Origin of the sequence: Cupriavidus sp. HPC(L), from assembly GCF_000307735.3 — a bacterium.
In the GTDB taxonomy this organism is placed as follows: Bacteria; Pseudomonadota; Gammaproteobacteria; order Burkholderiales; family Burkholderiaceae; genus Cupriavidus.
In genome coordinates this window covers 1-56,803 of record NZ_AMPR02000112.1, presented here as the reverse complement: position 1 = coordinate 56,803, position 56,803 = coordinate 1, and the positions used below count along the sequence as shown (strand labels likewise).

General features: G+C 68.3%; 56 protein-coding genes (1 of these 56 cut by a window edge). 31 read left to right on the top strand and 25 right to left on the bottom strand.

Annotation, left to right across the window (positions count from 1 at the left end):
* The 3 genes from B551_RS08405 to B551_RS08395 form a co-directional block, all read left to right on the top strand.
* Positions 1–578, top strand: partial view of an alpha/beta hydrolase gene (locus B551_RS08405; RefSeq protein WP_157071936.1) — the 3' portion only. Its footprint begins 406 nt before the window's first position; only the last 578 of its 984 coding nucleotides appear in the window; its start codon lies beyond the left edge, outside the window; the stop codon is at positions 576–578.
* 69 nt (positions 579–647) lie between these two features.
* Positions 648–1,391, top strand: coding sequence for a glucose 1-dehydrogenase (locus B551_RS08400; RefSeq protein WP_006576155.1), 744 nt, complete (start codon positions 648–650; stop codon positions 1,389–1,391).
* Positions 1,392–1,481: 90 nt separating this feature from the next.
* On the top strand, positions 1,482–2,507 hold the full coding sequence (locus B551_RS08395; protein ID WP_157071935.1) for an AraC family transcriptional regulator: 1,026 nt from the start codon (positions 1,482–1,484) through the stop codon (positions 2,505–2,507).
* Between the two features lie 99 nt (positions 2,508–2,606).
* Here B551_RS08395 and B551_RS08390 read toward each other — a convergent pair whose 3' ends face one another.
* The gene (locus B551_RS08390) at positions 2,607–3,083 is read right to left on the bottom strand and encodes a Dps family protein (protein WP_006576153.1); all 477 of its coding nucleotides are present in this window, start codon (positions 3,081–3,083) and stop codon (positions 2,607–2,609) included.
* Between the two features lie 279 nt (positions 3,084–3,362).
* Here B551_RS08390 and B551_RS08385 point away from each other — a divergent pair, with 279 nt between their 5' ends.
* Positions 3,363–4,856 carry a sensor histidine kinase gene (locus B551_RS08385; protein WP_006576152.1) on the top strand — a complete coding sequence of 498 codons (1,494 nt, stop codon included), beginning with the start codon at positions 3,363–3,365 and terminating at the stop codon, positions 4,854–4,856.
* 159 nt (positions 4,857–5,015) lie between these two features.
* On the opposite strand, the gene B551_RS08380 is transcribed toward B551_RS08385, so the two are convergent.
* Positions 5,016–5,279: a hypothetical protein gene (locus B551_RS08380; protein ID WP_023263869.1), complete on the bottom strand. Its 264-nt coding sequence runs from the start codon at positions 5,277–5,279 to the stop codon at positions 5,016–5,018.
* Positions 5,280–5,481: 202 nt separating this feature from the next.
* Complete coding sequence (locus B551_RS08375; RefSeq protein ID WP_253281332.1) at positions 5,482–7,056, bottom strand: amidase; 1,575 nt, start codon at positions 7,054–7,056, stop codon at positions 5,482–5,484.
* A gap of 98 nt (positions 7,057–7,154) precedes the next feature.
* On the opposite strand from B551_RS08375, the gene B551_RS08370 reads away from it, so the two are divergent.
* Positions 7,155–8,096 carry a LysR substrate-binding domain-containing protein gene (locus B551_RS08370; protein ID WP_006576150.1) on the top strand — a complete coding sequence of 314 codons (942 nt, stop codon included), beginning with the start codon at positions 7,155–7,157 and terminating at the stop codon, positions 8,094–8,096.
* On the opposite strand, the gene B551_RS08365 is transcribed toward B551_RS08370, so the two are convergent.
* The 8 genes from B551_RS08365 to B551_RS08330 form a co-directional block, all read right to left on the bottom strand.
* Entirely contained in the window at positions 8,074–9,531 is a 1,458-nt protein-coding gene (locus B551_RS08365) for an amidohydrolase family protein (RefSeq protein ID WP_023263867.1), read from the bottom strand. The two genes, B551_RS08370 and B551_RS08365, sit on opposite strands and share 23 nt — an antisense overlap.
* A gap of 11 nt (positions 9,532–9,542) precedes the next feature.
* Entirely contained in the window at positions 9,543–10,508 is a 966-nt protein-coding gene (locus B551_RS08360) for a tripartite tricarboxylate transporter substrate binding protein (protein ID WP_253281331.1), read from the bottom strand.
* Positions 10,509–10,706: 198 nt separating this feature from the next.
* The gene (locus B551_RS08355) at positions 10,707–11,672 is read right to left on the bottom strand and encodes a tripartite tricarboxylate transporter substrate binding protein (protein WP_023263865.1); all 966 of its coding nucleotides are present in this window, start codon (positions 11,670–11,672) and stop codon (positions 10,707–10,709) included.
* 175 nt (positions 11,673–11,847) lie between these two features.
* Complete coding sequence (locus B551_RS08350; RefSeq protein WP_023263864.1) at positions 11,848–13,344, bottom strand: NAD(P)/FAD-dependent oxidoreductase; 1,497 nt, start codon at positions 13,342–13,344, stop codon at positions 11,848–11,850.
* Complete coding sequence (locus B551_RS08345) at positions 13,341–13,649, bottom strand: (2Fe-2S)-binding protein (RefSeq protein WP_023263863.1); 309 nt, start codon at positions 13,647–13,649, stop codon at positions 13,341–13,343. The genes B551_RS08350 and B551_RS08345 overlap by 4 nt, the downstream gene beginning before the upstream one ends.
* Complete coding sequence (locus B551_RS08340) at positions 13,633–14,775, bottom strand: FAD-binding oxidoreductase (protein WP_006577498.1); 1,143 nt, start codon at positions 14,773–14,775, stop codon at positions 13,633–13,635. The genes B551_RS08345 and B551_RS08340 overlap by 17 nt, the downstream gene beginning before the upstream one ends.
* 174 nt (positions 14,776–14,949) lie before the next feature.
* Complete coding sequence (locus B551_RS08335; RefSeq protein WP_006577497.1) at positions 14,950–15,873, bottom strand: LysR substrate-binding domain-containing protein; 924 nt, start codon at positions 15,871–15,873, stop codon at positions 14,950–14,952.
* Between the two features lie 187 nt (positions 15,874–16,060).
* Positions 16,061–17,278: a chromate transporter gene (locus B551_RS08330; protein ID WP_023263861.1), complete on the bottom strand. Its 1,218-nt coding sequence runs from the start codon at positions 17,276–17,278 to the stop codon at positions 16,061–16,063.
* Positions 17,279–17,613: 335 nt separating this feature from the next.
* Here B551_RS08330 and trpS point away from each other — a divergent pair, with 335 nt between their 5' ends.
* The gene (gene trpS, locus B551_RS08325; protein ID WP_006577496.1) at positions 17,614–18,630 is read left to right on the top strand and encodes a tryptophan--tRNA ligase; all 1,017 of its coding nucleotides are present in this window, start codon (positions 17,614–17,616) and stop codon (positions 18,628–18,630) included.
* Between the two features lie 27 nt (positions 18,631–18,657).
* Here trpS and gcvA read toward each other — a convergent pair whose 3' ends face one another.
* On the bottom strand, positions 18,658–19,578 hold the full coding sequence (gcvA, locus tag B551_RS08320; protein WP_006577495.1) for a transcriptional regulator GcvA: 921 nt from the start codon (positions 19,576–19,578) through the stop codon (positions 18,658–18,660).
* 152 nt (positions 19,579–19,730) lie between these two features.
* Here gcvA and B551_RS08315 point away from each other — a divergent pair, with 152 nt between their 5' ends.
* The gene (locus B551_RS08315) at positions 19,731–20,504 is read left to right on the top strand and encodes an SDR family NAD(P)-dependent oxidoreductase (protein ID WP_006577494.1); all 774 of its coding nucleotides are present in this window, start codon (positions 19,731–19,733) and stop codon (positions 20,502–20,504) included.
* Positions 20,505–20,550: 46 nt separating this feature from the next.
* Here B551_RS08315 and B551_RS08310 read toward each other — a convergent pair whose 3' ends face one another.
* The 8 genes from B551_RS08310 to B551_RS26050 form a co-directional block, all read right to left on the bottom strand.
* Entirely contained in the window at positions 20,551–20,937 is a 387-nt protein-coding gene (locus B551_RS08310; protein ID WP_006577493.1) for a hypothetical protein, read from the bottom strand.
* 76 nt (positions 20,938–21,013) lie between these two features.
* Positions 21,014–24,118, bottom strand: coding sequence for an efflux RND transporter permease subunit (locus B551_RS08305; RefSeq protein ID WP_006577492.1), 3,105 nt, complete (start codon positions 24,116–24,118; stop codon positions 21,014–21,016).
* 8 nt (positions 24,119–24,126) lie between these two features.
* Positions 24,127–25,308 carry an efflux RND transporter periplasmic adaptor subunit gene (locus B551_RS08300; protein WP_006577491.1) on the bottom strand — a complete coding sequence of 394 codons (1,182 nt, stop codon included), beginning with the start codon at positions 25,306–25,308 and terminating at the stop codon, positions 24,127–24,129.
* 18 nt (positions 25,309–25,326) lie between these two features.
* Positions 25,327–25,899: a hypothetical protein gene (locus tag B551_RS08295; RefSeq protein ID WP_006577490.1), complete on the bottom strand. Its 573-nt coding sequence runs from the start codon at positions 25,897–25,899 to the stop codon at positions 25,327–25,329.
* Positions 25,896–26,855, bottom strand: coding sequence for a TolC family protein (locus tag B551_RS08290; protein ID WP_371259305.1), 960 nt, complete (start codon positions 26,853–26,855; stop codon positions 25,896–25,898). Before B551_RS08290 ends, B551_RS08295 begins: the two co-directional genes overlap by 4 nt.
* A gap of 354 nt (positions 26,856–27,209) precedes the next feature.
* Positions 27,210–27,629 carry a hypothetical protein gene (locus B551_RS08285; RefSeq protein WP_253281330.1) on the bottom strand — a complete coding sequence of 140 codons (420 nt, stop codon included), beginning with the start codon at positions 27,627–27,629 and terminating at the stop codon, positions 27,210–27,212.
* Positions 27,626–27,997, bottom strand: a complete 372-nt coding sequence (locus tag B551_RS08280; protein WP_370646771.1) for a hypothetical protein — start codon at positions 27,995–27,997, stop codon at positions 27,626–27,628. The genes B551_RS08285 and B551_RS08280 overlap by 4 nt, the downstream gene beginning before the upstream one ends.
* A 19-nt stretch (positions 27,998–28,016) precedes the next feature.
* Entirely contained in the window at positions 28,017–28,187 is a 171-nt protein-coding gene (locus tag B551_RS26050) for a hypothetical protein (protein WP_023263859.1), read from the bottom strand.
* Between the two features lie 204 nt (positions 28,188–28,391).
* Here B551_RS26050 and B551_RS08275 point away from each other — a divergent pair, with 204 nt between their 5' ends.
* The 18 genes from B551_RS08275 to B551_RS08190 all read left to right on the top strand — a co-directional run bounded on the left by B551_RS08275 (position 28,392) and on the right by B551_RS08190 (position 44,086).
* Positions 28,392–28,901 (top strand): hemerythrin domain-containing protein, encoded by a 510-nt coding sequence (locus B551_RS08275; protein WP_006578614.1) that lies wholly within the window; start codon positions 28,392–28,394, stop codon positions 28,899–28,901.
* A 112-nt stretch (positions 28,902–29,013) separates the two neighbouring features.
* Positions 29,014–29,745, top strand: a complete 732-nt coding sequence (locus tag B551_RS08270; RefSeq protein WP_006578613.1) for a TetR/AcrR family transcriptional regulator — start codon at positions 29,014–29,016, stop codon at positions 29,743–29,745.
* Between the two features lie 119 nt (positions 29,746–29,864).
* Positions 29,865–30,857 (top strand): tripartite tricarboxylate transporter substrate binding protein, encoded by a 993-nt coding sequence (locus B551_RS08265; RefSeq protein WP_023263857.1) that lies wholly within the window; start codon positions 29,865–29,867, stop codon positions 30,855–30,857.
* Complete coding sequence (locus B551_RS08260) at positions 30,854–31,255, top strand: hypothetical protein (RefSeq protein ID WP_157071934.1); 402 nt, start codon at positions 30,854–30,856, stop codon at positions 31,253–31,255. The genes B551_RS08265 and B551_RS08260 overlap by 4 nt, the downstream gene beginning before the upstream one ends.
* A complete protein-coding gene (locus B551_RS08255; RefSeq protein WP_023263856.1) occupies positions 31,255–32,406 on the top strand; it encodes a thiolase family protein in 1,152 nt (383 codons plus the stop codon). Before B551_RS08260 ends, B551_RS08255 begins: the two co-directional genes overlap by 1 nt.
* A gap of 36 nt (positions 32,407–32,442) precedes the next feature.
* Positions 32,443–33,234 (top strand): enoyl-CoA hydratase/isomerase family protein, encoded by a 792-nt coding sequence (locus B551_RS08250; RefSeq protein ID WP_006577733.1) that lies wholly within the window; start codon positions 32,443–32,445, stop codon positions 33,232–33,234.
* Positions 33,235–33,280: 46 nt separating this feature from the next.
* Positions 33,281–34,093 carry an SDR family NAD(P)-dependent oxidoreductase gene (locus B551_RS08245; protein ID WP_006577732.1) on the top strand — a complete coding sequence of 271 codons (813 nt, stop codon included), beginning with the start codon at positions 33,281–33,283 and terminating at the stop codon, positions 34,091–34,093.
* 12 nt (positions 34,094–34,105) lie between these two features.
* The gene (locus B551_RS08240) at positions 34,106–35,158 is read left to right on the top strand and encodes a nitronate monooxygenase family protein (protein ID WP_006577731.1); all 1,053 of its coding nucleotides are present in this window, start codon (positions 34,106–34,108) and stop codon (positions 35,156–35,158) included.
* A 12-nt stretch (positions 35,159–35,170) separates the two neighbouring features.
* Positions 35,171–36,709, top strand: coding sequence for an AMP-binding protein (locus B551_RS08235; protein ID WP_006577730.1), 1,539 nt, complete (start codon positions 35,171–35,173; stop codon positions 36,707–36,709).
* 17 nt (positions 36,710–36,726) lie between these two features.
* On the top strand, positions 36,727–37,935 hold the full coding sequence (locus B551_RS08230) for an iron-containing alcohol dehydrogenase family protein (RefSeq protein ID WP_172682446.1): 1,209 nt from the start codon (positions 36,727–36,729) through the stop codon (positions 37,933–37,935).
* A gap of 28 nt (positions 37,936–37,963) precedes the next feature.
* Positions 37,964–39,433, top strand: coding sequence for an aldehyde dehydrogenase (locus B551_RS08225; protein WP_006577113.1), 1,470 nt, complete (start codon positions 37,964–37,966; stop codon positions 39,431–39,433).
* A 42-nt stretch (positions 39,434–39,475) separates the two neighbouring features.
* A complete protein-coding gene (locus B551_RS08220; RefSeq protein WP_006577112.1) occupies positions 39,476–40,465 on the top strand; it encodes a tripartite tricarboxylate transporter substrate binding protein in 990 nt (329 codons plus the stop codon).
* Positions 40,466–40,558: 93 nt separating this feature from the next.
* Positions 40,559–40,915: a helix-turn-helix transcriptional regulator gene (locus B551_RS08215; RefSeq protein WP_043438160.1), complete on the top strand. Its 357-nt coding sequence runs from the start codon at positions 40,559–40,561 to the stop codon at positions 40,913–40,915.
* Complete coding sequence (arsB, locus tag B551_RS08210) at positions 40,912–41,988, top strand: ACR3 family arsenite efflux transporter (RefSeq protein WP_006577110.1); 1,077 nt, start codon at positions 40,912–40,914, stop codon at positions 41,986–41,988. Before B551_RS08215 ends, arsB begins: the two co-directional genes overlap by 4 nt.
* Before the next feature lie 22 nt (positions 41,989–42,010).
* Entirely contained in the window at positions 42,011–42,439 is a 429-nt protein-coding gene (arsC, locus tag B551_RS08205) for an arsenate reductase (glutaredoxin) (RefSeq protein WP_006577109.1), read from the top strand.
* The gene (gene arsH / locus B551_RS08200) at positions 42,436–43,200 is read left to right on the top strand and encodes an arsenical resistance protein ArsH (protein ID WP_006577108.1); all 765 of its coding nucleotides are present in this window, start codon (positions 42,436–42,438) and stop codon (positions 43,198–43,200) included. The genes arsC and arsH overlap by 4 nt, the downstream gene beginning before the upstream one ends.
* Before the next feature lie 18 nt (positions 43,201–43,218).
* Complete coding sequence (locus B551_RS08195) at positions 43,219–43,653, top strand: YeeE/YedE family protein (RefSeq protein ID WP_006577107.1); 435 nt, start codon at positions 43,219–43,221, stop codon at positions 43,651–43,653.
* A gap of 1 nt (position 43,654) precedes the next feature.
* A complete protein-coding gene (locus tag B551_RS08190; protein ID WP_023263854.1) occupies positions 43,655–44,086 on the top strand; it encodes a YeeE/YedE family protein in 432 nt (143 codons plus the stop codon).
* A gap of 31 nt (positions 44,087–44,117) precedes the next feature.
* On the opposite strand, the gene B551_RS08185 is transcribed toward B551_RS08190, so the two are convergent.
* The 3 genes from B551_RS08185 to B551_RS08175 are packed head-to-tail and all read right to left on the bottom strand — an operon-like array spanning position 44,118 to position 45,646.
* Positions 44,118–44,762 (bottom strand): HD domain-containing protein, encoded by a 645-nt coding sequence (locus tag B551_RS08185; protein ID WP_006577106.1) that lies wholly within the window; start codon positions 44,760–44,762, stop codon positions 44,118–44,120.
* A 45-nt stretch (positions 44,763–44,807) separates the two neighbouring features.
* Positions 44,808–45,263, bottom strand: coding sequence for a carboxymuconolactone decarboxylase family protein (locus tag B551_RS08180; protein WP_023263853.1), 456 nt, complete (start codon positions 45,261–45,263; stop codon positions 44,808–44,810).
* Positions 45,260–45,646 (bottom strand): cupin domain-containing protein, encoded by a 387-nt coding sequence (locus B551_RS08175; protein WP_006577103.1) that lies wholly within the window; start codon positions 45,644–45,646, stop codon positions 45,260–45,262. Before B551_RS08175 ends, B551_RS08180 begins: the two co-directional genes overlap by 4 nt.
* A 196-nt stretch (positions 45,647–45,842) precedes the next feature.
* Here B551_RS08175 and B551_RS08170 point away from each other — a divergent pair, with 196 nt between their 5' ends.
* The 4 genes from B551_RS08170 to B551_RS08155 all read left to right on the top strand — a co-directional run bounded on the left by B551_RS08170 (position 45,843) and on the right by B551_RS08155 (position 52,178).
* Entirely contained in the window at positions 45,843–47,255 is a 1,413-nt protein-coding gene (locus tag B551_RS08170) for a PLP-dependent aminotransferase family protein (protein WP_023263851.1), read from the top strand.
* Between the two features lie 258 nt (positions 47,256–47,513).
* Positions 47,514–49,943, top strand: a complete 2,430-nt coding sequence (locus B551_RS08165; protein ID WP_023263850.1) for a DUF3772 domain-containing protein — start codon at positions 47,514–47,516, stop codon at positions 49,941–49,943.
* A 131-nt stretch (positions 49,944–50,074) separates the two neighbouring features.
* Complete coding sequence (locus B551_RS08160) at positions 50,075–50,998, top strand: alpha/beta fold hydrolase (protein WP_006577099.1); 924 nt, start codon at positions 50,075–50,077, stop codon at positions 50,996–50,998.
* Between the two features lie 193 nt (positions 50,999–51,191).
* A complete protein-coding gene (locus B551_RS08155) occupies positions 51,192–52,178 on the top strand; it encodes a tripartite tricarboxylate transporter substrate binding protein (protein ID WP_006577098.1) in 987 nt (328 codons plus the stop codon).
* Between the two features lie 147 nt (positions 52,179–52,325).
* Here the strand turns inward: B551_RS08155 and B551_RS08150 are convergent, their stop codons facing one another.
* The gene (locus B551_RS08150) at positions 52,326–53,078 is read right to left on the bottom strand and encodes a J domain-containing protein (protein WP_043438137.1); all 753 of its coding nucleotides are present in this window, start codon (positions 53,076–53,078) and stop codon (positions 52,326–52,328) included.
* A 207-nt stretch (positions 53,079–53,285) separates the two neighbouring features.
* On the opposite strand from B551_RS08150, the gene B551_RS08145 reads away from it, so the two are divergent.
* Together B551_RS08145 and B551_RS08140 are read left to right on the top strand one after the other, a co-directional pair.
* Positions 53,286–54,179, top strand: coding sequence for a cytochrome c (locus B551_RS08145; RefSeq protein WP_006577096.1), 894 nt, complete (start codon positions 53,286–53,288; stop codon positions 54,177–54,179).
* 297 nt (positions 54,180–54,476) lie between these two features.
* Entirely contained in the window at positions 54,477–55,433 is a 957-nt protein-coding gene (locus tag B551_RS08140; protein ID WP_006577095.1) for a manganese catalase family protein, read from the top strand.
* A 120-nt stretch (positions 55,434–55,553) separates the two neighbouring features.
* On the opposite strand, the gene B551_RS08135 is transcribed toward B551_RS08140, so the two are convergent.
* Positions 55,554–56,803 (bottom strand): Nramp family divalent metal transporter (locus B551_RS08135; RefSeq protein WP_023263847.1); only part of this gene is annotated, 1,250 nt, incomplete at its 5' end.

Genomic DNA, 56,803 nt, shown 5'->3' with positions numbered 1-56,803 from the left:
CGACGCAGCTGGAGGAATCGTACGCGGCGCTGAAGTGGATCGCCGCCCATGCGGATGCGCTGGGCGCCGACGGCACCCGCATCGCCGTCGCCGGCAATTCCGTGGGCGGAAACATGACGGCGGCGCTGGCGCTGATGGCGAAGGATCGCCATGGTCCTGCAATCCGCTATCAGGTACTGCTGATTCCGGCCACGGACGCCAGTGTCGATACCGCGTCGTATCACCAGTTCGGCAAGGACCGTTTCCTGGCACGGTCGTTCATGGAATACGGCTGGAACCTCTATGTGCCGGATGCCGCGATGCGCAACAACCCCTATGTCTCGCCTCTGCGCGCCAGCGTCGAGCAGCTCAAGGGCCTGCCGCCGGCTCTCGTCGTCACCGCCGAGAACGATCCGCTGCGCGACGAGGGCGAGGCCTATGCACGAAAGCTGAAGGACGCGGGCGTCAATGTCGCCGCCGTTCGCTACAACGGGACGATTCACGACTTCGTGCTGCTCAACGCGCTGCGCCACGTGCCGTCCACCGAGGCCGCCCTGCAGCAGATCGGCGACGGCATCCGCCAGCACCTCGCGCAGTAACCGCCCCCGCCGGTCCGTCGCATGCGGCGGACCGGTGCGTCATCACTCGATTCTCGACGGAGATTCGCCATGAATTCCCTGAAAAACAGGACCGCAATCGTCACCGGCGCATCGCGCGGCATTGGCGCGGAGATCGCCCGCAAGCTGGCATCGCTGGACATGAATGTCATCGTCAACTATGCGTCCGATGCGGGCGCCGCCGCTGGCCTCGTGGCCGAGATCGAAGCGGCCGGCGGCCGCGCGCTTGCCGTGCTGGGCGACGTCTCGCGCAAGGAAGACTTCGAACAGGTCTTCGACGCGGCCGAGCGGCATTTCGGCGGCGTCGACGTGCTAGTCAACAACGCCGGGCTGATGCGCAATACGCCGATCGCCAGCGTCGACGAGGCGACATTCGACCGGATGTTCGCCATCAATGTCCGGGGCGTGCTGAACGGCTGCAAGCTGGCGGCGCTGCGCCTGCGCGACAACGGCAGCATCGTCAATGTGTCGACCAGCGTCATCGGCATGGCGCCGGCGGGATACGGTCCCTACTGCGCCTCCAAGGCGGCGGTCGAAGCGCTGACGCGCAGCCTGTCGAAGGAAATCGGCCCGCGCGGCATCCGCGTCAACGCCGTGGCACCGGGTCCGACCGATACCGAGCTGCTGCTGCAGGCCAACAGCGAGGATCGGCTGAAGGCATTCGCCGCCATGACCCCGCTCGGACGACTGGGCCACGCGACAGACATGGCGCCGGTCGTCGCCTTCCTGATCAGCGATGACGGCGCCTGGATCAACGGTCAGACGATTCGCGTAAACGGCGGCATCGTCGCCTGACCGTGCCGTCATGCCGGCTCCGGCCACGGTCCGGCGCTGGCTCCCTTCCCGTCTTGTCACGCCAGGGCGGGAAACCACGGAAACCAAGCCATGGAAGACATATCGACCACCGTTCGAGAGAGGCCCGATACCATGCGCGCCGGGATGCCGCAACCCGCGCGTATCGCCGCGGCTTACGTACCGGCATTCGTGCAACGGGAGCAGCGATGGCGCGAGCCCGCCGATGCTGCCGGCCCGGCGGCAAGCGGCGACGAGATGATCGTGGTGTCGCGCTGGACCTGGGACGGCGAGGCACCGCTCTCGGTCTCGCATACCGGTGACCCATCGCGCCATTGCATTGCGGTGAATCTGCGATCGAGTTCGGTCCGCCTGCTATGCGCGGGCATCCCGGTGTTCGACGGCCGCCTAACCGCGGGCGCCGTCCATGTGACGCCGCCCGGCACCCCGGCCAGCGCAGTCTACGCTTCGGCGGCCGACGTGCTGCATCTGTTCGTGCCGCAATCGATGCTGGCAGCCTGTTTTGCAGACCAGTTCGGCCACCGCTGCGAAGGCGGATTGCTGCTGGACGACCCCTTTGTCTATGCCGATCCGGCGCTGGAACGTCTGGGACAGGCAATGGCCGTGGCACACACGCACGATCACGGCGTCGGGCGCATGTTCGCGGCGAGCGTGGCGCAGGCGATCGTGGCCCGCGTGGTCGCCAATCATGTCCGGCGCATGGCGACCAGCCGGCATGTTCCCAATGCCTTGCCGCAATGGCGGCTGCGCCGCGCATTCTCGTTCATCGACGCCAATCTTTCGGCTCCGATCGGCCTGGCGGACATGGCCGGCAGCGTTGGCCTGACCCGGATGTATTTTGCCGCGCAGTTCCGCCGCGCCACCGGCATGCGTCCTCACGAGTATCTGGTGCGCCGCCGCATCGAGCGCGCACAGGACCTGCTGCGCGGCGACGAAGGCACGGTGCTGGACGTGGCCATGCGCTGCGGCTTCCGCTCGCAGGCCCATTTCACAACGGTCTTCAAGCGCTTCGTGGGCGATACGCCGCACTGCTGGCGGGTCAAGGTGCGCCACGAATCGCCGTCGCCGGCGCTATCGTCCGGCATCCTCGACCGCTGACGCCATGCGCCGGACGGCGCGCCGCCCCGGCATGGCATCAAGCCAACGCCCTCCCCTCCGTACGGGAGGGCGTTCTTGCATGGCACGGCCGAAAGGCTGTCACTTCACGGCTTCGGCCAGGAACCAGGCCCGGCGTTGCGCTTCGTCGATCCAGTTCTCCAGCAGGCTGGCCGTGGCGACATCCGCGTGGTCGTCGCATATCGCATGCGCGTCCAGCATCGCCTCCACCAGTTTCAGGTTGTCGGCATGGAGCTCGCGCAGCATCGTCTGCGGTGCGACGTCGATCTCGTCGTTGTCGCGCAGGCGCTGCAGCCGCGCGATCTCGCCGATCGAGTGCAGCGTGGTGCCGCCGATCTTGCGCACGCGCTCGGCGATGTCGTCGGTCATGGCGAGGATCTGCAGAGACTGCTCGTCCAGCATCAGGTGATAGTCCCGAAAGTGCGGGCCCGAGATGTGCCAGTGAAAGTTCCGGGTTTTCAGGTACAGGGCGAAAACGTCCGCCAGCAACGGGTTCAGATGGTCGGCGATGTCGGCGACGGCCAGACCGGGATCATTGTCGAGGATGGCATTGCTCATGGTGGCTCCTGCGCAAGGGGTTCTGACTGGCCCGGAGCGATGCACCGTACAGGGTCACCTTCGCACCAGGCGGGGCGGTCCACTGGGACCGTTCCCCATCATGCCTGCCGACGGGAGACCTCGATTCCGCGGAAGCCATGCGCATTTCGGAAATGCATGGACATTTGCTCATACTTCCATATGATTCATGACCCGGACATTGCAGGCTACTATCCAGGCCGGACCGTGACCCTGTCGATGGCACGCCCCAAGAAGAAAGTCAGGACAAATGGAAGCGCCATGTACAACACGACTGCCCACTGGCTACTGAAGGGCGCTGCCAGCATCCTGGCGCTTGCCGTCTTCGTCATCGACGCGTTCACGCCGCTCGATTTCGCCATCGCGGTCGTCTATGTGCTTGTGATCCTGCTGGTTGCGCTGAGCGGCTCCATCCGTGACACGCGCATCGCGGCCGGGGCGTCGCTGCTGCTGGCGATATTGGCCTTTGCCGCTTCCCCCAGCCCGCACGAGCCGGGCCACGGGCAACTGGCACGCTTCCTCTTCGCCGTGCTCGCCATTGGTACCACCACGCTGCTCGCGTTGCGCAACCTGGCCGACATGGCACGGCGGCGCCATACCGAAACCGCGCTGGCACGCAGCGAGGCCTTTCTGGCCGAGGCGCAGAGGCTGAGCAAGACCGGCAGCATCGCCATCCGGCTGCCAGCCAACACGATGGTATGGTCCGACGAGGCCTACCGGATCCTCGGCTATCGATGCGGTGAAACCGTGCACTTCGGCGCGGTGCTGGTGCGCGTGCACCCGGACGATCTCGCCGAAGTGCAGCGGGTACACGGTGCGATGCTGGGGGGCACGCCGGCGGTCGACCTGCGGCATCGCCTGCTGATGCCCGACGGCGCCGTGCGGCATGTCCACCTGGTTGCCCGCCGTAGCGCCAGCAGCGGCGACAATCACGAGTATGTGGGCGCGTTGATGGATATCACCGATGCCACGCAGACCCAGCAGGCCCTGCATCGGACCATGGCCGAGCTGGCGCACGTGTCCCGCGTCACGACCTTGGGCCAGCTCGCGGCGTCCATCGCCCACGAGGTGACACAGCCGATCGCCGCCATCTCGACATGCGGAAATTCGGCGCTGCGCTGGCTGCAGCGGTCCGAGCCGGATATCGCCGAGGCGTCGGCATCGATCGAACAGATCATCCGCGACGCCAACCGCGCGAGCGACATCATCCGGCAGATCCGCGCGATGGCACAGAAATCCGAGCCGAAGTATGTGCAAATCGCCGTGGACGATCTGGTCGCCTGCTCGCTCGAGCTCGTGCGGCGCGAGCTGCAGGATCACCAGGTGTCGGCCGTACTCGATCTCGATGCGGGGAACGCACGCATCCATGGAGACGCGACCCAGCTGCAGCAGGTGTTGGTCAACCTGATGGTGAACGCGGCACAGGCGATGTCTGGCTTGAACGGGCGTCGGCGCTTGACACTGGCAAGCCGCGTCATACCCGACAATACGGTGCTGCTGATCGTCAGCGACACCGGGCCCGGCATCGAGACCGGCGATATGCAGCACCTGTTCAACGCCTTCTACACCACCAAGCCCGACGGGATGGGTATGGGCCTGTCCATCTGCCGGAACATCGTCGAATCGCACGGCGGAAGCATCGAAGCCGAATCGCCGCCGGAAGGCGGCGCCAGAATGATCGTACGATTGCCGCTGCTGGCGGCGAACGCGGCGCAGGACGACCAGGCTGCCGCCCGAGAAGGACCGCTCAGGTAGCGGTCCACATCGCGGTGGCGACCGCCATGCCGCAACTGGCGATGCAGATGCCGAGCCATGCCAGCGTCATCTTTATCCCGGCGGCGCTCGCCCTGCCCGCACGAGCGGGGCTCGCCTCCCCTTGCTGTCGGAGAGGGGCGCCGGTATGGCGCCCCGCGATCATACGCGGGTCTGCCCCGGAGGCGCGGATACACCGGTGAGATCCTGGCCAGTCCGCGCGAAGCCGGCCCGATTGCCGGGTTGGACGATGTAGCGCGCCCCTTCGGTGAAGAAGTCGCGGGCCTTGTCGATGTTGTAGCCTTGCCGGGCGCCCTTGGCCAGGTGCTTGCCCGACTCGGTGGCATTGGCCAGACCCGAGCCAAGCGCGCTGACGAAAGCAAGGCCGCAGGCCACGAGGATGGGAGCGAGGTGTTTGGCGATCATGATGACTCCTGGATGAATGGGATGGGAGACGGGGATGCCTGTCGCCTCGCCCGCCGGGACTTGCCGCGCAAGTCCGTGAACACATGGTAGGCAGCGCGATCGCCTGACGCAGCTGTCCTTCGGTTGTTCAGCGATAGTCGATTCGTAGCGGGCTCTCATCCTTTCGGTTAAGCGGTGGCTCCGCGTTGCCGGGAACGAACTCCTACCCCAAGGGAGGCGGCCGGCGATGCCGCGTCGCCGCCTCGTAATCGCGGGCGATGCCGAGCAGCAGGCGGTCGTCGCCGGCACGGCCCAGCAGCGACAGCCCGGCCGGAACGCCGGCCTCGGTCCAGCCCATTGGCACGCTGATCTCGGGAAAGCCGGCCGCGCTGGCCATGTGCATCGCCGCCAGCGGATTGGAGACGCGGCAGCGGTAGGTCGGATCGCTGCGATCGAAGCGCGGCGACGCCGGACACGCGAGCGTGGGAAACACCAGCGCGGCACAGCCGCTGGACTGCATCAGGCCGGCCAGCGCAGCGCCGAATGCGCGCGCGGCGGACAGGCCGAGGCGAGGCGGTTCGTTGCACGTTGCCAGGGCATGGCGCAGCGCGGCGATCGTCACCGGGTTCGGTGAGCGTCGCGACGCATCGGCGATTCGCGCGCCGGCCATCGACGCATCGCCACCTTGCGCATCGCCACCTTGCGCATCGCCCTCCAGTGCATCGATCCGCGCCAGCAGCGCCGCCGTATCGCGCGGGCATGACGACGGCAGCGCGGCCAGATAGCGGTCGAGCTGCCCTGCCCATTCGCTTCGCGCGATATCGCCCAGCACACGCTCGTACAGCTGCCGCGCATCGGCCGGCAGCGCGACCGGCACGATGGACGCACCGGCAGTCACCAGGTCCGCGCATGCTCGCGAAAACAGCGCGTCGATCTCGTCGTTGGCGCCGTTGAAGTCCATCACGATACCGAGCCGCCGGCCGGCAAGCTGTTGCTCGGTGTGGTCAAGGCCGGCTTGCGGGGCCAGCGCCCCCAGCACCAGCGCCGCGTCGTCGACGCTGCGGGCCAGCGGTCCTACCGTATCGAAGGACTGCGCCAGCGGCAGCACGCCGGCCGCCTCCAGCAGGCCATGGGTCGGACGAACCCCGACCAGCGCATGCACACAGGCCGGTCCGCGTACCGACCCGAACGAATCGGTGCCGAGTCCGAACACCGCAAAGCCGGCCGCCACTGCGGCGCCCGTGCCGCTGCTGGAGCCGCTGGCGTTGCGGGACAGCCGGTATGGATTCAACGTCAGGCCGCTCGCCGAGCTGTAGCCGAAGCGTCCATTGGAGGCGGCAAGCTCCGACATATTGGCCTTGCCGAGCACGATCGCACCGGCGGCACGCAACCGTGCGACCACCGGCGCGTCGGCCGCGGGCTGCGCGTCGTACAGTGCCGCGCAGCCGGCCGTGGTTGGCAATCCCGCGGTGTCGATATTGTCCTTGACCACCATCGGGATGCCATGCAGCGGACTCCTGGCACCATACCGCCGCCGTTCACGGTCCAGCCGAGCCGCCTCGCGCAGCGCGTCGGGGTGCAGGTGGCTGATCGCATTGATCGACGGGCCGTCGCGATCGAACGCCTGGATGCGTGCCAGGTGGCCTGCCACCAGTTGTTCGGCGGTCAGCGTGCCGGCGTCCATGCGGCGCGCCAGTTCCGCGATCGGCAATTCGAAGACATCGGATGCCGGGGCCATCTCGCTGGTGGCCGCCGGATCAGCGGTGGTGGCCCTTTCATCCGCAGAACGATCGGACATCGTGTTGGTTTCCTTCACGGAATACATGAACGACAATGGCGCAGCCCCGGTTTTCCGCCATGGCACCGAACGCTGCCGCCCGCCCCGAGGATGTCGCGATGAAAAGCACCACCAGCCGGAACCTGCCTGCCCTTGCCAATCTGGTCGCTCTCGAAGCGACCGTGCGCAAGGGAAGCGTGACCGAGGCCGCCGACGAGCTGTGCCTGACGCAGAGCGCGGTCAGCAAGCAGCTGACGGAGCTGGAAAACTTCCTCGGCGTGCGGCTGCTCGACCGGCGCAAGGGCGGCGTCGTCGCGACCGCGACCGGCGCGGAGTATCTGAAGCGCGTCAGACAGGTATTGACCCTGCTCGAGGAAGCCACGCTCGAAGTGCTCACCGGCCGCGGGTCCGGCGGGCGGCTCGACCTGTCGGTGCCGGTCTCGCTGGGCAACATCTGGCTGCTGCCGCGCATGCTGCAGTTTGCCAAGCAGCATCCGCAGATCCAGCTGAACATCACCACCAAGGTCGGGCCTGTCGACCTGCCCCACAGCGGCCTGGACGCCGCCATCATGTACTGCGGCGGACCCCCGCCCGGCCATTTCGGCGTCGAGGTCATGCCGCTGGAGCTGTTCCCGGTGTGTGCGCCGGACCGGCTGCCACGCGGTGGCTCGTTGGCGCAGGCGCTGCGGCAGTTGCCGCTGCTCCATCAACATACCGCGCTGGACGCATGGCCGGCCTATCTCGCACAGATCGGCGCCAAGGTGGCCAGGCCGGGTGACGGTCCGCGTTACGGGCTGCTCACCATGGGCCTGCAGGCCGCGGTCAGCGGCATGGGCATCGCGCTGCTGCCGGAATTCGTGGCCGGCGACGACCTGCGGGCCGGCCGGCTGATCCGGCTGTCGGACATCAGCTATCTGTCGCCGAAGTCGTACTACTTCGTCTGCCTCGACGAGAAGCGCGCCAACCCTACCCTCGTCACCTTTCTCGACTGGCTGCTGCAGACGGCCAAGGCTGACGCGCACCGCCCGCGACATCGGCTCACGCCGGCGCGCCCGACCTGACCAGGGTCGACGTCACGAAGCGTCCGGGCCGGTTGGCGGTGGGCACGCCATCGCGCAGCGTCGCCTGCCCCGCCACGAATACGTCCCGGATGCCGACCGACGGCTGCGTGGGCGCATCGAAGGTCGCGCAGTCGCGGACGGTTGCCGGATCGAACACCGCGATGTCGGCGACCTTGCCGACGGCGAGGTGGCCCCTTCCCTGCAGTCCGAAGCGCTGTGCGGGCAGACCGGTCATCTTGTAAACGGCGCGCTCGAGCGGGAACAAGCCAAGCTCGCGCGAGTACAGCCCCAACACGCGGGGGAAGGTTCCCCACAGGCGGGGATGCGGCGTTTCGTCGGACGGAATGCCGTCGGAGCCGATCATCGTGTCGGGGTAGCGCAGGATGTCCCGCACATCGCCTTCGTCCATGATGAAGTACACCGCGCCGCCGGGCAGCAAGGCCTCGGCCACCTCCCGCCGCGAACGCTGCCACTCCCGCGCCAGATCCTCCAGATATCGGCCCGCCGCCTCGGGATGCGAGGCAGACCATGTGATCAGGATGCGGTCGCACTGGTCCACCCGTTCCGGGCGCAACATGGTCGACGACGCCGCGTACGGATAGCAGTCCATGCAGAGCGGCATGTTCTGCGCCAGTTCCCGCACCTGCGCCAGCGTCTCGCGGCTGCGGCCGTGATTGCGCTTGCCGACCAGCTTGTGGTGCGAGATCACGGTCGGCACATCGAGCGCGCGGCCCAGGCGGGCGGTCTCGTCGATCGCCTCGGCGACCTTGTCGCTTTCGTCGCGCATATGCGAGACCAACACGCCGCCCAGCCGCCGCATCGGCTCGCACATCCGCAGGATCTCCTGCTCGGGCGCCGCCGCCGACGGCGGATAGAAGGTGCCGGTGGAAACGCCGATCGCGCCCTCCAGCAGGGCCTGCTCCACGTCGCGCCGCATGTGTTCGATCTCATCGTCGCGCGCGGGGCGTCCCAGCTCTCCCACACGCCGCGCGCGCAGCGTCGATTGGCCGACCAGCACCGATACGTTGACGGCGGCCGGCCGCGCGGCGAACGCCTCGCGGTAGTCCCTCACCGACTCGAAGACGAAGCCGCCGCGCATGATGTCGAGCGGCGCGGGCGGAATCGTGTCGGTGACCAGCGGAAACAGGCTGATGCCGCAGTTGCCCGCGATGATCGTGGTGACGCCCTGCGTTACCTTGGGCAGCATCTGCGGCGACTGGAAGACCATCCAGTCGTCGTGCGTATGGGTGTCGATGAATCCGGGCGCGACGACCATGCCGGCGGCATCGACGACCTCGTCGGCGGTGGCGTCGGGCGCGACGCCGATCGCGGCGATGACGCCGTCGCGCACCGCCACGTCGGCGCAGCGTCGGGGCGCGCCGCTGCCGTCGATCAGGTCGCCGTTGCGGATGATCAGATCGAAATGAGATGGCATGCCGTTCGCCCTCAATCGACCTTGGCGCCGCTCTTGCGCACCAGCTCGCCGAACTTCACGGTCTCCGATGTCACCAGCGCCTGGAAGTCGCGCGGCGATCCGCCCAGCGGTTCGAACGAAAGCCGGTCCAGCTGCGCACGGAAACCGGGATCACGAATCACCGCATTGACCTCGCGATTGAGCCGGTCGACCACCTCGGCCGGCATGCCGGGCGCACCGACCAGGCCGGCCCATGCGGTCAATTCGTAGCCCTTGATGCCGGCTTCGTCCATCGTCGGCACCTGCGGGAAATGCGGTGAGCGCCTGGTCGATGTCACGGCAAGCGCCCGCACCTTGTTGCTGCTGACATAGGGCCCGATCGACGGCACGTTGTCGAACATCAGGTGCACGTTATTGCCGACCAGGTCCTGCAGCGCCGGCGTGCTGCCCTTGTATGGCACGTGCTCGATATTGAGATGGGCCAGGGTCTTGAACAACTCACCGCCCAGATGGCTGGTCGTGCCATTGCCGGCGGACCCCATCGACAGCTTGCCGGGATTGGCCTGCGCATAGGCGATCAGCTCGCGCACGGACTTGACCGGCAGCGCGTTGTTGACCGCGAGGATATTGAACGTCGTCACGAGCCCGACGATGGGCACGAGCTTGTCCGGATCGTACGGCAGCTTGCTATAGAGGAACCGGTTGGTCGCCAGCGTGGCGTTGTTGCCGTAGGCGATGGTGTAGCCGTCGGCGGGCGCCTGCAGCAGGGCCTGCATGCCGATATTGCCACCGGCACCGGGCCGGTTTTCGACGACGATGGCCTGGCCCAGCCGCTTGGACAGCGCGTCGCCGAACAGGCGGGCAACGATGTCGGGGGCACCGCCGGCCGCGGTCGGTACGATCAGCTTGATCGGCTTCTCGGGCCACGCCGCCTGTGCCGACGGCATCGACATGCCCAGCGCGCCCGCCATCAAGATCCATGCGCATGCAATTCTCACGGTGCTCCTCCACGATCGCTGCGTTCGATGATGCAGCGAGTATGGAGTAGCGCGCGAAGTCCGGCGTGAAGATTTTTCGGCGATGTATTCCGGGAAGGAATACATCGCCACGCGCTACCGGACCGGCACCAGGTTCGGCGTCGCGCCGCACAGCCTCGCGGCGGCGGCAGGTCCGCCGGCCAGCGGACCGCAGGCCATTCAGTCCAGCTTGATGCCGACGGTCTTCACGACCTTGGCCCACTTCTGCGTGTCGCGATTGACCAGCTGCGTGAACTCGACCGGACCGAGCGCGCTCGGCTCCATGCCCTGCTTGGCGATCGCGTCGCGGATGGACGGCTGGGCGATCACCGCGGCGATTTCCTGTGCAAGGCGGTTGACCGTCGGCATCGGCGTGCCGCCGGTGGTGAACACGCCGTACCACGACACGACCTCATAGCCCGGCACGCCCGATTCGGCGATCGTCGGTACGTTTGGCATCGTCTCGACGCGCTTGGTGCTGGTGACCGCCAGAATGCGGACCTTGCCGGAATCCGCGCCGGCCTTCGCCGACGGCAGGCTGGCGAACGTCATCTGCGCCTGGCCCGCCATCACGTCCTGCATCGCCGGCGCATCGCCGCGGTACGGCACGTGCGTGATCGAGACGCCGGCCATGCTCTTGAACAGCTCGGCCGACAGGTGCGAGATGGTGCCGTTGCCCGGCGACGTCACGTTCAGCTTGCCGGGATTGGCCTTGGCATAGGCCACCAGCTCCTGCACGGTCTTGACCGGCAGATCGTTGTTGACGACCAGCGCGTTGGCGGACTTGGCGACCAGCGAAACCGGCTGCACGCCCTTGACCGGATCGTAAGGCAGCTTGCTGTAGATCGACGGCGCAATCGCCTGCCCGCCCACCGAACCGAGCAGCAGCACCGAGCCATCGGGCTTGCCGCGCGTCATCTCGGCGGTCGCGATCGTGCTGCCGCCACCGGGCTTGTTTTCGACCACGACGGTGGTCTTGGTATTCAACTGAAACTGCGTCGAAACCAGGCGGGCAATCACATCGTTGCCGCCGCCGGGTGCAAAGCCGACCAGCATCCGGATGGGGCCCGCCGGCAAGTCCTGCGCGATGCCATGGGTGGCGGCCAATGCGAGGGCGAGAGCCGGGACAATCTTGGAAAACGCCATGGTTGAACCTCGATAGATAGTTTGGGGAGTGCTCTCAGGTTTCGTCGCTGTGCTGGTGCAATCGGCAAGACTCGGCATGCCACGGGGCGCTCCGGCCTTGCTCGCTTATTGTGGTGTTGCTGTATTCAGGCCGGCCCGCCGTGCGGGCCGGTGTGCTGCATCGCCATGCGTCGCTTCATTTCTTGAAGCGCACCACGGCCTCGCGCGATGCCTGCGTCTGCGGCAGCGTCGCGATCTCGCCGAGCGTCACCGGCTTGGTCGGGAAACGCAGCCGGTAGTAGCCCACGTCGCGCGGATGGCGTTGCTGCTCGTCGGCGATCAGCTCGGTGACGGTCAGCCCGCAGAAACGCCCCTGGCAAGGACCCATGCCGCAGCGCAGGAACGCCTTCAGCTGGTTCGGACCCTGGCAGCCGATGCGCGCGGCGTGGCGCACCTGTTCCGCGGTGGCCTCCTCGCAGCGGCAGACGATGGTGTCGCCGACCGGGCGCCGGAACTGGGCCAGCGGGCGATACAGGATCTCGAAGAACTCGCGCCCGCGCGTCGCCCGGGCGAGCGCCGCAACATGCGCCGAGGCCTCGCTGTCGCGCGTGGCAATGCCGATCCGGCCGAGGTCCGCGGCGGCATGCAGCGCCGCGATCCGGCCGCGATGCTCCGCAGCCACCGCCCCCGCGATGCCGGCGCCATCGCCGGCAATGGTCAGGTGCGGCACCGAGGTCGCGCCCCAGGCGTCCACCACGGGTTCCCAGCAGTCCTGCCGCTCGTTCCATGCGTGCTCGGCGCCGGCCGCGCGGGACAGATTGGTATTGGGCACGACGCCCTGGTGCAGCAGCACCTGGTCGACCGCGATCGTGCGGTCCTGCCCTCCGGCCCGGTAGCGCAATTGAGCGACCTTGCCGTCGGAACCGGCCAGCGCTTCGAGCGCCGTCACGCCGTTGACGATCGGCACCGCCTTGCGGACCTTGCGCAGCAGCTTCAGCCCCTTGCCGAGATAAGGCGAACGCAGGAAGCCCCAGGCATGCGGCAGCGCCTTGCGCCATTGGCCGGCGTCGGTGGTTTCGAGAATGGCTTCGAGCTTGACGCCCGCATTCAGGTACTGCCACGCCAGCAGATAGAGCAGCGGACCGCCGCCGACCAGCACCGTGCGCCCCTCCGGCACGACGCCCGAGGTCTTCAGCAGGATCTGCGCCGCGCCCGCGGTGATGACGCCCGGCAACGTCCAGCCCGGAATCGGGAATGGCCGTTCCTGCGCGCCGGTGGCCAGCACGATATGGCGGCAATGCAGCAGCGCGGCCTGCGGGTCCTGGCCGGGCCGGGCGATCGAATAGGCGACCTCGAAGCCGGCACGCGGGCCCTCGCCCTGCCCTTCGGCGCCAGCCGCGGCCTGCCCCTCGTGGGCGTTGATCGACCACACGGTGGCGCCGGACAGATGCCGCGCCCCGCTTCTGGCGAACGGTTCGAGCAGGCTCTCGCCATGCCAGTAGTCTTCGCCGAGGATCGCGCGATTGCGCACCGGCGTATTGCCGATGGCGCGATAGATCTGCCCGCCCGGCGCCGGCTGCTCGTCGATCAGCACCGTCGACAGGCCGAGCCCGGGGGCACGCGTCGCGGCGGCGAGGCCCGCGGGGCCTGCGCCGACCACGAGCAGGTCGCAGGTCATGATGTCCCCGCTCATGCGGCCACCTCGCGCGCGCCAAGCTGGCGCTCCACCGTCATGCCCTCGCGCACCGGGGTCATGCAGGCCTGCTGGTTGGGCCGGCCGTCGATGCGCACCAGGCAGTCGTAGCAGACGCCCATCATGCAGAACGGTCCGCGCGCGGCGCCGGACACCGCGGTGTCCCGGCAGGCGAGCACGCCGGCCGCAAACAGCGCCGCGGCGACGCTGTCGCCCTCGCGGCATTCCAGCGAGGCACCATCGACCGTGACCCGCACCTTGCGGTCCGCCGCTTGCGAGACGACCGCGTCAATTCTTCGGAACATGAAACCTCCGGGTCGAGAAAGTGGCCAGCTCGGGCGGCAGTTCGCCGGCGGCGATGATCGGGGCCAGGTGCAGCGCATGCGTTGCCGCCAGCGTCACGCCACTGTGGCAGGTCACGACGAACGCGCCAGGGTGCGTGCCCGATTGCTCGTAGACCGGGAAGCCGTCCTTGGCCCGCACGCGCAGCGCGGACCAGGCGCGCACCGCGCGCACGTCGCGCAGCGCGGGCAGCGTACGCACGGCGCGGTCGGCCAGCGTGGCCAGCACGGGCAGCGTGGTGACGTGGTCGTTGTAGCCGGCGTCTTCCTGCGAGTCGCCGACCAGCCAGCTGCCCTCGTCGTTCTGGCGCAGCGTGACCATCGGCGTATCGAGCAGCCGGCGCGTCCGTTCGAGGACCAGGATCTGGCCGCGTTGCGGGGCCATCGGCAGATCGATGCCGACCATGCGGCCCAGATCGCCATTGCGCAGTCCGCCGGCCAGCACCACCTTGCGCGCACGCACGACCCCGTTGGCGGTGGTCAGCACGAATTCGCCGCCGGCTTGCTGCACGATGCCGGTCACGCCGTGGTGCGGCAGGTATTGCACTCCGCTGGTGCTGAACGCGGTATGGAACGCGCGCAGCAGCTTCAGCGGATTGACGATGCCGTCGTGCGGGGTCCAGATCGCGCCGGTGACATCCGGTCCGAGGCCCGGCACCAGCGACGCGGCCTGATGGTGGTCCAGCAGCTTCCACTCATAAGGCTCGACGTCCGGCTGCGACATCAGCGTGTTGACCCACGCCAGCCGCGCCTCGATCTCGTAGTCGCCCATCAGCGGCGTCAGCCCGCCCTTCTGCTCGAGCGCGACGTCGATGCCGGTCTCCTGCAGCAGGTCGGCCGCCAGCGTCGGCCACAGCCGCGTGGACTTCAGGGTCCAGCGGCTGTAGGCGCCCATGCCATAGCCCTTGCTCTGCAGCCAGACCAGGCCGAAATTGCCGCGGGACGCCCGCAGCGCGATATCGCCCTCGTCGAGCACGGCGATCGAACCGGCATGCTGGCGCAGCCCATAGGCCAGCGCCGAGCCGACCAGGCCAGCGCCAACCACGGCAACGTCGAACAACGGATATCGGGAGGTGGAGGCTGCCGTCATCAGGCGCGCCTCCGCAGCGAACGATGCGGGCCTTGGGCCCTGGTGAATCTCATGTGGGTCTCGCAGGAATCGTGATGCCACCGGTCAAATCGCCCGATCGGCATTGGATCGGACCCGGTGTGTCGGTTCGAGCGAGTATGCGGCGCGTGCGCCGCAGCGGCAAATACGAGTCCGTCAGGCTCCCATGCAATAACCTGATAGGCCCGGCGGCAGCGATGTCATTTCGGCGTCGATCACCTCGATCATCCGCTCGGTAAACCGGTCCACCAGCACGTTGACGGGCCGGTTGCGCGCCAGCAGCAGATAGCTGACGAACGGAATCTGCGGCTGAAACGGCCGAACCACCACTTCGCCGGCATGCTCGCGCGCGACGAGCGGGTTGACGATCCCCACGCCGAGCCCGAGGCCCACCAGCTTGCAGATGGTGGCGCCATAGGGCGTCTCGAAATGCATCACGCGCTGGTCATCGCCGGCAAAGGCGGCGTCGACGGCGGCGCGCAGGCCATCGCCGTGGCTCATCGAGATGAACGATTCGCCGGCCAGGTCCGCGGGCGTGATGACTTCCCGTTCGGCGAGCCGGTGCCCTGGCGGCACCACGCAGCATCCGGCGAGCTGCGCGATCGGCTGGGACTCGGTCACCGCGGCCGGCGGCAGGAAGGACACCAGGCCCAGGTCGCAGTAGCGGCTGCCGACGCGGTCGGCAACCAGCTGCGTGCTGCCGGTCTCCATCGCGACGTTGACGTCGGGAAATTCGGCATGAAAACGCTGCAGCACCAGCGGCAGCACCGTCATCGCCAGCGATGGCACCGCGGCAATGCGCAGCCGGCCCTTGCCGAACTGGCGGATATTGCGGGCCGCGTCCTTCAACGCATCGAGACCGACGAACGCGCGCTCGACTTCGCGCAGGAACGCCAGTCCCTCCTCGGTCGGCGTCAGCCGGCCGGCACTGCGCGCAAACAGCGTCAGCCCGGTGGAGTGCTCGAGCTGCGCAATCATGCGGCTGATATTGGGCTGGGAGGTATAGAGTTCGGCCGCTGCCGCGGTCATCGAGCCGGAGCGCATCACGGCCTGGAACGCACTGATTTCCTTGAACTTCATGCCAGGGGACTTCGAACGGAAAACGGGGAACGAAAAGACAAGCAGCAGCCGCGGCACGCGACCGCCCCGATGGTATAACAAATCCGTATATGTTCCCCGAAAATGCCGGCCAGAGCGTATGGCGACCGGCACCAGCAGCGTGCTTGCGCGCGCTACGCCGAAGAGCCGGCAGGAACCGTCTATCGGCTCAGTGATGCAGCAGCGGATAGGCCACCAGGCCGATCACGGCGGCGCCAAAGACGATCACCGGTTCCGTCAACCTTTTGAACTTCAGCAGCAAGACGACCGTAATCAGCGCCACCAGGGCGGTAGGCACGTCGACGATCGAACGCTTGGCCAGCACGATCACCGCGCCGGAAATCGCGCCGATCGCGGCCGCGGTCACCCCATCGACGAAGGCGAGGATGCCGGGCAACTTGCCGTATTTCTTGAAGTACGGCGCCGGCAGGATGGTGAACAGGTAGCACGGCAGGAAGGTGGCGACCGCGGCCACGCACGCACCGGGCAGTCCGGCAATCAGATAGCCGATAAAGCCGACCGTGATGACGACGGGACCCGGCGTGATCATGGCCACCGCCACCGCGTCGACGAACTGCCTCTCGTTGAGCCACTGGTGTTCGGTGACCACGCCGCCATACAGGAACGGCACGATGGCCAGCCCCGAGCCGAACACAAAGGCGCCGGCCTTCGCGAAGAACAGCCCGATCTGCGTCAGCAGCGGCCAGTCGATGGTGCTCAGCAAGCCGCCCGAGGCGGCAATCGGCGCCGCGGCTGCCGCGTTCAGCCGGTTGGGAAGCCATCGAGGCGGCGCCCGCCAGAACCAGACCAGAATGCCGGCGGCCAGGAACAACCACGCCATCTCCGACTCGGTGATCACCGTCACCGCCGCCAGCACCAGGTAGACGGCCCACAGCAGCTTGTCCTTGCCGACGCTCTTGCTGGTGAGCTTGTATGCGCTGATGGCGATGATGCCGATCACGGCAGCGCTGACGCCGTAGAACACGGACTGCATCCACGTCAGCCCGCCGAAGCGCACGTACGCCCAGCCCAGCGCCACCACCATCAGGAACGACGGCAGCACGAAGGCGATGCCGATCAGCGTCGCGCCCACGATGCGGTAATGCACGTAGCCGAGATAGATGGCCAACTGCGCGGCCAGCGGCCCCGGCGCCAGTTGTGCGAGCGCAAGGCCCTCCTTGTAGTCGGCCTCGCCAATCCATTGCCGCGATTCGACCAGGTCGCGGTGCATATAGCCGGCCAGTGCCACCGGTCCTCCGAAGCCCAGCGTGCCAAGGCGCAGGAAATACAGCACCAGTTGCCGCAGGGTGTAGCCGGGCCGGCCGGCGCCGGGTGTGGCATCGATCGATGCGGGCGGGGTCTTCGGCGGTTGCTGATGCGAGGTCATGGTTGGCGATCGGCCGGAAAATGGCATACCGCGAGCATATGCAGGCCGATCGATCGCGGCAACACCGTAGAAACCGCCATGGCAGCCGTCGCCGCGGCATGCGGGCGGATCGGGCAGCCCAGGTTGATCCGCCTCCCCCTGCGCTATACTCGCTCCCCATGGATACGAAGCCCAATACGATGCCCAACACGCCCTCCCGGCAATATTGGTGGCGCGCCTGACCCAGGCGGCCCGTTTCCATACGCACCTCGAAAACGCGATGCCGCCAGCCTGCTGGCGGCATTTTCGTTTCTGCGCACAGTGGCTGGTGGTGTCGGCAACCGGAACACCATCGAATGACCACCACCTCACAGCCCGTCATCCTGACCGGCGACCGCACCACCGGTCCGCTTCACCTCGGCCACTACATCGGCTCGCTGCGCTCGCGCGTGCAGCTGCAGCACAAAGCGAAGCAGTTCCTGCTGCTCGCCGATACGCAGGCGATGACCGACAACGTCGGCCGCCACCAGAAGGTCACCGAGAACGTCGTCGAGGTCGCGCTCGACTACCTCGCCGTCGGCATCGATCCCGACAAGTCCACCATCGTGATCCAGTCGCAGGTGCCCGAGCTGGCCGAACTGACGCAATACCTGCTGAACCTGGTGACTGTCTCCCGCCTCGAGCGCAATCCGACCATCAAGGAAGAAATCCGGCTGCGCGGCTTTGAGCGCGACATCCCTGCCGGCTTTCTGACCTATCCGGTGAGCCAGGCCGCCGATATCACCGCGTTCAAGGCGACGCTCGTGCCGGTCGGGGACGACCAGCAGCCGATGATCGAGCAGACCAACGAGCTGGTACGCCGCTTCAACCAGACGGTCGGACGCGAGGTGCTGGTCGAATGCCGGGCGGTGCTGTCGCAGGTGCCACGGCTGCCCGGCATCGACGGCAAGGCCAAGATGAGCAAGTCGCTCGGCAACGCCATCACGCTCGGTGCCACGCCGGACGAGATTTCCAAGGCGGTGCACGCGATGTACACCGACCCGAATCACCTGCGGGTCAGCGACCCAGGCCAGGTCGAGGGCAATGTCGTCTTCATGTTCCTCGATGCGTTCGATCCGGATACCGCTGCGATCGACGAGATGAAAGCCCACTATCGCCGTGGCGGCCTTGGCGACAGCGTCGTCAAGCGCCGGCTCGACGAGCGCCTGCAGGCGCTGATCGCGCCGATCCGCGAGCGGCGCCGCGAGTTCGAGCGCGACCGCGCGGGCGTGCTGGAGATCCTGCGGCAAGGCACGATGCGCGCGCGGGAAACCGCCGGCGCGACGCTCGCCGAGGTCAAGGGCGCGTTGGGGCTGAACTACTTCGGCAGTTGAACCCCCTGCTCGGCGGCGGGTCGATGCTCACCTCGACCGGGCCGTTGCCTCGCGCTGCAACCACTCGCGGAACGCCACCAGCCGCGGCAGGTTCGCGGATTCGGCGCGATAGACGACGTAGTACGCCAGCGCCGACGGAAACGTCGTCTTCGGGAACAGCCGTACCAGGCGTCCGGCTGCGACATCGTCATGCGCCATCACGCTGCGGGCCAGCGCCACGCCCTGCCCGTCGATCGCTGCCTGCAGCACGGCGGCGGAGTTGTTGATCTTCAAGCCGCGCGTGGTTGGCACGTCGGTCACGCCTGCCTTGCGCAGCCACACGTCCCACGATGGAAATCCCGCGTGGCCGTCCATCGACAGATCGTGGATCAGCGTCTGCCGCGCCAGATCGCGGGGCTCGCGGGGAGCCCGGCGCTGACGCAGCAGTTCAGGGGAGCAGACCGGATAGACCTCCTCATCCATCAGCTTGTCGGCCACCAGTCCTGGCCAGCTGCCGCCACCATAGCGCACGCCGATATCGATGCGCTGCGCGACGAAATCGACCGGCTTCAGGCTGGTCTCCAGCCGCACATCGGTGTCCGGGCAGGCGGCCTGGAAGCGATCGAGCCGTGGCAGCAGCCACTTGGCGGCAAAGGCCGGGCTGACGGTCACGGTCAGCACCCCGCTGATCGCGCCCTCCTTCAGCCGCTCCAGACCCAACGCCAGCCGGTCCAGCCCCGCGCGGATGTCCGGCAACGCCCGCTCGGCCGCATCGGTGGGCATCAGGCGAGCGCGCCCGCTGCTGCCGCGCAGGAACAGCGGCGTTCCCAGCCACTCCTCCAGCGTGCGCACCAGTTGGCCCACCGCGGCGGGCGTGACGTGCAGTTCGTCCGCCGCGGCCGAGAAGCTGCGATGGCGCGCGCTGGCCTCGAAGGCCCGCAACGCGTTCAGGTGAACGAGTAACTTCATGTCGGCAAAGTTTTTCTTTCGATGCCGCACACTTTATCTCGTTTGCCGGTCGCGCGAAATCGGCCAAGAATTCGCTTCAGTCAGCGCCGGCGGCAGGCGCCCCCAAGGGTTGCGAGCCAGCCGGCTCGATAGCTTTTCTTGGAGATCCCAGAATGGACAAGCAATTCAACGGCAGCAAGCTGCTGGTGGTCGGCGGCACCAGCGGCATCGGCCTGCAGACGGCCCGCATGGTCCTCGCCGGCGGTGGCAGCGCAGTCATCGTCGGCCACCGGCCCGAGAAGACCGAAGACGCGCGCAAGGAACTGGCGGCGCTCGGCCCCGTGTCGGCGCTGACGGCGGACCTGAGCAGCGACGAAGGCCTCGCCACGCTGCTGCGGGCGATCGACGAGCAGCACGCCGATGTCGATCTGCTGGTCAATGCGGCCGGCGTGTTCTTCCCCAAGCCCTTCCTCGAACATCGGGAAGCGGACTACGACCAGTACATGAAGCTGAACAAGGCGTTCTTCTTCATCACGCAGAAGGTCGCGGCCAATCTGGTTGCCGCTGAACGTCCCGGCGCCATCGTCAATATCGGCTCGATGTGGGCAAAGCAGGCCATCGCCGCCACGCCGTCGTCGGCGTACTCGATGGCCAAGGCCGGCCTGCACTCGCTGACGCAGCACCTGGCCATGGAGCTGGCGCCCAACGGCATTCGCGTCAATGCGGTGTCGCCCGCGGTGGTGCAGACGCCGATCTACGAAGGTTTCATCCCGAAGGCCGAGGTCCACAGCGCGATGCAGGGCTTCAACGGCTTCCACCCGATCGGCCGCGTCGGCACGCCGCAGGATGTCGCCGAGGTGATCGCCTTCCTGCTGTCGGACAAGGCCGGCTGGGTCACCGGCGCAATCTGGGACGTCGACGGCGGCGTGATGGCCGGCCGCAACTGATCCACGACAGCACGCCGACCCGCGCCTCTGCCGGGACCGCTGCAGCCTACTTGACCACGAACCGCATGGTCACGGTCTTGCCGTCGGCGAAGGTGACCTTCGCCACGGCCTTGGCACCGCGCGCCAGCACGATCTTGTCGGCAGTCACCAGCACGTTGTCCTGCGCCGGCTGGAGCGCGGTTTCGCTCTTGCTCGCGCCATCGAGCACCGTCAGCTTGCCGCTCGCCCCGGCCACGGCCTTCTTGCGGCCGTGATCGTCGACATGAAGGCTGACCCTGCCGTCCTTTTCCACCAGCTCGAACTGCAGCTCGCTGGCGGTCTGGACGATGCCGCCATATTGGGCCGGTGTCGCGTCGTGGGCGATCACGGCACCCGGCAGCGTGCCGAGCGAGATGCCGATGGCGGCCAGTGCCGCGCCAATGCGTGGGTTCATGCTGCTCTCCTGAAAAAGAATGACCGACGACGCGCGCGCCGTCGTGTCGTGTCGTGTCGTGTCGTGTCGTGTCGCGTCAAAACGCTTCCGTTCCCGCCTGGGCAACCAGACGCTCGATCGGTTCCCGGCCGAACAACCAGACCGCCAGCGGCGTCAACACCGTGTCGAGCAGCGTCGAGCTGATCAGGCCGCCAAAAATCACCACCGCCACCGGATGCAGGATCTCCTTGCCGGGCGCATCGTCCGCAACCAGCAGCGGCGTCAGCGCGAACGCGGCGACCAGCGCGGTCATCAGCACCGGCGTCAGCCGTTCCAGCGAGCCGTGGACGATCATCGGCATGCCGAACGGCTCGCCTTCGAGCCGGCACAGATTGATGTAGTGGCTGACCTTCAGGATGCCGTTTCGGCTCGCGATGCCGGTCAGCGTGATGAAGCCGACCATCGAGGCCACCGATAGCGCGAGCCCGGTCGCCCATATCGCGACGACGCTGCCGATCAGCGCGAACGGGATATTGGCCATCACGATCAGCGACAGCCGGTGCGAGCGGTAACGCGAATACAGCACCAGATAGATCAGCGCCAGCGACATCGCGGCCAGCAGCGCGATCAGCCGGGTTGCCTGCTCTTGCGCCTGGAACTGTCCCTCGATGCCGACGAAGTACCCGCCGGGCAGGCTCGCGCCCGTGACGGCACCCCGCACGCCCTCGATCACGCGGCCCATGTCGGTGCCGTCGGTGTTCGCATAGACGACGATGCGCCGCCGGCCGTTCTCGCGGCCGATCTGATTGGGACCATCGCCCTGCTCCACCGATGCGATGGCGGCAAGCGGTATCGGTCCGCGCGGCGACTGCAGCATGACGCGGGCCAGGTCCTGTGGCGTGCGCCCGGTATCGGGCAGGCGCACGACCACATCGTGGCGCCTGACGCCATCGATCAGCTGGGCGACGCGCGTGCCCTCGGACAGCGTCTGCATCGCGGCGAGCGCGTCGCCGGGCGTGATCCCATACTGGGCCGCCTTGCGATGGTCGAGCCGGACATTGACCTGCGGAATCAATACCTGCTGCTCGACCGTGATGTCGACCAGACCGGGCACCCGCGACAGGCGGGCTCGAATCGACTCCGCGACGCCGCGCAGCGTATCGACGTCGTCACCATGGATCTTCAGCGCGATCTGCGCGCGCACGCCCGACAGCAGATGGTCCAGCCGGTGCGAGATCGGCTGGCCGATCGCTACCGACGCCGGCAGCGAGGCGAGCTGCGTCCGAATGGCCGCCATCACCTGCTCGCGGCCCCGCGCGGACTGCTTCAGGTCGACATCGATCTCGGACGAGTGGACCCCCTCGGCATGCTCGTCCAGTTCGGCGCGCCCGGTCCGACGGCCCACCTGCGCGACCTCCGGCACCTGCCGGATCAGCGCTTCGGCCAGTGCTCCCATCCGGTTAGCCTCGGCCAGCGAGGTGCCCGGCTGGAACATCAGCGACAGCACCAGCGAGCCCTCGTTGAACGGCGGCAGGAACGCACGCGGCATCCACGGCACCGACGCCGCCGCGATCAGGGCGACGATGCCGGCCGCCGCCAGCACGGCGCGCGCGCGGGGCAACGACCACTCGAGCACGCGCGAGTCCAGCGCCTTCAGCCAGCGCACCAGCGGACTGTCCGGCCGCTCCAGCCGCTTGATGCCGGGCAGCAGGTAATACGACAGCACCGGCGTGACCGTCATCGACACCAGCATCGAGGCCAGGATCGACACGATATAGGCGACGCCCAGCGGCGCGAACAGCCGGCCTTCGATGCCCGGCAATGCGAACAGCGGCACGAACACCAGCACCACGATCAGCGTCGCGTAGACGATGCCGGATCGCACCTCCACCGAGGCGCGCCAGATCACCTCCAGCACCGAAGGCGGATCGTTCGCCCGCTCGCGCTGCCGAAGCCGGCGCAGGATGTTCTCGACATCGACCACCGCATCGTCCACCAGTTCGCCGATGGCGATGGCCAGTCCGCCCAGCGTCATCACATTGATCGACTGGCCCAGCAGATGGAACGCCAGGGCGGTCACCGCCAGCGACAGCGGAATCGCGATCAGCGAAATGGCGGTCGTGCGTGCGCTCAACAGAAAGGCGAACAGCACGATGGCGACCATGATCGCGCCATCGCGCAGCGCCTCCACCACGTTGCCGATCGATGCCTCGATAAAGTCCGCCTGACGGAACAGCACGCGCGGCGCCTCCAACCCCTTCGGCATGCCGGGCCTGAGCTCGGACAACGCCGCCTCCAGTTGGCGCGTCAGCTTGACGGTGTCGGCGGCCGGTTGCTTCTGCACGCTGACGATCACCGCGGGCTTGCCGTTGAAACCCGCGTCGCCGCGCTTGACCGCGGCCGCGTACCGAACCGTGGCAACCTGCTGCAGCAGCACCGGCGCACCGTCCCGGTAGGCCACCGCGAGGCCGGCCACATCGTCCACGCGCGTGGTACGGCCCAGATTGCGGATCAGGTATTCCTGGCCATTCAAGTCGAGGAAGCCGCCGCTGCTGTTGGCGGCGAAGTCGCGCAAGGCATCGGTCAGCTGGCGAAGCGATACCCCGAACTGCGCCATCCTGGCGGTGTCCGGCTCGACGCGCAGCTGCCGTACCTCGCCGCCGATCGGAATCACCTGCGACACGCCGGGCACCGACAGCAGGCGCGGCCGCAACACGAAGTCGGCGTACTCGCGCGCCGCCATCGGGCTGACCGCCGCCGCATCGATCGGCAGCGCGATCAGCATGATCTCGCCCATGATCGACGAGACCGGTCCCATGATCGGCGTCAATCCGCCCAGCAATTGCTCGCGCACCAGCGCAAGCCGCTCCGATACGAGTTGCCGGTTCCGGTACACGTCGCTGCCCCAGTCGAACTCGGCATAGACAATCGACAGGCCAACGCCGGAGACCGAGCGCACCCGCGTCACACCGGGCATGCCGTTGAGCGCCGTTTCGATCGGGAACGACACCAGCAGCTCCACCTCCTGCGGCGCCATGCCACCCGCTTCGGTGATGACGGTGACCAGCGGCTTGTCCAGGTCCGGGAACACATCGACCGGCGTACGCCAGGCCGTCACGGCGCCGCAGACCATCAGGATTGCCGCCAGCGCCAATACGAGCAGGCGGTTGCCCAGGCTCGCTCGAACGATCCAGTCGAACATGTCCGCCCCTACCGGATCTGGTTGATCCAGGCCGCGCCCTGCACCACCACGCGGTTCTCCGGCGACAGGCCCTGGACCACCACGACGCGGCGGGCATCGAGGACGCGAACCTGTACCGGCTGCGCGATAAAGCGCTGCGTCCCGGACTTGACCCAGACGATCGTCTCGTCGTTCGTGCCGCGCACGACGGCCTCGCTCGGCAACGCGATGCCGTTGATGGTGTCGGTCAGATGAGCCACCACGGTGACGGGCTGGCCAACCGCCAGCGGCACGGCGGACCCGCCGGCGAGCCGGAACGTCAGCGGTACCGCGCCGTTGCGCAGGCTGCGCCCCGCTCCGACGAACTGCAGGGTCCCGCCGTCGACGTTGGCCAGCGCACCGTCCCGGATCCGCATGGCCAGCGATGCGTCGGCGCTTTGCGCCTCGATCAGCAGCCGCGCCGGATCGACGATCTCGTAGAGCACGTCCGATCCCTCGACGTACTGGCCGGCGATCGCGTTGGCCGACGCGACGATGCCGCCGACCGGAGCGCGCAGCGCATCGGTCCGATGCAGGCTGGCGGCCACCGCGGCACGTTGGCCCGACAGGCTCTGGACCTCGGCCCGCGCGGCTTCGATGTCCTTGCGCGGAATGCTGTCGCGCAGCGATTCCAGGCGTTGCAGCCGTTGCCGCGCCAGCTTCAGGTTGGCCTCCAGGTTGGCGAACTGTGCCTGCTGATTGCCGATATCGAACGGCTCATGCTTGTGCCGCAACACCGCGAGCACCTGGCCCTTGCCGACGCGCTGGCCCAGCACCGGAAAGCCGCCCGCCGGCGCCTCGATCCAGCCGGGGTGCCCCGCCTGCAGGCGACCGCCGGCGTTCGGGTCGATCGCCACCGTGCCGTTGAGCTCGACGGCAAGCGGGTGATCGCCGGCCTGCGGCATCAGCGTACGGATGCCCATGCGCCGCTGCGCCAGTTTGGACACCTGCACGCTGCCATCCGGCAGCCGTGCCAGCCCTGCCGCCGGCGGGCCGGCGACCGGTCCGTCGAGATGCTGGCCATCGGGCCCATGGGCGCCCGGCGCGGCAGAGGCCGGGCCGTTGGCATCGATGGCACCGATCAGCGCAACCAGCGCAACCAGCGCAACCAGTGCAATCCGTGCAATGCGCGCGAAGGCCACCGGCGTCCGGAACGAAGTCTTGTTCATCATCGGGTCGTCCTTGTCGCTTCACGCCGACGGATGGCGCGGGATCGGATGGTTCCGGCGGTTCCGCCGGAACCGGCGGATCGCCATGACGAGCGCGGCCGCGCCTGCCACGGCCAGCGCGGCCCAGCCCGCAACGGTCCGATCCATGTGATCGTGGTCGTCGCCCGTTGCGGCCACGGCAAGGCGACCCTCGATCAGGTCCGAATCGGTCCCCGTCATCAGCGTGAAGACCAGGGGATGCTCGCCGGGGCGGCGCAGGGCCGCGAGCAGCGCCGGATCGGTGAACGAAAAGTCGCCAAGGTCCGCGTGCAGTTTCGCCGTCGCCTTGACGTCGCCGGCTTCGACCTCCAGCGTGCCCTCCGTGACGGGCTCGTTGGTCGCGTAGCGATCGACCAGCACAGACAGCTCGTCCTCGAGCAGCGTACCGACCAGCTCGAACGTCTCGGTACTGGCCTCGACAGTGGGCGCAACGGCCGCGTTTGCCTGGGCGGGCGGCGCATCGAGGTGTTCTCCGTCCGGACCATGCGCGCCGGGACCGGCCTGCGCGGCGCCGCAGACCCATGCCAGCAGAACGAGAACGAGACAACGGTTCATGGCAACACTCCAAGGGACTGGTTCAGTCGCGCGATGGCAAGGCCCCGACGCGCACGCTGGCGTGCGGCTTCGGCCTCGGCTTCCAGCGCCTGGTTTTGCGCGCGCAGCACTTCGGGCAGCCCGATCTCGCCGGCGTCGAAGGTCTTGCGCAGCAGCTGCGCCCGCTCGGCCAGCATCGCGCTGCGCTGCTCGGCCAGGGACAGCTGCTCGTCGGCCAGCGTCAACGCCTGCCGCGCGGCATCCGTCTCGGACCGCACCACGCGTTCGGTTCGGTCGCGTTCGGCGATCGCCGTCGCGACGTCGGTGTGCGCCGCGGTTTCGCGCGGCAGATTGCGCGCGTCGGTCGCGAACGGGATGCGGACAAACACGCCGACGGTGTGGTCGGACGGCAAGCCGCCGCCTGCCGCATCGCGCCGGTAGGAGACGCCCACCTCCGGTGCGTCGCGCCGGGATTTCCGCAGGTAGCCCAGCTGCCGCTGCGCCCGCAGCAGCGCAGTGTCCGCCGCCGCCATTGCGGGATGGGTCATCGCGGCCTGCGACGAGGCGGGCCGCTCTTCGTATCGCGAGGGCAGCGCCGCTACGCCGGTCAGCTGGAACAACTGCGTCGCCAGCTGGTTCAGCCGCGACTGCCCCTCGGTCACCAGCGCACGCGTGGCGAGCAGATCCTGGTCCGCCAGCAACAGATCGGTGCGGGCCAGGTCGCCGGCATCGACCCGGCGCGCCACATCGTCGCGCAGCGATGTCGCGACCGCCACGCGGCGGCGCAACACCTGCTGCTCGGCGGTGGCGGCCACCAGTTCCCAGACACGCTCGCGCAGGTCACCGGCCAGCGCCAGTTGCGCCAGGCTTGCGCGGGCGACGGCCTCCGCCATCTGCGCATCGGCCAGCTCGCCGCGCGCGGCACGCTGGCCCGGCATCCAGATCGGCACGCCAAGCGAGACCTCGCTCTCGCGCACGCCCCGGCGATCGGCCAGGCGATCACCGCGATGCCGCAGTTCGGCCACCGGCGGGCCCGCAATCCAGGCGTCGGCCTGCACGCGGCTGGCGGCCGCCTCCCCCCGCCGACCTTCGGCGGCCTGCAGCGCGACCGAATGCGCCCACGCGGCTTCGAACAGCGCGTGCAGGTCGGCGGGCGCGGCCTGGCCTGCCGGCGCCTGCGCACAGGCAATGCGCGTCAGCACGACGGCTGTCGCAATGAACAATATCTTCTGCATGAAACACCCCAACGCAACGAAAGCGGATCGACGATGCGACGGGGTGCCGCGCCAGTGCCGGCGCGGCGCAGACATGGAACGAACGCTTCCCCGCCGTCAGGCGGCGGCGTGAGGCGGACGTAAAGGCGGACTGCTGAAGGGACTGGGAATGGGCCCAGGAAGGAATGACGGCGTGAGATAGCGCGGCGGCACCAGCGGTACCGAAAACGCGAGGCCAACGGTGCCGTACAGGCCGGACGCGAAATCGAAGTCCAGCTGATGCGATGCCGAGGCCGTCGAGTCGTCCTCGTGCATCGCACCGTCCTCGTCGTGATGGTGCGGCACATGCTCGGCATGCGCGACCATGTGCTCGAGCATGGCCTCGGAGGCGTGCGCGAACTGCCGGTCCACCGCGGCCATGGCCTGCAGCGGCAGCAACAGCATCAGGAGGATGGCAACGACGCGCGACATGGCCGGGATTCTACCGGAATCGTGGCCGGCGCCCTGTAATCGCGCCGGCGGCGCTGGCGGGATCACGGTGGCGAATCGTCGGCGGAAACGGCGGAAAGCAGCCGCGCCGCCGTCTCCTCGTCGAGATCGAGCCGGTACTTTGTCGCCAGGTAGCGCGCCAGATTGGCAATGCGAGATGGCGTCCTTCCCGCGGCTTCCAGCTGCGCACGGTAGGCCTCGACCTCGCAGGCCTGCCGATAGGCCTTTGACAGCAGATAGCGCGGCCCGTGGGTGAACGGCCGGCGCCAGAACTGGCGCACATGAACCAGCTCATGCGCGATCAGCCCGGCCGAAACGCCCGGCCGAAGCAGCACGATCGGGCCCAGACTGATGCCGTCGAAATGCCGTGGGACCAGCCAGCGGCTCTCGAGCAGCAGGCACCTGGGATTGCGCAACGCCTTCATCGCCAAAGGATCAGCCTTGCGGACCCGGCCCCGAGTCGTGATCCAGTGCATTGCGGATCAGGGCCCTGCCCTTCGGCGGCGCCGCCAGGTACGCCAGATACATCGAAGCGGCCAGCGCGAGCCCGGCCACGGCAAAGGCGATGAACGTCGTGCCGGCGATGCCAAGTTTTCCATCGGACATGGTGGTCTCCAGAGAGTCACTAAAGTGGTCGAACCGCAGCGCAATCCCTTGACGCCAAGCAAGCCCTGCGCCACCGCTGGAATGGCCGGACACGTGCGGTGCGCGCCGAACCGGCCGGTAAAGATTGCCCGCCCGCCCCCGGAAGGGCGCTTGGACCATGGCGTCCAGACGGCGCCCACCCGACGGCGCGATAATGGGCGCGCCATGCTGCCCAATACGACCACCATTCCTTCATTCGATTCCCCGATCGAACTGCTGATCGCCTGCCACGACAAGATCAGGCGTTTTGCCTCGCTGTGCGGCCGCCTGGCCGAGCACACCGCCCGGCATGGCGCGGACGACCAGGCGCGCACCGCGGCGGCCGGCATCGTACGGTACTTCACCGTTGCCGCACCCTTGCACCATGACGATGAGGAACAGGACCTGTTCCCCGCCCTTCGCGCGCTCGGCGACGAGGCGCTGACGTCGGCGATGCGGGCCCTGGAGCACGACCACGACGCGCTCGACGCGCTGTGGGACCAGGCCCGGCCGTGGCTGGAGGCCGTGCAGCAGGGATCGGCCGGCGCGGCGCCGCAAGCGCTGGCGCAGTTCGCCGCCGCTTACCTGCGTCATGTCGAACGCGAGGAGCACGAAATCTTTCCCTTCGCGATCCGGCTGCCGGAGTCGACCTTGCAGGCGATCGGGCAACGGATGGCGCAGCGCCGCGGCGGTTAAGGACGCCCGGCCCTCAAACAGAAAACTTGCGGTACGCCCAGCAAGTATCTGCGGGTATACGCCTAACATCGTTAACTTGCGGTACGTACCGCTTGTAAATACACTGGCTCGCATGCCCAAGACACTTGCCACCCTCCCCGGCTCCCAGGCCGATTCGTCTGGAGCGGAAAGCCGCGCGCTGCCCGATGGCGCTGAGGCGGTACCGATCAAACGCCCGCGCCGCACGCAGGCCGAGCGCGTCGCCGAGTCCGACCGCCGGCTGATGGCCGCGGCGACGCGGCTGATCGCGACCCGCGGCTACACGCACACGACGCTGGAAGCGACCGGCATCGAAGCCGGATATAGCCGCGGCCTGGTGCAGCACCGCTTCGGCACCAAGGACCGGTTGCTCGAAGAGCTGGTCAAGCATATTGCGAACGCCCACCGCGAACGCCTGCTGGCACGGATGCAGGGCTTGACCGGCCTGGACGCGATCTTCTGCGAGATCGATTGCTACCTCGAAGGCATGGACGATCCGTCCGAAAACTCTCGCGCCTTCTTCGTGCTGATGCTCGAGTCGATCGGCCCGGCCCCGCAGGTCCGACCGACCTTCGCCGCGATCAGCGCGCGCTGGCACCGTGCGATCACGCGCCATATCGAAGCCGGCCAGCGCACCGGGCAGATTCGCCCCGATATCGTCGCCTCGGAAGAAGCGCAGCTGTTGATCGCTACGGTGCGCGGACTGCGAATGCAGTCGATGCTCAATCCGACCACCAGCAATATCGCGGTTGCGATCCGGGCGCTGAAGGACAACCTGCGCGCGCGCCTGGTGCTCCCCGCAAAGCCTGCCGAAGCGCCCGAGTAGCCGGCGCGTTCCCCTTGCCGGTCCCACGCTGACTGCGCGCCGATCCATGATGCGACGCGGTCGGACCGCGCTCGCCCGTACAACGACAACAACACCAAGAAATACAGGAGACAAGGCCCATGTCACATCGCGGGTTCCAGGCTGGCACCGCGGCCGTTGCAGCGGCCTGTGCCGCCGTCTTCGCCGCCGCGGCCGCGCCCGCCCATGCCGCCGACTTTCCCGGCAAGCCGGTCCGGCTGGTGGTCGGCTTCCCGCCGGGCGGGGCGTCGGACATCGTCGCGCGGCTGCTGCAGCCCCATTTGCAGAAGGATCTCGGCCAGCCGGTCGTCATCGAGAACCGCCCCGGCGCCAACGGCAACATTGCCAACGAAGTGGTGGCGCGCGCCGAACCGGACGGCTACACGCTGCTGCTCGGCAATCCGGGGCCGCTGGTGCTGAACCCCTTCCTCTACAAGCGGGTGCCGATCGACCCGGTCAAGGCCTTCGTGCCGGTCACCCAGCTGACCGAAAGCCCGATGGTCGTCGTGGTCCCGGCGAACTCGCCATTCCGATCGATGGGCGACCTGCTGGCCAGGGCACGCCAGCAACCCGGCAAGCTGAGCTACGGCTCGGCTGGCAACGGCAGCTCGATGCATGTCGCCGGCGCGACGCTGCAGGTGCGGCTGAACACGCCACTGATCCACGTTCCGTACAAGGGCAGCGGCCCGGCGCTGAACGATCTGTTGGCCGGCCAGCTCGATTTCATGGCGGACAGCCGCTCCACCACGCTGCCGCTGATTCGCGACGGCCGGCTGCGCGCGCTGGCGGTGACCGGCGGCCGGCGTGTGGCGGACCTGCCGGACGTGCCCACCGTCGCCGAGGCCGGCGTCCCGAACTTCGACGTGACCACCTGGCTCGGCATCGTCGCGCCGGCCGGCACGCCGGCGCCGATCGTGCAGCGGCTGCACGCCGCGTTCGCCGGCGCATTGAAGCAACCGTCGGTGCAGGCCCGCCTCGCGGAGCTGGGCACCGGCATCAAGGCCAGCACGCCGGCGGAATTCGCCAGGGCACTGGATGCCGAACGCAGCAACGCGCGCCAGCTGGTGCGCGACTCCGGAATGTCGATCGAATGAACGCAAGCTCCTCCATGGACAGCCGGCCGTCCACCCTGCAGGCCGCGCGCTGCGGTCACTGCCACGGCTACAGCTACCCCGCGAACGTGCCCGGATGCCGCCATTGCGGCGCCCCGGCCGAAGCGCTCGACGCGGTCGATTGCATGGGCCCGGTCCCGCTGCGCAACGTGATCACCGTGCATGCACCGCTCGCCCCCGGACTCGCCGTGCCCGCGATCATCGGCGAGGTCGAGCTGTGCCCGGGCCTGGTCGAAGAGGTCCGCATCGACGCCGAGAACGAGACCGCGGTACCGCCGGGCACGCCGGTGCGGCCGGTGTGGATCGACGACGAGAACGGCGGTGGCTGGATCTTTCGCGCGGCAAGCGCGGAAGCGGTGCCGCTGCAGGAGAACGTGTGATGGGCCGCCCAACCACGCTGCTGCAACAACGGCCGGTTTACGTGATCGGCATCGGCATGCACCCGTACCAGTTTCCGAGCGAGACGCCCTACCCGCAGCTGGGCCTGCGCGCGGTGCGCGAGGCGCTGGTCGATGCGGGGCTGGCATGGCCGCAGGTGCAGAGCGCCTTCGTCGGGACGGCGGCGCTGGGCATGGCAGCCGGCCGCGTGATGCTGCGCCACTTGGGCTCGACCGGGCTCGAGGTGGCGCAGGTCGAGAATGCGTCGGCCTCCGGCTCGACCGCCTTCCGTCTGGCCTGCCTGCAGGTGGCCTCCGGGGAACGCGATGTCGTGCTCGCCGTCGGCGTCGACAAGTTTGGCGACGGCCGGCGCGCCGTGCTGAAGGACGGCCTGCCGCCATTGAGCCCGACCGCCAACGTGCCCCTGGTCAAATTCGCGCTGCTGGCACGCCGGGCCATGCGCGAAGGCGGCTTGCACATCGAGGATCTGGCGGCGGTCGCGGTCAAGAACCATGGCAACGCCGCGCGCAATCCGTATGCGCAATTCCGCAAGCCAAGGACCATCGAGCAGGTCCTGAACTCGCCGCGCATCGCCGGCGACCTGACGGCCATGCAATGCTGCCCGCGTGGCGAAGGGGCTGCGGCGGCAATCGTCGTGTCGGAACAGGCCATGCGCGAACTGGGGCTGGATCGCTCCCGCGCGGTGCGCGTGCTGTCGTCGGTGGCCAGCAGCGAGGAACTGGTCGACGACGCACCGGCGCTGGTCGAACTGGTGCGCAAGTCCGCCGCCCAGGCGCTGGATCAGGCCGGCATCGGGCCGCGCGAGCTCGACATCGTCGAACTGCATGACGCCTTCACGATCGAGGAGCTGCTGTACAGCGAGGCGATCGGCGTCTGCGAGGCCGGCGAAGGGCCAGCGTTCCTGGCCCGCGGCGGCTCGCAGATCGGCGGCCAGTGCGCGGTCAATCCGTCCGGGGGCCTGATCGGCATGGGCCATCCCCTCGGACCGACCGGCATCGGGCAGGTCGCCGAAATCACGCGCCAGCTGCGCGGCGAGGCCGGCGACCGCCAGCACCCCGGCGCGCGCCTGGCGCTTGCCCACATGATCGGCCTCGGCTCGGTGGCCGTCGCCCATGTGCTGTCGCGCGGCTGAGCCGCTTCTCTCACCGACCAGCGAGCCACATTGAACATGGACTACTCCACCCTGCTCTACGACACGCGCGACGGCGTCGCGCTGATCCAGCTGAACCGGCCCGAACGGATGAACGCGATCGGCGGAAACATGAAGGCCGAACTGGCGCATGCGCTGCTCGAGCGCGCCCGTGGCGACGACACGGTGCGCTGCGTCGTGATCACTGGCGCCGGCGACAAGGCCTTCTGCGCGGGCGCGGACATCAAGGAACGCGCCGACCGCGTCGTGCCCCAGGCCGAATATCACCTGCTGCAGAAGGCCACGCACGAACTGTTCCGCGCGCTCGAGCAATTCGAGAAGCCCGTGATCGCCGCGATCAACGGCGTGGCGCTCGGCGGCGGCCTCGAGATCGCGCTCTGCTGCGACGTGCGCATCGCCGCCCAAGGCGTGCGGCTAGGCCTGCCCGAAGCGCGCATCGGCGTGTTGCCCGCGGCCGGCGGCACGCAGCGCCTGCCGCGGCTGGTCGGTGTCGGCATCGCCAAGGAGCTGATGCTGACCGGGGACCATATCGACGCCGAGCGCGCGCTGGCGATCGGGCTGGTCAACCACGTGGTGCCGCCCGATGCGCTGTTGCCGACGGCACTGGCGATGGCCGGACGCATGGCCGCCAACGCGCCGCTGGCGCTGCGCTACGTCAAGCATGCGATCGACCTCGGCATGCAGGTGGGTATCGACGCCGGCCTGGAATACGAGCGCTACGCCGCGGCACTGGTGGTCTCCAGCGAGGACCGCAGGGAAGGCATGCGCGCCTTCATCGAGAAGCGCAAGCCGGTGTTCCGCGGACGCTAGGCCGCGCCATCGCAACTGTCCAACGACAACGAGAAAAGGCATCGACATGGATCTGAATCTGCAAGGCAAGGTGGCGTTCGTCACCGGGGGCGGCCAGGGCGTCGGCAGGCGCATCTGCCTGGATCTGGCGGCCGAGGGCGCCAGCGTCGCGGTCAACGACCTGTTCGCCGAACGGGCGCGGGCGGTGGTCGCCGAGATCGAGGCCGCCGGCGGCCGCGGCTTTGCCGCCGTGGCCGACATCACGCGCGAAGACGACATCAACACGGCCATCGCGGCCGCGCAGGAGACACTGGGCCCGATCGACATCCTCGTCAACAACGCCGGCGTGCTGGTCGAGCGGCGCGAGAAAGGCGGCGCCGCACCAATGTTCATCGACACCACGCCCGAGGCCTGGGAGCGCATCGTCGCGCTCAACGTGTTCGGCATGATGCATTGCTGCCGCGCGGTGCTGCCCGGCATGAAGGCGCGCCGCTACGGCAAGATCGTCAACATCATGTCCGAAGCCGGCCGGGCCGGCGAAGGCCGGCTGGCGGTGTACTCGGGCGCGAAGGCCGCGATGCTCGGCTTCGCCAAGGCGATCGCGCAGGAGCATGGGCGCGACTGCATCAATGTCAACGTGGTGGCGCTGGGCGCGGTATCGCACGAGGGCATCAAGGAAGGCGCCTTGCATCCCGATGCGACGCCCGAGAACAACGAGCGCCTGGCCAGGATGTTGAACGCCTACCCCATCGGCCGCGGCCTGCAGCGGCTGGCGCGTCCCGAGGACGTATCGGGCATGGTGTGCCTGCTGGCCTCCGACCGCGCCGCCTACATCACGGGCCAGAGCATCGGCGTCAGCGGCGGCTTTGTAATGCTCTGAGCTGCCGCCATCATGACGAGCCCTCGCGCCGACGACAGCGCTTCCCCATCGTTCCGCACACGGATCACGGAGCGCTTCGGCATCCGTCATCCGATCCTTGCCGGCGGGCTGATGTGGCTGTCGGACGCGCGCTACGTCGCCGCCCATGTCGACGCCGGCACGATGGCATTCCTGACGCCGCGCTCGTTCGACGGACTGGCGGCCTATCGCGCCGCGCTACGCGACTGCAAGGCGCTGACGCGGGGACTGCCGTTCGGCGTGAACCTGACGCAATCGCGCCGCGCGGACGCCAATCGCCTGGTCCCTGCCTGGCTCGACATCGCGCTGGAAGAAGGCGTGCGGCACTTCGAGACGGTGGGTGCCTCGCCGGGGCCGCTGTTCGAGCGGATTCACGCCGGCGGCGGACTGGCGATCCACAAATGCGCCTTTGTCGAACACGCGCTGAAGGCGGAGCAGGCCGGCGCCGATGCCGTCGCGCTGGTCGGGGCCGAAGCCGGCGGTCATCCGGGGACCAACGAGCTGTCCGCCTTCACGCTCGGGGCACTCGCGCTCGAGCGCCTGCGCGTGCCGCTGGCGATCGGCGGCGGCATCGGCGATGGCCGGCAGATTGCCGCGGCGCTCGCGCTCGGCGCCGATGCGGTGCTGATGGGAACCCGCTTCCTGACCTGCGAAGAGGTCTGGGCGCACGACGGGTACAAGCGCTACCTCGCCGCGCAGCCGGCGCAGTCTTCCACACTGGCGCTGCGCAGCACCGGGCATCCGTGGCGCGTGCTGGACAACGCCACGGTGCGCGAGACGCGGCGGCTCGAAGCGGACGGCGCGCACCGCTACGAAGACTTCGGCGCGCTGGCGACCGGCAAGCTTGGGCGCGATCACGGCTACCGGCACGGCGACTGGGACACTGGCCTGTTGTCGATGGGGCCTGCGATCGGCTTTGCCAATGCGATCGAGCCGGTGACCGCGACCGTCGAGCGGCTGATGGCGCAGGCAAGCGGCGCCGCGCGGCGGCTGCAGTCGCTGTCCGCACCGCCGCCGCCCGCCAATGCCAACGCCACTACAACCTGACAGCGATACCTCATGCAAGCCAACCTGACCATCCACTTCGGCGAGCGCCGTATCGATTCGCCAACGCTGCAGGACCGTGCGGCGCGCGCGGCTAGCGGTTTCGCCGAGCTGGGGCTGCGGCCCGGCGATGCCGTCGCGGTGATGCTGCGCAACGATATTCCGTACCTCGAGTTGATCGTCGCGCTCGACCGACTGGGCGTCCATCTGGTCGCGATCAACTGGCACTTCCAGGTCGAGGAGGCGGCCTTCATCCTGCGCGACAGCGGCGCGAAGGCCTTCGTCGTCCATGCGGACCTGCTGCCCGGCATCGCGAGCGGCGTACCGGACGGCATGCCGCTGCTGGTCGTGCCGACGCCGCCGGAGATCGTCGCCGCCTACCGCCTGCCCGAATCGCCCCCCGGTTTGCCCGACGGCGCGCGGTGCTGGAACGAATGGCGGGATCGCTTCGCCCCGTCGACGGCCGATCGCGTGCCCTCGGTCGGCAGCATGCTTTACACATCGGGCACAACCGGCCGTCCGAAAGGCGTGATGCGGCTGCCGGGCACGCCGGCCCAGCATCAGGGCTCACTGCGCATCCGCTCGATCGCCAGCGCCGCGCGCCCCGGCATGCGCTGCGCCGTAGTCGGTCCGCTATATCACGCCGGCCCCAACGCCGCCGCGCGCGTGGCGCTCGAACTGGCACAGGACATCGTGGTGCTGCCTCGCTTCGACGCCGAGCAGCTGCTGCAGACGATCGAACGCCATCGGATCACGCATCTGTCGCTGGTGCCGATCATGCTGGTCCGGCTGTTGAAGCTGCCGGAGGCGGTGCGTGGCGCCTATGACGTGTCGTCGCTGGAGAACGTGACCCACGGCGGCTCGCCCTGCGCACCGGAGGTGCGGCGCGCGATGATCGCGTGGTGGGGACCGATCGTCAACGAGACCTATGGCTCGACCGAAGCGGGCCTGATCACCTTCGTGACGGCGGCCGAATGGCTGGCGCGGCCGGGAACTGCGGGACGGCCGTTTCCCGGCACGTCGATCCGCATCCTCGACGAGGCGGGCCGCGAACTGCCGCCCGGCGAAGTCGGCGAGATCTATGTCGATACCGGCGACAACGCCCTGCCCTTCACCTATCGCCACAACGAGGCCCAGCGCCGCGCGATCGAGCGCGATGGCTACATCACCAATGGCGATGTCGGCTATCTCGATGCCGACGGCTATCTGTTCATCACCGACCGCAAGCGCGACATGATCATCTCCGGTGGAGTCAATATCTATCCGGCCGAGATCGAGCACGCGCTGGTCGCCGATCCGCAAGTCGCCGACTGCGCGGTGTTCGGCGTCCCCGATGCCGAATTCGGCGAAGCAGTGGCCGCCGCGGTGGTACGCGCGCCGGGCAGCACGATCGACGCGTCCCATGTGCGCGGCTGGCTGCGCCAACGCGTGGCCGGCTACAAGGTACCGCGCCACGTCGAGTTCCACGACGCGTTGCCGCGCGACAGCATGGGCAAGGTCTTCAAGAACCGGCTGCGCGCGCCGCACTGGGAACGCATCGGACGGAAGATCTGATGCGCGACGCCATGCCAATGCCCGCCGCCTCCTTCTTCGGCACGACGCCAGGACACTTCGGCACGCGCTGGCCCGGCGAGGCGGTGTTCGGCGCGGGGTGCGTGGATCGGCTGCCGCAATGGGCCCGTCGTGAGGGCGTGCACCGCCCGCTGCTGCTCAGCGATGCGGGACTGGCGGCCACGGGGCTGCTCACCCGCGTCGCGGACGATCTGCGCCGGGCCGGCATCGATCCGGTATGTCACGACGATGTCGCCGCGAACCCGTCGGCAGCTCATGTCCATGCGGCCGCGCAGCGCTGGCGCGCGCACCACTGCGATGGGCTGATCGCGCTCGGCGGCGGCAGCGTGATCGATGTCGGCAAGGTACTCGCCGCCGTGCTGGCCAGCGACGCGCCGCTGGCCGACCTCCTGCAGCGCGGCGACGCCGCGCTGTCTGGGCCCGTGCCGCCGTTTGCCGCGGTGCCGACCACCGCCGGCACCGGCAGCGAGAGCACCGTCGCGGCGCTGATCAAGGACGAGGCCGGACGCAAGCACGTGATGCGAAGCCATCGCTGCCGCCCGCAGTGGATTGCGCTGGACCCGCTGCTGACGCTGACCGTGCCGCGGGCGGTCACCGCCAGCACGGGCTTCGACGTACTGATGCACGCGCTCGGCGCGGCAACAAACTGCGCCAGCCATCCAATTGGCGAAGCGCTGGCGCTCGACGCGCTGCGCCGGACCGTCTCCGCCCTGCCCGCCGTCCTGGCCTGTCCAGACGACGAGTCGGCGCGCGCCGACATGCTGCTGGCCAGCTATCTCGCCGGCGTGGCGATGAGCCTGCGCGGCGTCGATGGCATCCACGGCCTGTGCACGCCGCTCGAGGCGATCGTCGACGCACCGCATGCGCATGTGCTGGCGGTGGTCTGCGAGCCGCTGATGCGTTTCAACATGGCGGCGATCGCCGATCGCTATGCCGCGGCGGCACGAACCTGCGGCCTCGCAGCGCCGCAGGTGTCCACCGTGCGGCAAGCCACGGCGCTGATCGACAAGGTGTGCGAACTGCGCGACCTCGCCGGTCTGCCGCGCTCGCTCGATGCGCTCGGCGACGTTCCGGCCGACCTCGGCGCCGTTCATGCCGCGGCGGCCAACAACGCATCGGCGCGCCTGAACGGCCGGCCGCTGTCGGACGACGACATCGCCGCGCTCTATGCCGCGATGCGCGGCGAGCCCGACGTGCCGCGCGGCTGAACCCCGCCTCCATCCATCGAGATTCGCCATGCAACCGACCTCCGTGCTGCGCACCGGCATCTACCCCCTTCTGATCGACGGCGCCGAACGGCAAGCCGCCAGCGGCGCCAGCTTTGCCGTGGGCAATCCGTCGAACGGCCGCACGCTGGCGCATGTCGCACAGGCCGGCGTCGAGGACGTCGACGCTGCGGTGCGCGCCGCCCGGCACGCGTTCGACCACCATTGGCGCAAGACCTCGGCGCGCGAGCGCAGCCGCCTGTTGCGCAAGCTCGCGCAGGCGCTGGACGAGAGGCGCGAACAGCTGGCGTGGCTGGAAACGTGGAACGTCGGCCGGCCGATCACCACGACGCGCGCGTCGCTGTTGACCATGCTGGACGGCATCGACTACGTCGCCGGCGTATCGCAGGGCATCGGCGGACAGACGCTGAACGTTGCCGATACCTCGGTGATCAATTTCACGCTGCGCGAGCCGTTTGGCGTGGTCGCGCTGATCCTGCCCTGGAACTATCCGCTGACGCTGACCATCAGCAAGCTGATGCCGGTGCTGGCGGCCGGCAACACGGCGGTGATCAAGGCGTCGGAGGTCACGCCGCTGTCCACCGTGGAGCTCGGCGCAGCCATCCTCGAGGCCGGCTTTCCGCCCGGGGTCATCAACATCGTCCACGGCCCCGGGGCGACCATCGGGCAGGCGCTGGTCGACCATCCGCTGGTCGAGAAGGTCTCGTTCACCGGCGGCACCGCGACCGGCAAGGCGATCTACCGCAGCGCCGCCGAACGGATCAAGCGCGTGACGCTGGAACTGGGCGGCAAGTCGCCGCTGATCGTGTTCGACGATGCCGACCTCGACGCAGCGGTCGGCGTCGCACTGCAGGACATCACCCGCAATACCGGCCAGATCTGCATCGCCTGCACGCGGCTGCTGGTCCAGCATGACATCGCCGACGCCTTCGCCGACAAGCTGCGCGCCGCTTGCGCTGGCGTGCGCATCGGCCTGCCGGACGATCCCGCCACCGAGATGGGGCCGCTGGTCAGCCGCGCGCAGTTCGATCGCGTCAACGGCTATCTGGCCATCGGCCGCGACGAAGGCGCGTCGCCCGTCGCGATGGCCGAACTCGGCGACCGGGCCGAGCTGCGCGACGGCTATTTCGTGGCGCCCATGCTGTTTGCCACGGCGGACAACGGCATGCGCATCGCGCAGGAGGAAATCTTCGGGCCCGCGCAGGCGTTGATCCGCTTCGGCGATGAAGAGGAGGCGGTGCGCCTGGCCAACGACAGCCGCTTCGGTCTGGCGGGCGTGGTCTATACACGCGATGCAGGCCGCGCCATGCGCCTGTGCCAGGCGCTGCAGATCGGCAATCTGGCGATCAACAATCCGATCAAGGCGACGGTCGACGCCCCCTTCGGCGGATACAAGGAATCGGGGCTCGGCAAGGAGCGTGGCATCGACGCGATCCTGGAGAACACGCAGGTCAAGAACGTGCGGTTCTCGATGCGGTAGCGGCGACTTGCCACGAACACAAAACTATCCAGGAGACAGACCATGAAACGCTTCGCTGGCGTGCTGCTTGCGTTCGCCGCTGCCGGTTTGTGGGCCGCGCCGCCCGCGTCGCCCGCATCTGCTGCATCGCCGACGGACTTTCCCAGCCGGCCGATCCGCATGATCGTCGGCTTCGCGGCCGGGGGCGTCACCGATATCACCGCGCGCCAGATCGCCACCGAAATGGGCGAGCTGCTCGGCCAGCCGGTAGTGGTCGACAACCGCACCGGCGCCGGCGGCAATATCGCGACGGCGGAGCTCAGCCGCGCCAGGCCGGACGGCTACACGCTGATGCTGGCCTCGCCGGGCCAGCTGGTCGTCAATCCGCTGACGCAGAAGTCGCTCGGCTTCGATCCGAACACCCGCTTCTCGCTGATCAGCCTGGTCAACGAAAGCCCCTTCGTCTTCCTGGTGCCGGCCACGTCGAAGTTCCGCACTGTCCAGGACCTGGTCGCCTGGGGCAAGGCCCATCCGCGCGAACTGAGCTTCGGCTCGCCCGGCATCGGCACCACGATGCATATCGCCGGCGAGATGCTGAAGGTAGCCGCGGGCATCGACGCCGTGCACGTGCCCTATCGCGGCGGCGCGCAGGCGACCAACGACCTGATCGCCGGCCGGGTCGATTTCATGATCGACAGCCTCGGCTCCGTCTCGCAGGCGGTGCAGTCCGGACAGCTGAAGGTGCTGGCCACCGCGGCACCGTCCCGGCTGCCGCAATTCCCGAATCTGCCAACGCTCGCGGAGACCTATCCGAACCTGGTGGCCTCGTCGTGGCTCGGCGTCGTCGGACCGCCCGGCCTGTCGCCCGAGATTGTCGCGGTGCTGGCCAAGGCCGTCGAACGCGGCTCGCGGGCGCCCCGCTACGTAGAGACCATCGAACGACGCGGCAGCCGCCTGGCCGCCGCCGGCCCGGCGGCCTTTGCCAGTCACCTCGACAAGGAGCGCGAGCGGGTCGAACGCACCATCGTTCGGGCCGGGATCAAGCTGGACTGACCAATAAGGAGCGGCCCGGGCCCGGAGGACGTGGGTTGCGCCCATTGCATGGGCATGCTTGCTTCGTTTCCATGCTTCGAATATATTCGAACGATGGAAACTGAAAACGCCCTCGAAGCGCTCTCCGCCCTCGCCCATTCCGCGCGGCTGGCCGTCTTCCGCATGCTCGTCCAGGCCGGCCCGGAAGGCCTGCCTGCCGGCCGGATCGCCGAACGGATGGAAATGCCGGCCTCGTCGCTGTCCTTCCACCTGAAGGAGCTGCATCGCGCCGGCTTGTTGCGCAGCCGCCAGGACGGCCGCTCGATCGTCTACATGGCGCGCTACGAGACCATGAACGCGCTGCTCGGCTATCTGACGGAGAACTGCTGCGGCGGCAATCCGTGCTCCCCCGTGCCCGCTTGTTCCCCCGTATCGGTGTCGTCGCCGCGCGCCGTGGAGTCGAAGGCATGACGGCGGCCGAACAGACGGCGAAGGCTGCCGGAACGGTGTCGCCGGCCGGCGGCATCGGCTTTTTCGAGCGCTATCTGACGATCTGGGTCGCGCTGTGCATCGTTGCCGGCATCCTGCTGGGCCAGTGGTTTCCGGGCGTGTTCCAGGCGATCGGCACGATGGAAGTCGCGCAGGTCAACCTGCCGGTCGGGCTGCTGATCTGGGTGATGATCGTGCCGATGCTGATCAAGATCGACTTCGGCGCGATGGGACAGGTCGCGGGCCACTGGCGCGGCATCGGCGTGACGCTGTTCGTCAACTGGCTGGTCAAGCCGTTCTCGATGGCGCTGCTCGCGTGGATCTTCGTGCGGCATCTGTTTGCGCCGTGGCTGCCGGCCGAACAGCTGGACAGCTATGTGGCCGGCCTGATCCTGCTGGCGGCCGCGCCCTGCACCGCGATGGTGTTCGTCTGGTCGCAGCTGTGCAAGGGCGATCCGTATTTCACGCTGTCGCAGGTCGCCGTCAACGACGCGATCATGGTGGTGGCGTTCGCGCCGGTGGTTGCGCTGCTGCTCGGGCTGTCGTCGATCACGGTGCCGTGGGACACGCTGATCGTGTCGGTGGTGCTGTACATCGTGATTCCGGTGCTGATCGCGCAGGCCATCCGCAGACTGCTGCTCGCGCGCGGCGAGGCGGCCTACCGGCGCGTGACCGGCGCGCTCGGCCCGTATTCGATCGCCGCGCTGCTGGCGACGCTGGTATTGCTGTTCGGCTTCCAGGGCAATGCGATCGTCGAACAGCCGTTGATCATCCTGTTGCTGGCCGTGCCGATCCTGATCCAGGTCGTATTCAATTCCGGCCTCGCCTATGTGCTGAACCGCAAACTGGGCGTGGCGCATTGCGTGGCCGGTCCGTCCGCCCTGATCGGCGCCAGCAACTTTTTCGAGCTGGCCGTCGCGACCGCGATCAGCCTGTTCGGCTTCGAATCCGGGGCGGCGCTGGCCACCGTGGTCGGCGTGCTGATCGAGGTGCCGATCATGCTGCTGGTCGTCGGCGTGGTCAATCGCTCGCAACGTTGGTATGAAGCCTCCTGAAAAACGCCCCCCGATAAACGCCATGTCCGCTGTCACGATCTATCACAACCCCGCCTGCGGCACGTCCCGCAACACGCTGGCAATGATTCGCAATGCCGGCATCGAGCCGACGGTCATCGAGTACCTGAAGACGCCGCCCACGCGCGGCGAACTCGAAGGCATGATCCGGCAGGCCGGCCTGAGCGTACGCGAAGCCATTCGCGAAAAGGGCACACCCTATGCCGAGCTCGGCCTCGACGATCCGTCGCTGACCGATGACCAGTTGCTCGACGCGATGCTGGCGAACCCGATCTTGATCAATCGGCCGTTCGTGGTCACCGAACTTGGCGTTCGGCTGTGCCGGCCGTCGGAACTGGTGCTGGACATCCTGCCCTCGCCGCAGCAAGGTCCGTTTGCCAAGGAGGACGGTGAGCTGGTCATCGACGCCGAGGGCCGGAGGGTCGGCCGATGAGCGCCGACCTGCCCAACGTCGTGCCGTCGCTGCTCGACATTCCCGACCCGCGCAAGCTGGAGCCGGCGAAGACCAGCACCCACCCGCCGCGCATCCTGCTGCTCTACGGCTCGCTGCGCGCAACCTCGTACAGCCGGCTGCTGACGCTGGAGGCCGAACGCATCCTCAAGCGCCTCGGCGCGGAAACGCGCGTGTTCGATCCGCACGAACTGCCGATCGCGGACAGCGTGCCGGCGGACCACCCGCAGGTCGCGCAGCTGCGCAAGCTGTCCGAGTGGTCCGAGGGACAGGTCTGGTGCAGCCCCGAGCGCCACGGCACGCTGACCGCTGTCTTCAAGAACCAGATCGACTGGCTGCCGCTGGAAAGCGGCGGCATTCGGCCGACCCAGGGCCGCACGCTGGCGGTGATGCAGGTCTGCGGCGGATCGCAGTCCTTCAACGCCGTCAACGCGTTGCGCGTGCTGGGCCGCTGGATGCGGATGATCACGATCCCAAACCAGTCGTCGGTACCGAAGGCGTATCAGGAATTCGATGCGAATGGCCGCATGAAGCCGTCCTCGTACTACGATCGCGTGGTCGACGTCATGGAGGAACTGATCAAGTTCACCTTGCTGACGCGCGACCGATCGGACTATCTGACGGACCGCTACAGCGAACGCAAGGAAGCCGCGCCGGCGGTCGCCACGACGCTGACGGCCGCGGCGATGCGCCACGAGCAGGACGCCAGGGCCGACGACGCCGACGACGGCGAGGTCGAATAGCGCGTCAGGAGAACGGATATGCAAATCGATGTTGCCAACTTCACGCCGGGCCTCTCCTTCTTTGGCGGCCTGCTGATCGGACTGGCGGCCGCCGTGCTGGTGCTGTTCAACGGCAGGATTGCCGGCATCAGCGGCATCCTGGGCGGTCTGTTGAGTTTGCCGCGCGGGGACACGGGCTGGCGCCTGATCTTTCTGGCGGGACTGATCGGCGTCCCTGTGCTCGCTGCGCTGCTGGGCATGCCGGCAACGGCCGACATCGACAGTGGCTGGGGTCAGATACTGATCGCCGGCTTTCTGGTCGGGCTGGGAACCCGCTACGCGAGCGGTTGTACCAGCGGCCACGGCGTATGCGGCATCTCACGGGGCTCGGTCCGCTCGCTGGTCGCCACGCTGACCTTCATCGGCACGGGGCTGCTGACCGTCTTCGTGCAACGTCATCTGGTGGGCGGCTGACATGACCGCGATTGCCGCATTGGTCGCCGGACTGTTGTTCGGCATCGGCCTGATGGTGTCCGGCATGGCGAACCCGGCCAAGGTACTGGGCTTCCTCGACATGGCCGGCGCATGGGATCCTTCGCTCGCCTTCGTGATGATCGGCGCGATTGCCGTCGCGGCACCGGCGTTCTTCCTCGCGAATCGGCGCCAGCGCTCGCTGCTGGGCCGGCCGATGCAGCTTCCCGCCGCGACCGGCGTCACGTTGCGCCTGGTGCTGGGCAGCGCGGCATTCGGCATCGGCTGGGGATTGGCCGGATTCTGCCCGGGCCCCGCCCTGGTGGCGCTCGGAGCCGGCTATCCGAAGGCAGCCGGCTTCGTCGGCGCGATGGCGGCCGGCATGCTGGTGTTCGAGGGGGTCCAACGGCTGAAGCCTCGCAGCCAGCAAGCCTGAACGAGCCCCGTCGCAGTTGTGAGCCCCGGACTCAATCCGGCCAGCGCGAGCCGAGAATGATGCTGCAGATGTTGCCGCGCCGGAAACCTGGATCCTTGAACGCGAGCACGTCGTCGTTGAAGGTGCCGAACGTGGTATCGGGCCGGTGCTTCATGCCTTCATAAAAGGCGTCGATGATGCCGTGCTTGAAGCCGTGACCGCGCGGATGGGCCGCGATCACCGCTGCGCGCTCGTCGTCGCCGAAATGCTCGAAGCCCCGCCCTGCCACGTCCATTCCCGCTCCGGCCTGGAGCAGCGCGATCTCGGGATGCATGTGTTCCGGAATACCCGGCGTCGTATGCAGGGCGATGGCCGCCCACACCGTCGCGATCTCGCTCTCGGCGATGCCGTGGCTGCGCAGGAAGTCGCGCGCGGCATTGGCGCCGTCGACTTCGAAACGCAGCTGGCTCTCGCGATAGCGGGAAGTCAGGCCGATATCGTGGAACAACGCCGCGACGTAGAGCAGTTCCGGATCGAAACGGAACTGCCGCCGGCGTCCCAGCAGGCTGCCCCACAAATAGACGCGAACGGAGTGGTGAAACAGCAGGTCGCTCTCGGTATCGCGGATCAGTTCGGTCGCCTCGCGGGCGAGCTTGCTGTCGGGAATCGCGATGCCCGCGATGTTGTCGGTCGCCACGGCGGTACTCCTCGGAGATGGATCGGAAACGGCTGAACGAGCCGCTTACTGCGCCAGCGCGGCCTGCGGCGTATTGCGGAAGCTGATCGCCATGCGGTTGTACAGGTTCATCACGCCGATCGCGATGGTCAGGTCGACCAGTTCGCGTTCGTCGAACACCGCGCGGGCGGCCTGGTAATCGGCATCCGGCACGCCGGTCTGCGCGACGCGCGTCACCGACTCGGCCCACGCCAGCGCCGCGCGCTCGCGCTCGTCGAACAGATTGCCGGCCTCCGCCCAGGCCTGGACCAGCGCAAGCTTTTCGACCTTGACGCCCTTCTTCAGCAGGTCGCGCGTATGCATGTCGAGGCAGTAGGCGCAGTTGTTGATCTGCGACACGCGCAGGTAGACCAGGTCGACCAGCACCGGCGGCAGATCGGACTGCATCACGTAGCCGTAGGCACCGCCCAGCGCCTTCATGCCGGCCGGGGCGATCTGGTTGTAGTCGAGACGCTTGCTCATTGCTTTGACTCCTTGGTGACAGAGGAATGGATCGGGGTGGTCAGCACCTTGTCGCTGGTGTCGACGACGAACACGGCCAGCAGCCTCGCGGGCTGCGTCGCGCTGGCATTGCGGCTGACCGGGTGGCGCGAGCCCGGCGACTCGCTGAAGCTCTCGCCCGCCCGGTAGATGCGCTTCGGGCCGTCATTGACCTGCGACTCGATCGCCCCCGACACGACGTAGGCGTAGATGAACGCCGAGTTCGCGTGCAGATGCGCGGGCGATGCGGCGCCCGGCGCATAGTCGACCACCACGGCAATCAGCGACTTGCCCGGCACGTTGGGGATCCGCTGGTTGAAATTCTCGGTGACGGTTTCTCCCGCGCCATGGGCGAAGGCGGACATGCTCCAGACAACAGCGGCAGTGGCGTAAGTCGCGGCAAAGGCGACGCCAATCAAGGATCGGATATTCACGGGACACTCTCCAGATAAGTGTTCCCATTCTGGTCGCGCGCTGGTACAAATAAAAGAACCAAGAATGATTGATTTCCATGTACTACGCGCCCGGTCACCGCAGCCGTGACCGGGCCATCAACCGGCCATGACCCAGCCCCTGCATCTCGCCCTCGACCGGTCCGCCAGGACGCCGCTGGCCGACCAGATCCGCGACGGCATCGGCAACGCCATCGAACACGGCGTGCTGGCGCCCGGCGCGCGGCTGCCGTCATGGCAGGACCTGGCGACCCAGCTAGGCGTCGCGCGCGGCACGGTCAAGGCGGCCTACGAGAAGCTGGCCGATGCGCAGCTCGTCGTCGCCTCGCGCGCCAGCGGCACCCGGGTCGCCGACCGGCCCGCGCGGCGCCCCGATGCAGACGAGCGGCCCGATCCCGGCTCGTTCATGGACAGATATCTGGAATTCATGGCCGGTCCGGCGATCTTCCAGATGGGCGTGCCGGCCCAGCAGAGCCTTCCGGCCAAGCTGTTCTCGCGGGTGCGCGCCCATGCCGCGCGCGCCGAACTCGGCGCCGCCGCGCTCTATCCGGACCCGCGCGGCGAAGCCGCGCTGCGCCGCGAAATCGCCGCCTACCTGGCCATCGCGCGCGGCATCCAGTGTTCGCCCTCGCAGGTACTGATCACCGGCGGATTCGCCGGCGGCCTCGGGCTGGCATTGCGGGTGCTCGGCCTGGACGGGCGCAAGGCCTGGACGGAGGACCCGGGCTTTCCGTACACGCGCCGCGGCCTGGAGCTGGCGGGCCTGTCGCTGGTACCGGTGCCGGTGGATGCCGATGGCATCGATGTGGACTATGGCATCCAGCACGCGCCGGATGCGGCGGTGGTGGTGCTGACGCCCGGACAGCAGGCCCCGCTCGGCGGCACGCTGTCGCTGCCGCGGCGACTGCAGTTGCTCGATTGGGCCGCGGCGCAAGGCGCCTGGGTCATCGAGGACGACTACCTCAGCGAACTGCGGCTCGAGGGCCGCGCGGCGCCTGCCCTCGCCTCGCTGGACCGCGCCGGACGCGTGATCCACATCGGCTCGTTCAGCAAGACCATCAGCCCGACCCTGCGGCTGGGCTTCGTCGTCGCGCCGCCGTCGCTGGTGTCCCGCTTCGCCGAGATCGCGGCCTGTCTGGCGCCCGCTCCGGCGTCGTCGATCCAGCTCGCCACCGCCGAGTTCATGCAGGACGGCCACTACCTGCGGCATCTGCGGCGCACCAAGCGGCTCTATGCATCGCAGCGCGACGGGCTGCTGGCCCATCTGCGGCCGCGCGTCGGCGACGCGGCGGCCCCGACCGGGCTGGCCGTGCTGCTGGCGCTGCCGGATGGCAGCGCCGATGTCGCGATCGCGAAGGAAACGGCGGCGTTCGGCATCGCGCCGTCGCCGCTGTCGGTCTGGTATGCGTCGCCGGCTCGCGCCCGATCCGGCCTGCTGCTCGGCATCGCGACGGCGCCGCCCAAGCAGGTTGCGGCTGCCTGCGACCGTCTGCTGGCGGTGGTGGAGCGCTTCCGGCGCTAATGCGATGGCGCTTGCCGGCTGACATCGGCATCCACCATTCCGCACGATAGAGGCTAATTAGCCACTTTTGCGGTGGCGTTCGACGACGTATGTATAATTCCGGGCTTTCCAGTGCCGGCGGCGTCCATCCGCGTTGGCTGCGACGCCCGCTCGTGGCCGTGCCCACTTCCCGCGGCATGGCGCGACGTCCGGCACGCATCGGATGACCCCACGGCAACGTCCGGCGCCTGCAGGCGCCGGCTCAAAGGTGCTCCCTACATGCGTCGACTTCCCGGAATGGCGCTCAGCCTGCTGCTGATCGTCTTTTTGCATTTGTTACCCGCCGCGGCGCCTGCGGCCTTGGGCGCGGACGAGCCGTCCCAGACCGAAGACAAGCCTGCGGCCCCGTTCTCCGCCGCCGCGGCCAGCGCGGAGCTCAAGCGGCTGCAGACCGAGCAGGACCGCATCAAGCAGCAAGCCTCCAGGGACACCAGCGGCAACCAGTTGACCGAGCTCGACGACGCCGTGCACCGGTTGCTGGCCGACGTCGATACGCTGAGCGGCACGCTGGTGGCCGAGCGCGCCAAGGTACAGGCACAGATCGATCTGCTGGGCCCGCCGCCGGCCGATGGCAGCGCATCGGAGGCGCCCGCGGTGGCCCGTCAGCGCGCCGAGCTGAACGGGCGCGCCAAGGCGCTCGACGAGCAACTGACGAAGGCCGAAGAGGACAAGGAAAGCCTGGGCAATCTGGCCGAGCAGATCGCCAAGCTGCAGCGCGGCCATCTGAAGGACCAGGTCGCGCTGCGCTCCAACAGCATCCTCAGCGGCGACTTCTGGATGCCGGCATTCGACCCGAGCCGCCAGGACCGGCAGCGCTTCGAATCGCTGCGCTCGCTGATCACGCCGATGGCGAAACAGGCCTGGGACGCCGAACACCGGACCGGCACGGTGATGCTGCTGGCGCTGGCCTTCGCGATCTGGTCGCTGGGCCGCCGGCTGATCGAGCGCGGCATGGCATGGGTTTGCCTGCACCGGCTGCCGGAGCACCGGCTGCGGCGCAGCGCGCTGGCGCTGTCGACCGCGCTGGCCACGGTGCTGACCACCGCGCTGGCGGTGCGCATCGTCCTGTTTGCCTTCACCCGCGACTACGAGCTGTCCGAGCCGATGCGCGATCTGGCCGACGAGCTGATCAAGCTGACGATGACCAGCGCGCTGATCGCCGGCCTGGGCCGCGCGCTGCTGTGCACGCGCCATCCGACCTGGCGCCTGCCGTCGCTGCACGACGACATCGCCCGCGCGCTGCGGCCCTTCCCCATCGTGCTGGCGGGCCTGCTGTTGCTGGCCGGCACCATCGAGCAGCTGAACCGCACGATCGACACCAGCGTGCAGGTCACGCTGTTCGGACGCGGCCTGGTCTCGCTGGTGGTCACGCTGACGATCGGCGCCGCGCTGCTGCGGGCCAACCGCGTGCGTGCGAGGCTGGTCGCGGCCGGCGAGCGGCCGGGCAGCGGCTCGACGCTGACCGGCATCGTGCTGGCCGCGCTGACCGTCACCATCGTCGTCACGCTGGCCGCGCTGCTGACCGGCTATATCACGTTCGCCCGCTTCCTGACCTACGAGATCGTCTGGTTCGACATCGTGCTGTGCAGCCTCTATCTGCTGACCAAGCTGACGCGCGATGCCTGCGAAAGCCTGTTCTCGGTCAACTATTCGAGCGGCCGGATCATCAAGCAACTGTTCGGGCTCGGCGACAGCCATCTGGACCAGGTGTCGACCGTGCTGTCGGGGCTCGGCTCGAGCTTGCTGTTGCTGATGGCGGTGATTGCGCTGCTGACCGGGGGCTTCGGCACCACGCCCAAGGACCTGCTCGACAGCCTGCTGATGGTGCTGGGCGGCGAGCGGCTGCGGGCGATGAACATCATGCCGGAGCGCATCCTGAACGCGGTGATCGCTACCGGCGTGGGCGTCTACATCCTGCGTTCGGTGCGCCGCTGGCTCGATGCGGACCTGCTGCCCAAGACCGGCATGGAGCCCGGCATGCGCGCCTCGCTGGTCACGCTGTTCAGCAATATCGGCTACGTGCTGCTGGTGCTGATGACGCTGTCGCTGCTGGGCGTGCGCTGGGACAACCTGGCCTGGATCGTCAGCGCGCTGTCGGTCGGCATCGGTTTCGGCCTGCAGGAGATCGTCAAGAACTTCATCTCGGGGCTGATCCTGCTGACCGAGCGGCCAGTCAAGGTCGGCGACATGGTCAATATCGGCGGCGTCGAGGGCGATATCCGCCGCATCAGCGTGCGCGCCACCGAGATCCAGCTGGGCGACCGCTCGACGATGATCGTGCCGAATTCGCAGCTGATCTCGCAGAGCGTGCGCAACGTGACGATGAACAACAGCACGCTGGGCGTGGCCTCGCTGACGCTGACCTTCCCGCTGAACATCGATCCCGAGGAGGTGCGCGACATGCTGCTCGCAGCCTACGCCGACAACGAGGCGATCCTCGAGCACCCGGCGCCGTCGGTGACCTTCAGCCAGCTCGCGCCGAACGGCATCACGCTGACCGTGACCGGCTTCGTCTCCAGCCCGCGCATCGCCGGCGGCACCAAGAGCGATCTGCTGTTTGACATCCTGAAGCGGCTGCGCGCGGCCGAGATTCCGCTGACCAACCCGCAGACGCTGCGGCTGCTCAATTCGGAGGCGGTGGCGGCCTGATGTCGGGGCGGCGCCTTGGGCGCGGCGGCGGCGGCTCGGCGGCACAGGCGCCATCCCTTGGCCGTTCTTTCCTGCCAGTTAGCCTTGTGTTGCCTGGCAGGCGCCCAATCCCGCGCCGCCGACGCACTAGAATGGCGCGATTCCCGTTCGGAGATCGCGCCGTGGACCTTTCCCTTTTCCCGCAATTCCGCAGCATCGACGTCGAGACCGACAGCGAGGTCACGATCCATGCCGTCGTCGGCGGTGACGGGCCGCCGCTGTTGCTGCTGCACGGCCATCCGCAGACGCATGCGATCTGGCACAAGGTTGCGCCAACGCTGGCGCAGCGGTTCACCGTGGTGGCCTGCGACCTGCGCGGCTATGGCGATTCGTCGAAGCCGGCCGGTGCCGCGGACCACGGCAACTACAGCAAGCGCACGATGGCGCGCGACGCGCTGCGCGTGATGCAGTCGCTCGGTTTCGAACGCTTTCGCGTGCTGGCGCACGACCGCGGCGCGCGGGTAGCCCATCGGCTCGGCATGGACCACCCCGCCGCGATCGAGCGCATGGTGCTGCTCGATATCGCGCCGACGCTGGCCATGTACGAGCAGACGACCGAAGCCTTCGCCCGCGCGTACTGGCACTGGTTCTTCCTGATCCAGCCGGCACCGCTGCCCGAGCGGCTGATCGAGGCCGATCCGTCGCGCTATATCCGCGACCTGATGGGCGGCCGCAGCGCCGGGCTGAGTCCCTTCGATCCGCGTGCGCTGCGCGAATACGAGCGCTGTGCCGCGCTGCCGGGCGCCGCGCATGGCGTCTGCGAGGACTATCGCGCTGCCGCCGGCATCGACCTCGAACACGACCGCGCCGATCGCGAGGCCGGCAAGCGCCTGACGATGCCGCTGCTGGTGCTGTGGGGCGAACAGGGCGTGGTCCATCGCTGCTTCCAGCCGCTACGGGAATGGCAGCGCGTGGCGTCTGACGTCGACGGCGGCCCGTTGCCGTGCGGGCACTATATCGCCGAGGAAGCGCCCGACGTGCTGCTGGCGCACGCGCTGCCCTTCCTCGAGAAGTAAGGTCCGCCGACACGCGCGTCAAGCCGCCGATAAGCGGCGCTTATGCCCGTAGTCGCAGATTGAATTTCCCGCCGCGGTTCTCCTTCGGTAAAGTCGCTCGCGCATCGCGACCAAGCTGCGCGACCAAGCTGCGCGACCAAGCTGCGCGACCAAGGTGCGCGTCCGAGGTGCGCGTCAACAAGGAGGAGACATCATGCAAGGCATTCGCCAGGCCCTGGCCTGCGTCGTTTCAGCGGTGGCACTGCTCGGCGCCACGCAGGCCGGTGCCGCAAGCCCGACCGACAACTGGCCCAGCAAGCCGATTCAGATGATCGTGCCGCAGGCACCGGGCGGGACCAACGACATCGTGGCCCGGCTGGTGGCCGCCGATCTGTCGCAACGGCTCGGCCAGCAGGTCGTCGTCGAGAACCGGCCCGGCGCCGGCGGCAATATCGGCACGCAGTTCGCGGCCCGCGCGACCCCGAACGGCTATACGCTGCTGATGACGATCAGCAGCACGCAGGCGATCAATCCGTCGCTGTACCGCCAGGTTCCATTCGATCCGATCAAGGACTTCGAGCCGATCGCGCTGGTCGCGACCGTGCCCAACGTGCTGGTGGTCAATCCCGCCTTCCCGGCGAAGTCGCTGCCCGAACTGATCGCGATGGCGAAGGCGAAACCGGGCCAGTATCGCTTTGCGTCGGCCGGCAACGGCACGCTGAACCATCTGCTCGGCGAGATGCTGAACAGCATGGCCGGTATCCAGCTCGAGCATGTGCCCTACAAGGGCGTCGCACCGGCGCTGAACGATGTGCTGGGCAATCAGGTGCCGATGGCGTTCGCCAGCCTGCCCTCCGTGTTGCCGCATATCAAGGCCGGCAAGGTCCGCGCGCTGGGCGTCAGCTCGGCCAGGCGCTCGCCGTTCGCGCCGGACATCCCGGCCATCGGCGAGACGGTGCCTGGCTATAGCGGCGACCTGTGGGTCGGCCTGTTCGCGGTCAAGGGGACGCCGAAGGAGATCACGCAGAAGCTGGCCCAGACCATGCAGGCCGCGCTGGCCGACCCCGCGCTGCGCGAAAAGCTGGGCGCGCAGGGGGCCGAAGCGCTGTCGGCCACGCCGCAGCAGTTCGCGACCCAGCTCAAGGGCGATATCGACAAGTGGGCGCGCATCGTCAAGGCATCGGGCGCGCAGGTCGACTGAGAACAGACTGGAAACAGACTGGCCCGTCCGCGTGTTGCGCTGGACGGGCCAGTGTTGGCGCCTCGGGGCGCCTATGCTGTCTGCCGCCTGGTGGGCAGCCGCTTGGTGGGCAGCCGCTTGGTGAGAAGCCGCTTGGTGAGAAGCCGCTTAGCGGGCACCCGGGCCTGCGGTCGCCTGTTCCGCCTGGGCCTGCATGAAGTCCCGCGCCGCGGACACCGCCTGCATTGCCTCCTGAGTGCCACCCTTGTCGGGATGGGCCTTCAGCGACGCCGCCCGGAACGCCTTGCCGATCTTCGCGACATCGGTCTCGCCGGCGTTCAGCCCGAGGATTTCGTGCGGCAGACGGTCATGGCTCCATCCGTCGGGCGCGTAGGGATTGACGGGAGTGGTGGGGCGTTGCGGGGGCGGCGCGCTGTGCGATGGTTCGGGCCGCTGCGGCGGGGGCGCGCTGTGCGATGGTTCGGGCCGCTGCGGCGGGGGCGCGCTGTGCGATGGTTCGGATCGCTGCGGCGGGGGCGCGCTGTACGCCGGTTCGGGCCGCTGAGGCTGCGGCGTGGTGTGCGACGATTCGGGCCGATGACGCTGCTGTCTGGCGCGCTCGCTCTGCCGTTCGTCGCGCTGCTTCGGTTGCGGCTCCGGATTCCCCGCCGGCCACAGCACCACGATGGCCGCCGACAGCTTGCCGGCATTGTCGATCAGCACGACCGCATTGATCTGGATCGGCGCCGATGCCCGGGGGGCGAATGCGTTGGCGGTCAGGTTGACGATCAGCAGGTTCATCAGCAGCACATTGGCGGCATCCTGCGGCGACATTGCGTAACGCTGATCGGGGGACTTCGCCTGCGGCAGGACCGGCGGCATGTCGAACGGCCGCTGGGCGTGGATGGCAATGGGTGACATTGATAACTCTCCTTGAGGACATGGGGCTGCCATCTTTGCGCCATGACCGCAAGGCCGCTACCGCGGAAACCAACTGGCTTTCGCTTTTGCCTCTCATACCGCGACTCCCGCCGCGACTGACGCTCATTGCGCCTCGGTGCGCTCGCGCACATACCGCTACCACCGCCATCGCTGCAATATCGCCTTTCCGCATCGACAGGGGCGACGATGAAGCGCGTGATCCGTATTGCGGGTTGGACGATCGCCGGACTGGTGGTCGTCGCGGGCCTGGTGCTGGCGACCGGCATTCTGCTCGCCGAACGCAAGGCACAGCGGCGGGTGCATGTGCCAGCGGTTCCCGTCGCTTACCGCGATGACGCGCAAGCGCTGGCGCGCGGCAAATATCTGTATGAATCGCGCGGCTGCATGGAATGCCACGGGGCCGACGGCCGCGGCCGCGTGATGATCAACGACCCGGGTGGCATGTTCGTGCGCACGCCCAATGTGACCGCCGGCAATCCGGATGTCGCGCGTTATCGCGAACGCGATTGGGTGCTGGCGATCCGCCACGGCGTCGCGCCCTCCGGCCGGCCGCTGATGATCATGCCGAGCGAGGACTACAACCAGCTCAGCGACGAGGACCTGTCGGCGCTGGTCGCCTATATGCGCAGCCTGCCGCCGCTGCTCAGCGGCATGACCGAGATCCGCCTGCCGATGATGGCGCGCGTGCTGTACGGCTTCGGCATGATCGAGGACGCGGCCGCAAAGATCGACCACAGCCGTCCGCCGTCGCCGGCGCTGGAGCCCGCGCCCACGGCCGCATATGGCGCCTATGTCGCCAATGCCTGCATCGGCTGCCACGGCGCCGATCTGGCTGGGGGCAAGATTCCGGGCGCGCCGCCGGACTGGCCGGCCGCCGCGGACCTGCGGCCCGGTGCCGTGATGCTGCGCTACCGCACGCCGGATCGCTTCATCGAGATGATGCGCACCGGCGTGCGGCCGGACGGCACCGAGGTCAGCAAGGTGATGCCGTTCGAAAGCCTGGCCAAGATGAGCGACACCGACCTGACCGCGCTCTATCTCCATCTGAAGGCGCTGCCGGTGACGCAGGCGGCGCGCTGAGGCGACTCGGCCGAGATTGACCGCAAGCGTTGCCGGCTTGCGACATCCCGCGCAGCACAGAGCCGAAGGCGAAAGTTTTACACGTTTGCCGAATTTCACCGGACCGCAACTACGATAAGCGCCCTCCTCCCTTCCCGGTCTCGCCCCCGCGGCTCCGGCGGCCGTGTCCGCGACGGCGATTCTCCGCGCCGTTCCCCGCTGCGGGCATGGGCATTGCAGCGCAACCCACGCCCATGCGGCGTGAAGTACCGCTTGAGTCCCTGCTTGATGTCCGTTGACCGAGATCGGAGGATCCCCATGTTCATTCACAACAAACGATTGCAGTACACCGTACGCGTAGCACGGCCCGATCCGGGCCTGGCCAATCTGTTGCTTGAGCAGTTCGGCGGTCCGCAGGGCGAACTGGCTGCCGCCCTGCGCTATTTCACGCAAGCGCTCGCCGAGGACGATCCCGGCCGCAAGGACATGCTGCTCGATATCGCAACCGAGGAACTGAGCCATCTGGAGGTGATCGGCTCGATCGTCGCCATGCTGAACAAGGGGGCCAAGGGTCAGCTTGCCGAGGGCGTCGAACAGGAAGCCGAGCTCTATCGTTCGCTGTCGGGCCCCGGCAATGACAGCCACGTGACCCAGCTGCTGTATGGCGGCGGCCCGCCGCTGACGAACTCGGGCGGCGTGCCGTGGACCGCGGCCTATATCGACACGATCGGCGAGCCGACCGCGGACCTGCGCTCGAATATCGCGGCCGAGGCCCGCGCCAAGATCATTTACGAGCGGCTGATCAACGTCACCGACGACCCCGGCGTGCAGGAAGCCCTGGGCTTCCTGATGACGCGCGAGGTGTCGCACCAGAAGTCGTTCGAAAAGGCCCTGTACTCCATCCAGCCCAGCTTCCCGCCGGGCAAGGCGCCGCCGATGCCGGAGTTCGCCAGCGTCTACTACAAGATGTCGCAGGGCGACGCGCTGCGCGGCCCGTGGAATGCCGATTCGACGTTCGAGTTCGTCGAGAATCCGCCGCCGGCGGTCGATGGCGGCAGCGGCATGCCGGAAGTCCAGCTCGAGCCGACCCAGGCCAGCGCGGTGGAAGCGGCGGCGATGCGCACCGAGTCTGACGTCAACAGCGATCCGGTCACGGGCGCGGATCTGGGCAGCGTCGACGAGTCCGAGCTGCCGACCGACACCGTCGCGCCGGGCGCACCCGGTGCAGGCGGTGCGGCATCGGGCTCGCCCAAGACTCCCTCGGGCAAGGCCTGAGCGCTGCGCGCGTCGAGATGTTGGGCGATGAAGAACGAGGCGGCCGATCTGGCCGCCTCTTTTCCTTTGGACGTCGGCAACGCGCGTTGTCTTGCGCTCCCGCCTTGGCGATGGCTGTCGCTAGGGCAACACGGTCGTCGCCAGCAGCGTCACGTTCATGCCGATGATCAACGTCACCGCGATCACTGCCAGCACCGTGACCCACGGCCTGTTCACGTAGGCGCCCATCACCGAACGGCGGCTGGTCAGCCAGATCAGCGGCACCACCGCGAACGGCAATTGCAGGCTCAGGATGACCTGGCTGAGCACCAGCAACTGGCCGATGCCGGCCTCGCCGTAGGCGAGCGCGACGAACATCGCCGGTACCACCGCGATGCCGCGCGTCAGCAGCCGGCGCGCCCACGCGGGCAGCCGCAGCTTGACGAAGCCCTCCATCACGATCTGCCCGGCGAGCGTCGCCGTGACCGCGGAGCTTTGACCCGAGGCCAGCAGCGCGACGCCGAACAGCACGCTGGCGATCGCGGTGCCCGTCAGCGGCCCGAGCAGCTGGTAGGCGGCGCGCAGGTCGTTGACTTCGTGCATGCCACCGGTGTGGAACACCGCGCCCGCGGTCACCAGGATGGCGGCATTGATGAAGAAGGCGATCACCAGTGCCAGCATGATGTCGACCGTGTAATAGGCAAGCGTGGTGCCGAGGCTTTCGTTGCCGCGACGGATGCGTTGCGGCCCGACCATCGACGAATGCAGGTACAGGTTGTGCGGCATCACGGTCGCGCCGACGATGCCGATCGCGATGTAAAGCATGTTGGTGTCGGTCAGCACGCGCGTGCTTGGCACGAAGCCGCGCGCGACCTCGCCCCATTGCGGCTGCACCAGCACCAGGTTGATCGCGAAGCAGAGAAACACCACGGCCAGCAGCGCGATGACCACCGCCTCCAGCTGCCGGTAGCCGCGCTGCTGCAGCGCCAGGATCAGCAGCACGTCGAGCACGGTCGCCGCCACGCCCCAGGTCAATGGAATGCCGAACAGCAGATTCAGCGCGATGGCGGTGCCGATGACCTCGGCCAGATCGGTCGCGCAGATCGCCAGCTCGCACAGCAGCCATTGCGCCAGCGCCGAGCGCTTGCTCGAATGCTGCCGGCAGGCCTGCGCCAGGTCCATGCCGGATACCACGCCCAATCGCGCCGCCAGCGTCTGCAGCAGCATCGCGATCAGGCTGGACATCAGCACGATCCACAGCAGCGCGTAGCCATAGCCCGAACCGGCGGCGAGGTCGGTGGCCCAGTTGCCTGGATCCATATAGCCGACCGCGACCAGGTAGCCGGGCCCGAGGAAGGCCAGCAGACGGCGCCAATGCAGCTTGCCGCCGG

Bases quoted from the DNA above. Each gene is read 5' to 3' on its own strand.
- B551_RS08335 (WP_006577497.1), bottom strand. From the start codon at position 15,873: ATGAAGTTCAAGGAAATCAGTGCGTTCCAGGCCGTGATGCGCTCCGGC.
- B551_RS08165 (WP_023263850.1), top strand. From the start codon at position 47,514: ATGCGTCGACTTCCCGGAATGGCGCTCAGCCTGCTGCTGATCGTCTTT.
- B551_RS08270 (WP_006578613.1), top strand. From the start codon at position 29,014: ATGCCCAAGACACTTGCCACCCTCCCCGGCTCCCAGGCCGATTCGTCT.
- B551_RS08145 (WP_006577096.1), top strand. From the start codon at position 53,286: ATGAAGCGCGTGATCCGTATTGCGGGTTGGACGATCGCCGGACTGGTG.
- B551_RS08295 (WP_006577490.1), bottom strand. From the start codon at position 25,899: ATGAACCGTTGTCTCGTTCTCGTTCTGCTGGCATGGGTCTGCGGCGCC.
- B551_RS08160 (WP_006577099.1), top strand. From the start codon at position 50,075: ATGGCGCGATTCCCGTTCGGAGATCGCGCCGTGGACCTTTCCCTTTTC.
- B551_RS08250 (WP_006577733.1), top strand. From the start codon at position 32,443: ATGGACTACTCCACCCTGCTCTACGACACGCGCGACGGCGTCGCGCTG.
- B551_RS08365 (WP_023263867.1), bottom strand. From the start codon at position 9,531: ATGCCATCTCATTTCGATCTGATCATCCGCAACGGCGACCTGATCGAC.
- B551_RS08370 (WP_006576150.1), top strand. From the start codon at position 7,155: ATGAAAAGCACCACCAGCCGGAACCTGCCTGCCCTTGCCAATCTGGTC.
- B551_RS08175 (WP_006577103.1), bottom strand. From the start codon at position 45,646: ATGTCCGCCTTCGCCCATGGCGCGGGAGAAACCGTCACCGAGAATTTC.
- B551_RS08240 (WP_006577731.1), top strand. From the start codon at position 34,106: ATGACGAGCCCTCGCGCCGACGACAGCGCTTCCCCATCGTTCCGCACA.
- B551_RS08385 (WP_006576152.1), top strand. From the start codon at position 3,363: ATGTACAACACGACTGCCCACTGGCTACTGAAGGGCGCTGCCAGCATC.
- B551_RS08225 (WP_006577113.1), top strand. From the start codon at position 37,964: ATGCAACCGACCTCCGTGCTGCGCACCGGCATCTACCCCCTTCTGATC.
- B551_RS08245 (WP_006577732.1), top strand. From the start codon at position 33,281: ATGGATCTGAATCTGCAAGGCAAGGTGGCGTTCGTCACCGGGGGCGGC.
- B551_RS08275 (WP_006578614.1), top strand. From the start codon at position 28,392: ATGCTGCCCAATACGACCACCATTCCTTCATTCGATTCCCCGATCGAA.
- trpS (WP_006577496.1), top strand. From the start codon at position 17,614: ATGACCACCACCTCACAGCCCGTCATCCTGACCGGCGACCGCACCACC.
- B551_RS08180 (WP_023263853.1), bottom strand. From the start codon at position 45,263: ATGAGCAAGCGTCTCGACTACAACCAGATCGCCCCGGCCGGCATGAAG.
- B551_RS08255 (WP_023263856.1), top strand. From the start codon at position 31,255: ATGGGCCGCCCAACCACGCTGCTGCAACAACGGCCGGTTTACGTGATC.
- B551_RS08220 (WP_006577112.1), top strand. From the start codon at position 39,476: ATGAAACGCTTCGCTGGCGTGCTGCTTGCGTTCGCCGCTGCCGGTTTG.
- B551_RS08265 (WP_023263857.1), top strand. From the start codon at position 29,865: ATGTCACATCGCGGGTTCCAGGCTGGCACCGCGGCCGTTGCAGCGGCC.
- gcvA (WP_006577495.1), bottom strand. From the start codon at position 19,578: ATGAAGTTACTCGTTCACCTGAACGCGTTGCGGGCCTTCGAGGCCAGC.
- B551_RS08140 (WP_006577095.1), top strand. From the start codon at position 54,477: ATGTTCATTCACAACAAACGATTGCAGTACACCGTACGCGTAGCACGG.
- B551_RS08150 (WP_043438137.1), bottom strand. From the start codon at position 53,078: ATGTCACCCATTGCCATCCACGCCCAGCGGCCGTTCGACATGCCGCCG.
- B551_RS08350 (WP_023263864.1), bottom strand. From the start codon at position 13,344: ATGAGCGGGGACATCATGACCTGCGACCTGCTCGTGGTCGGCGCAGGC.
- B551_RS08260 (WP_157071934.1), top strand. From the start codon at position 30,854: ATGAACGCAAGCTCCTCCATGGACAGCCGGCCGTCCACCCTGCAGGCC.
- B551_RS08305 (WP_006577492.1), bottom strand. From the start codon at position 24,118: ATGTTCGACTGGATCGTTCGAGCGAGCCTGGGCAACCGCCTGCTCGTA.
- B551_RS26050 (WP_023263859.1), bottom strand. From the start codon at position 28,187: ATGTCCGATGGAAAACTTGGCATCGCCGGCACGACGTTCATCGCCTTT.
- B551_RS08330 (WP_023263861.1), bottom strand. From the start codon at position 17,278: ATGACCTCGCATCAGCAACCGCCGAAGACCCCGCCCGCATCGATCGAT.
- B551_RS08345 (WP_023263863.1), bottom strand. From the start codon at position 13,649: ATGTTCCGAAGAATTGACGCGGTCGTCTCGCAAGCGGCGGACCGCAAG.
- B551_RS08155 (WP_006577098.1), top strand. From the start codon at position 51,192: ATGCAAGGCATTCGCCAGGCCCTGGCCTGCGTCGTTTCAGCGGTGGCA.
- arsC (WP_006577109.1), top strand. From the start codon at position 42,011: ATGTCCGCTGTCACGATCTATCACAACCCCGCCTGCGGCACGTCCCGC.
- arsH (WP_006577108.1), top strand. From the start codon at position 42,436: ATGAGCGCCGACCTGCCCAACGTCGTGCCGTCGCTGCTCGACATTCCC.
- B551_RS08315 (WP_006577494.1), top strand. From the start codon at position 19,731: ATGGACAAGCAATTCAACGGCAGCAAGCTGCTGGTGGTCGGCGGCACC.
- B551_RS08230 (WP_172682446.1), top strand. From the start codon at position 36,727: ATGCCCGCCGCCTCCTTCTTCGGCACGACGCCAGGACACTTCGGCACG.
- B551_RS08395 (WP_157071935.1), top strand. From the start codon at position 1,482: ATGGAAGACATATCGACCACCGTTCGAGAGAGGCCCGATACCATGCGC.
- B551_RS08390 (WP_006576153.1), bottom strand. From the start codon at position 3,083: ATGAGCAATGCCATCCTCGACAATGATCCCGGTCTGGCCGTCGCCGAC.
- B551_RS08300 (WP_006577491.1), bottom strand. From the start codon at position 25,308: ATGATGAACAAGACTTCGTTCCGGACGCCGGTGGCCTTCGCGCGCATT.
- B551_RS08215 (WP_043438160.1), top strand. From the start codon at position 40,559: ATGGAAACTGAAAACGCCCTCGAAGCGCTCTCCGCCCTCGCCCATTCC.
- B551_RS08380 (WP_023263869.1), bottom strand. From the start codon at position 5,279: ATGATCGCCAAACACCTCGCTCCCATCCTCGTGGCCTGCGGCCTTGCT.
- B551_RS08195 (WP_006577107.1), top strand. From the start codon at position 43,219: ATGCAAATCGATGTTGCCAACTTCACGCCGGGCCTCTCCTTCTTTGGC.
- arsB (WP_006577110.1), top strand. From the start codon at position 40,912: ATGACGGCGGCCGAACAGACGGCGAAGGCTGCCGGAACGGTGTCGCCG.
- B551_RS08310 (WP_006577493.1), bottom strand. From the start codon at position 20,937: ATGAACCCACGCATTGGCGCGGCACTGGCCGCCATCGGCATCTCGCTC.
- B551_RS08190 (WP_023263854.1), top strand. From the start codon at position 43,655: ATGACCGCGATTGCCGCATTGGTCGCCGGACTGTTGTTCGGCATCGGC.
- B551_RS08170 (WP_023263851.1), top strand. From the start codon at position 45,843: ATGACCCAGCCCCTGCATCTCGCCCTCGACCGGTCCGCCAGGACGCCG.
- B551_RS08340 (WP_006577498.1), bottom strand. From the start codon at position 14,775: ATGACGGCAGCCTCCACCTCCCGATATCCGTTGTTCGACGTTGCCGTG.
- B551_RS08375 (WP_253281332.1), bottom strand. From the start codon at position 7,056: ATGTCCGATCGTTCTGCGGATGAAAGGGCCACCACCGCTGATCCGGCG.
- B551_RS08400 (WP_006576155.1), top strand. From the start codon at position 648: ATGAATTCCCTGAAAAACAGGACCGCAATCGTCACCGGCGCATCGCGC.
- B551_RS08235 (WP_006577730.1), top strand. From the start codon at position 35,171: ATGCAAGCCAACCTGACCATCCACTTCGGCGAGCGCCGTATCGATTCG.
- B551_RS08355 (WP_023263865.1), bottom strand. From the start codon at position 11,672: ATGGCGTTTTCCAAGATTGTCCCGGCTCTCGCCCTCGCATTGGCCGCC.